The organism is Novosphingobium clariflavum (assembly GCF_026420865.1).
GTDB lineage: Bacteria > Pseudomonadota > Alphaproteobacteria > Sphingomonadales > Sphingomonadaceae > Novosphingobium > Novosphingobium clariflavum.
On record NZ_JAPCWC010000026.1, the window covers coordinates 1 to 47,020 of the forward strand.

General features: G+C 67.1%; 40 protein-coding genes and 1 pseudogene. 10 read left to right on the forward strand and 31 right to left on the reverse strand.

From position 1 onward, the window contains the following. Positions 1–117 precede the first annotated feature (117 nt). The 8 genes from OKA11_RS20260 to ptsP form a co-directional block, all read right to left on the reverse strand. Positions 118–1,752: an alkaline phosphatase D family protein gene (locus OKA11_RS20260; RefSeq protein WP_267223658.1), complete on the reverse strand. Its 1,635-nt coding sequence runs from the start codon at positions 1,750–1,752 to the stop codon at positions 118–120. Between the two features lie 62 nt (positions 1,753–1,814). Next, complete coding sequence (locus OKA11_RS20265) at positions 1,815–4,604, reverse strand: TonB-dependent receptor (RefSeq protein ID WP_267223659.1); 2,790 nt, start codon at positions 4,602–4,604, stop codon at positions 1,815–1,817. Between the two features lie 146 nt (positions 4,605–4,750). Beyond that, entirely contained in the window at positions 4,751–5,680 is a 930-nt protein-coding gene (locus tag OKA11_RS20270) for a FecR family protein (RefSeq protein WP_267223660.1), read from the reverse strand. Then, on the reverse strand, positions 5,667–6,284 hold the full coding sequence (locus OKA11_RS20275) for an RNA polymerase sigma factor (RefSeq protein ID WP_267223661.1): 618 nt from the start codon (positions 6,282–6,284) through the stop codon (positions 5,667–5,669). The genes OKA11_RS20270 and OKA11_RS20275 overlap by 14 nt, the downstream gene beginning before the upstream one ends. Positions 6,285–6,375: 91 nt before the next feature. Continuing rightward, the gene (locus tag OKA11_RS20280) at positions 6,376–7,737 is read right to left on the reverse strand and encodes a carbohydrate porin (RefSeq protein ID WP_267223662.1); all 1,362 of its coding nucleotides are present in this window, start codon (positions 7,735–7,737) and stop codon (positions 6,376–6,378) included. Between the two features lie 53 nt (positions 7,738–7,790). After that, positions 7,791–9,503, reverse strand: coding sequence for a fructose-specific PTS transporter subunit EIIC (locus tag OKA11_RS20285; RefSeq protein WP_267223663.1), 1,713 nt, complete (start codon positions 9,501–9,503; stop codon positions 7,791–7,793). Then, positions 9,503–10,483 carry a 1-phosphofructokinase gene (gene pfkB / locus OKA11_RS20290; RefSeq protein ID WP_267223664.1) on the reverse strand — a complete coding sequence of 327 codons (981 nt, stop codon included), beginning with the start codon at positions 10,481–10,483 and terminating at the stop codon, positions 9,503–9,505. Before pfkB ends, OKA11_RS20285 begins: the two co-directional genes overlap by 1 nt. Beyond that, positions 10,483–13,005 carry a phosphoenolpyruvate--protein phosphotransferase gene (gene ptsP, locus OKA11_RS20295; protein WP_267223665.1) on the reverse strand — a complete coding sequence of 841 codons (2,523 nt, stop codon included), beginning with the start codon at positions 13,003–13,005 and terminating at the stop codon, positions 10,483–10,485. Before ptsP ends, pfkB begins: the two co-directional genes overlap by 1 nt. Positions 13,006–13,183: 178 nt before the next feature. Here ptsP and OKA11_RS20300 point away from each other — a divergent pair, with 178 nt between their 5' ends. The 3 genes from OKA11_RS20300 (at position 13,184) to OKA11_RS20310 (ending at position 16,147) form a co-directional block, all read left to right on the forward strand. Then, complete coding sequence (locus OKA11_RS20300; protein ID WP_267223666.1) at positions 13,184–14,197, forward strand: LacI family DNA-binding transcriptional regulator; 1,014 nt, start codon at positions 13,184–13,186, stop codon at positions 14,195–14,197. A gap of 5 nt (positions 14,198–14,202) precedes the next feature. After that, a complete protein-coding gene (locus OKA11_RS20305) occupies positions 14,203–15,066 on the forward strand; it encodes a shikimate 5-dehydrogenase (RefSeq protein ID WP_267223667.1) in 864 nt (287 codons plus the stop codon). A 73-nt stretch (positions 15,067–15,139) separates the two neighbouring features. Then, on the forward strand, positions 15,140–16,147 hold the full coding sequence (locus OKA11_RS20310) for a class 1 fructose-bisphosphatase (RefSeq protein WP_267223668.1): 1,008 nt from the start codon (positions 15,140–15,142) through the stop codon (positions 16,145–16,147). Between the two features lie 96 nt (positions 16,148–16,243). Here OKA11_RS20310 and OKA11_RS20315 read toward each other — a convergent pair whose 3' ends face one another. The 4 genes from OKA11_RS20315 to OKA11_RS20330 are packed head-to-tail and all read right to left on the reverse strand — an operon-like array spanning position 16,244 to position 20,029. Next, entirely contained in the window at positions 16,244–17,083 is an 840-nt protein-coding gene (locus OKA11_RS20315; RefSeq protein WP_267223671.1) for a hypothetical protein, read from the reverse strand. Continuing rightward, positions 17,080–18,462: a lipopolysaccharide biosynthesis protein gene (locus tag OKA11_RS20320; protein ID WP_267223673.1), complete on the reverse strand. Its 1,383-nt coding sequence runs from the start codon at positions 18,460–18,462 to the stop codon at positions 17,080–17,082. Before OKA11_RS20320 ends, OKA11_RS20315 begins: the two co-directional genes overlap by 4 nt. Further along, entirely contained in the window at positions 18,462–19,178 is a 717-nt protein-coding gene (locus tag OKA11_RS20325) for a nucleoside/nucleotide kinase family protein (protein WP_267223675.1), read from the reverse strand. The genes OKA11_RS20320 and OKA11_RS20325 overlap by 1 nt, the downstream gene beginning before the upstream one ends. Positions 19,179–19,207: 29 nt before the next feature. After that, positions 19,208–20,029, reverse strand: a complete 822-nt coding sequence (locus OKA11_RS20330; RefSeq protein WP_267223677.1) for a nucleoside/nucleotide kinase family protein — start codon at positions 20,027–20,029, stop codon at positions 19,208–19,210. 232 nt (positions 20,030–20,261) lie between these two features. Between OKA11_RS20330 and OKA11_RS20335 the strand changes: the two genes are divergently transcribed. The 3 genes from OKA11_RS20335 (at position 20,262) to OKA11_RS20345 (ending at position 22,732) form a co-directional block, all read left to right on the forward strand. After that, positions 20,262–20,930 (forward strand): response regulator transcription factor, encoded by a 669-nt coding sequence (locus OKA11_RS20335; protein ID WP_267223679.1) that lies wholly within the window; start codon positions 20,262–20,264, stop codon positions 20,928–20,930. Next, positions 20,927–22,303, forward strand: a complete 1,377-nt coding sequence (locus OKA11_RS20340; protein ID WP_267223680.1) for a sensor histidine kinase — start codon at positions 20,927–20,929, stop codon at positions 22,301–22,303. The genes OKA11_RS20335 and OKA11_RS20340 overlap by 4 nt, the downstream gene beginning before the upstream one ends. 213 nt (positions 22,304–22,516) lie before the next feature. Then, positions 22,517–22,732 (forward strand): hypothetical protein, encoded by a 216-nt coding sequence (locus OKA11_RS20345; protein WP_267223681.1) that lies wholly within the window; start codon positions 22,517–22,519, stop codon positions 22,730–22,732. A 47-nt stretch (positions 22,733–22,779) separates the two neighbouring features. On the opposite strand, the gene OKA11_RS20350 is transcribed toward OKA11_RS20345, so the two are convergent. Both OKA11_RS20350 and OKA11_RS20355 read right to left on the reverse strand, forming a co-directional pair. After that, complete coding sequence (locus tag OKA11_RS20350) at positions 22,780–23,355, reverse strand: hypothetical protein (protein ID WP_267223683.1); 576 nt, start codon at positions 23,353–23,355, stop codon at positions 22,780–22,782. 199 nt (positions 23,356–23,554) lie between these two features. Continuing rightward, positions 23,555–24,736, reverse strand: coding sequence for a glycoside hydrolase family 76 protein (locus OKA11_RS20355; RefSeq protein ID WP_267223684.1), 1,182 nt, complete (start codon positions 24,734–24,736; stop codon positions 23,555–23,557). A gap of 143 nt (positions 24,737–24,879) precedes the next feature. Here OKA11_RS20355 and OKA11_RS20360 point away from each other — a divergent pair, with 143 nt between their 5' ends. Both OKA11_RS20360 and OKA11_RS20365 read left to right on the forward strand, forming a co-directional pair. Continuing rightward, positions 24,880–25,080 carry a hypothetical protein gene (locus OKA11_RS20360; protein WP_185928812.1) on the forward strand — a complete coding sequence of 67 codons (201 nt, stop codon included), beginning with the start codon at positions 24,880–24,882 and terminating at the stop codon, positions 25,078–25,080. A 189-nt stretch (positions 25,081–25,269) separates the two neighbouring features. Continuing rightward, positions 25,270–26,130, forward strand: coding sequence for a MucR family transcriptional regulator (locus OKA11_RS20365; RefSeq protein WP_267223685.1), 861 nt, complete (start codon positions 25,270–25,272; stop codon positions 26,128–26,130). 288 nt (positions 26,131–26,418) lie between these two features. Here the strand turns inward: OKA11_RS20365 and OKA11_RS20370 are convergent, their stop codons facing one another. The 12 genes from OKA11_RS20370 to cpaB all read right to left on the reverse strand — a co-directional run bounded on the left by OKA11_RS20370 (position 26,419) and on the right by cpaB (position 37,792). Beyond that, positions 26,419–27,396: a response regulator gene (locus tag OKA11_RS20370; RefSeq protein ID WP_267223686.1), complete on the reverse strand. Its 978-nt coding sequence runs from the start codon at positions 27,394–27,396 to the stop codon at positions 26,419–26,421. 120 nt (positions 27,397–27,516) lie between these two features. Further along, positions 27,517–27,981 (reverse strand): hypothetical protein, encoded by a 465-nt coding sequence (locus tag OKA11_RS20375; protein ID WP_267223687.1) that lies wholly within the window; start codon positions 27,979–27,981, stop codon positions 27,517–27,519. A 1-nt stretch (position 27,982) separates the two neighbouring features. After that, entirely contained in the window at positions 27,983–28,369 is a 387-nt protein-coding gene (locus tag OKA11_RS20380; protein ID WP_267223688.1) for a TadE family protein, read from the reverse strand. A gap of 66 nt (positions 28,370–28,435) precedes the next feature. Beyond that, positions 28,436–28,609: a Flp family type IVb pilin gene (locus tag OKA11_RS20385; protein ID WP_142639131.1), complete on the reverse strand. Its 174-nt coding sequence runs from the start codon at positions 28,607–28,609 to the stop codon at positions 28,436–28,438. Between the two features lie 75 nt (positions 28,610–28,684). Then, positions 28,685–30,523: a TadG family pilus assembly protein gene (locus tag OKA11_RS20390; protein ID WP_267223689.1), complete on the reverse strand. Its 1,839-nt coding sequence runs from the start codon at positions 30,521–30,523 to the stop codon at positions 28,685–28,687. After that, complete coding sequence (locus OKA11_RS20395) at positions 30,516–31,277, reverse strand: tetratricopeptide repeat protein (protein WP_267223690.1); 762 nt, start codon at positions 31,275–31,277, stop codon at positions 30,516–30,518. Before OKA11_RS20395 ends, OKA11_RS20390 begins: the two co-directional genes overlap by 8 nt. Beyond that, positions 31,274–32,179 (reverse strand): type II secretion system F family protein, encoded by a 906-nt coding sequence (locus OKA11_RS20400; RefSeq protein WP_267223691.1) that lies wholly within the window; start codon positions 32,177–32,179, stop codon positions 31,274–31,276. The genes OKA11_RS20395 and OKA11_RS20400 overlap by 4 nt, the downstream gene beginning before the upstream one ends. Continuing rightward, positions 32,179–33,081, reverse strand: a complete 903-nt coding sequence (locus OKA11_RS20405) for a type II secretion system F family protein (RefSeq protein WP_267223692.1) — start codon at positions 33,079–33,081, stop codon at positions 32,179–32,181. Before OKA11_RS20405 ends, OKA11_RS20400 begins: the two co-directional genes overlap by 1 nt. Next, positions 33,075–34,433, reverse strand: a complete 1,359-nt coding sequence (locus OKA11_RS20410) for a CpaF family protein (protein WP_267223693.1) — start codon at positions 34,431–34,433, stop codon at positions 33,075–33,077. The genes OKA11_RS20405 and OKA11_RS20410 overlap by 7 nt, the downstream gene beginning before the upstream one ends. Next, a complete protein-coding gene (locus tag OKA11_RS20415) occupies positions 34,430–35,596 on the reverse strand; it encodes an AAA family ATPase (RefSeq protein ID WP_267223694.1) in 1,167 nt (388 codons plus the stop codon). The genes OKA11_RS20410 and OKA11_RS20415 overlap by 4 nt, the downstream gene beginning before the upstream one ends. 1 nt (position 35,597) lies before the next feature. Then, on the reverse strand, positions 35,598–36,833 hold the full coding sequence (locus tag OKA11_RS20420) for a type II and III secretion system protein family protein (protein ID WP_267223695.1): 1,236 nt from the start codon (positions 36,831–36,833) through the stop codon (positions 35,598–35,600). Positions 36,834–36,838: 5 nt separating this feature from the next. Next, positions 36,839–37,792, reverse strand: coding sequence for a Flp pilus assembly protein CpaB (gene cpaB, locus OKA11_RS20425; RefSeq protein ID WP_267223697.1), 954 nt, complete (start codon positions 37,790–37,792; stop codon positions 36,839–36,841). A 601-nt stretch (positions 37,793–38,393) separates the two neighbouring features. Here cpaB and OKA11_RS20430 point away from each other — a divergent pair. Next, a complete protein-coding gene (locus tag OKA11_RS20430; RefSeq protein WP_267223698.1) occupies positions 38,394–39,608 on the forward strand; it encodes a sensor histidine kinase in 1,215 nt (404 codons plus the stop codon). A 45-nt stretch (positions 39,609–39,653) separates the two neighbouring features. On the opposite strand, the pseudogene OKA11_RS20435 reads toward OKA11_RS20430, so the two are convergent. Beyond that, positions 39,654–39,944 (reverse strand): annotated as a pseudogene (locus OKA11_RS20435) (autotransporter domain-containing protein); the annotation flags it as partial. Positions 39,945–40,391: 447 nt separating this feature from the next. Between OKA11_RS20435 and OKA11_RS20440 the strand changes: the two are divergent. Continuing rightward, complete coding sequence (locus OKA11_RS20440; RefSeq protein WP_267223699.1) at positions 40,392–40,850, forward strand: hypothetical protein; 459 nt, start codon at positions 40,392–40,394, stop codon at positions 40,848–40,850. Between the two features lie 383 nt (positions 40,851–41,233). On the opposite strand, the gene OKA11_RS20445 is transcribed toward OKA11_RS20440, so the two are convergent. The 4 genes from OKA11_RS20445 to OKA11_RS20460 all read right to left on the reverse strand — a co-directional run bounded on the left by OKA11_RS20445 (position 41,234) and on the right by OKA11_RS20460 (position 46,856). Beyond that, positions 41,234–41,794, reverse strand: coding sequence for a 2OG-Fe(II) oxygenase (locus OKA11_RS20445; protein ID WP_267223701.1), 561 nt, complete (start codon positions 41,792–41,794; stop codon positions 41,234–41,236). Between the two features lie 86 nt (positions 41,795–41,880). Further along, the gene (locus tag OKA11_RS20450) at positions 41,881–43,665 is read right to left on the reverse strand and encodes a ShlB/FhaC/HecB family hemolysin secretion/activation protein (protein WP_267223703.1); all 1,785 of its coding nucleotides are present in this window, start codon (positions 43,663–43,665) and stop codon (positions 41,881–41,883) included. A 537-nt stretch (positions 43,666–44,202) separates the two neighbouring features. Then, positions 44,203–46,395, reverse strand: a complete 2,193-nt coding sequence (locus OKA11_RS20455; protein ID WP_267223705.1) for a response regulator — start codon at positions 46,393–46,395, stop codon at positions 44,203–44,205. Between the two features lie 122 nt (positions 46,396–46,517). Continuing rightward, complete coding sequence (locus tag OKA11_RS20460; RefSeq protein ID WP_267223707.1) at positions 46,518–46,856, reverse strand: hypothetical protein; 339 nt, start codon at positions 46,854–46,856, stop codon at positions 46,518–46,520. Positions 46,857–47,020 lie beyond the last annotated feature (164 nt).

Here is a 47,020-nt window from a genome sequence, read left to right on the forward strand (position 1 = left end):
ACAGTTTGTTAAAAATCTCAGAAATTCAGCATGTTATGATATCCTCCACGTCCTTGCAGGACAGAAGCCCGGGCTCCTCTGCACGCCCGCCCCGAGAAAAGCCGGAGAATCGCCGGATCACGCCCGCTGCAGACCCGGCTTCCCATGTTCAATGGCAAAACGCGCATAAGTCGAGAGGCTGCCGCCAGCTGCCGTCACCGTGTCCAACACCTTCAGTTCGCCGACCCAATCGGCGGGAGACACATCGCAAAGGAGATAGCCGCGCTGGTCGGTGGTTGCCTTGAGGAAGCCATTATCGGCCCGGACCTGACGGCTATAGGCGTCTTCGTCGCCCTGCCCGTCGGCGCCCGACGAGATCGAGGTTGCCAGGAACTCGCTCGAAATCACTTTTCCATCGGCTCCCGGTGCATGTTCGTCCTGCACGAGATCCCCCGCATAATGACGGTGTGCGTCGCCCGTCACGTTCACGACATTGCCCGAACAGCGCTTGTCGATGCAATCGAGCAGGCGGCGGCGGTTGGCCATATAGCCGGGCCATTGGTCCATCGAATATGTCGCCTGGTCGTTCGTGCCCTTCTTTGGCAAGACCTTCCTCTGATCGAGGTTCATCACCATGACCTGATGCGCGATCAGGTTCCAGCGCGTGTCGGATGACCCGAGGCCATCGTAGAGCCACTTCTCCTGTGCGGCGCCCATGATACTGCGTTCCGCAAATGCCTCAGGGCCGAGCGGAGCCAGAGTGTCCCCGTAAAGCTGGTCGGCACGGTACTGGCGCGTATCGAGCACGAAGGCGTTCAGCAGATCGCCATAACGGGCCTCGCGATACATTCGCATATGGCCGCCCTGCGGCATCGAAGTACGGCGCAGCGGCATGTGCTCGTAATAGGCCTGCATCGCCATCGCCCGGCGAAAGGCGAAGACTTCGGGCGCCGTACCGTCCTGATCGAAATCGGCGGCCCAGTTGTTGTCGATCTCGTGATCGTCGAAGCTCATCCAGAACGGCGCCGAGGCATGTGCGGCCTTGAGGTCGGCGTCCGACTTGTAGAGCGCATAGCGGCGCCGGTAGTCGTCGAGGGTATAGATCTCCCCGCCGACATGGCGGCGCACTTCGTTGTAGCTGCGGCCATTGGCCTTGAACGGCCCTGCCCCGTGGTCCGGGCCCTCGTAAATGTAGTCGCCATAGTGGAACACGAAGTCCAGCGCCTCGCAAGCGATGTGGCGCCATGCTGTGTAGAGGCCCTGCTCGTAGTGCTGGCAACCGGCGGCGACGAAGCGCAGACGCTGGACCTTGGCACCTGCAGCAGGCAAAGTGCGGCTGCGGCCGGTCATGCTTTGCTCGCTGCCGACGCGGAAGCGGTACCAATAGGGCCGATCGGGGCGCAGCCCCGCGACTTCGACATGGACCGAATGGGCGAGCTCGGGATGTGCCAGCGCCTCGCCCTTCATGGCGACCCTCGCGAAATGTTCGTCCTCAGCCACTTCCCACAGCACCGCGACGGGCTTCAGCGCCATGCCGCCATAGGGTTCGAGCGGCTTGGGAGCCAGCCGGGTCCAGATCACGAAGCCGTCGCTGGCCGGATCGCCCGAGGCCACACCCAGCGTGAAGGGATCGCTGCCGAATTTCGGATCGGCCATGAGGTTGCGCGGATAAGGGCGCTCCTGCCCGAAAGCGGCAAAAGGGAAAGCGCCGATCAGGCCGGCACCGCCGGCACCGAGCAACTGAAGGGCGTGGCGACGATCAAAGGGGCGCATGGGCTGGCTTTCTGCAGGGATCAGTCGGAAAGGCGTATCTGGGCGGCGTGGACACGTTCCGGTCAACGGATGATAAGGTGGATGAATGCGGTGCGGCCGTAGTCGTCCACCTCGGTGTAGTGCTGGAGCTTTTCGCCCATCAGCCACTTCGGCTTCTCCCCCAGCACGTTGTAGAATTCGTACTTGAGCGTCGCGAACGAGGTGATCTTCTGGGTGAGGCTGAGGTCCACCGTGCCATAACCCGCACGGCCTTCGTCCAGCCAGGGCGAGGCGCCGACGCTCTCGAGATATTTGCCGCGATAATTGTAGCGCGCGGTGAAGGCGCTGCGCAGGAACGGGGTGTGCCAGGTCACCCCGGCATTGGCGAGGATCTCGGGCTGGTAAAGCATCCGGTCGATGCTGCGGGTGCCGCTGTCGCTCACCACGTCCATGTGCCCCTTCATCCAGGTCAGGTTGGCGAAGAGGTCGAACTTCTGGCCGGCAAATTTGATGCCCTTGTTCTCGATCCGGCCCTCGATACCGAAGATGCGCGAACCAGAGGCGTTGAGGGGCTGGCTGATCTTGTAGGTGGTATCGTCAACCACCGTGTAGCTGGTGAGGTCGTAGATATCGTCGGCGATCCACTTGGCGAAGGCACTCACCCCGAACAGGCCCTTGTCGCCGTGGAAACTCTGCGTGAAGGTCACGTCGAGATTGGTCGCCCGGCGGGGCTTGAGGTCGGGGTTGCCCTGGCTGATCGTGCAGCCCTCGCCGCCGTCGTCGGTCTCGCCGCAGCTCACGCTGCGGGCCTGGGCGACATCGCCGGGCGTCGGGCGGCCGATGGTGCGACTGGCCGAACCGCTCAGCACGGTGCGGCGCGCCAGCCTGTATTCTGCCGAGAACGAGGGCAACGGGAAATCGTAACCGCCGCGATTGCGGGTCATGCCGTCGATCGCGCCTTCCGACACGTAAGGCGTGTCCGCCGCAAAGCGTGTATGGTCGAGCCGCAAGCCCCAGACGAGCGCCAGCCTGTCCGTTCGGTAGTGCAGCGCGGCATAGGGCGTCAGCGTGGTCTCGTCATAGCGATAGTCGGAAATCAGGCTGTCGTAAGCCGAATTGGTCGCATCGACCGTCAGTTCCGCCATCTTGTCGACAAAGCGATAGTCGATCCACGGCATCGCCCCGATCGCCCCCAGCGCGGTATAGTCCGGCGTGAACAGGTAGTCGGTCATGACCATGCCGGTCTTGTATTCGGTCTCGTCGAGGTTGCGGCGCAGGATCAGGTTGCGCCATTCCGCGCCGACCGCAAAACCCAGTCCGCGATCCTCCTCCTCGGCATTCCAGGTATAGTCGATGCGCGCATTGCCCATGTCCTCGCGGGCGACGCGAAACATGTCATAGGCCGTGCTGAGGTTGTAGGTCGTCTTTGCCGGATCGAGCGCGTTCGCATCGCTGAGCGAGGTCACGTAAGGCAGATTGCCCAGCCCACCGTTCGAGGCATACGTGATATAGGCCGATTTGGGATAGGCCCGCGCGACGATCGAATACTGGTGATTGTCGTAAAGCGCCTTGTTGTAGCCGCCCCGGATCTCAAGAACACCCGCACCCGCCTTCCACGAAAGATCGCCGATCACGCCGAACAACCGGCGGTCCCAGTTGTCGTGGCGATAGCGCGTGTAGATCGAATTGAGCTGCTGGCGGCCGCCGTCCTCGGTCTGGTCGTAGATCGCGCTCTTGGTGTAGTAGTCCTGCTTGTTCATGGTGGAATCTTCGTAACGGCGCCGCCCGAAGGCCATGATCGAGGCATAGAGGCTCTCGTCGGCCGACTGCCATTCGAGCTTGGCCGAACCACCATAAGAGCGCAGCGTATTGGTATAGCTGGCATATTGCTGGTCGTAGGGCACGACCAGGCCGTTCCAGTTGGGATCCTGCGGGCTGGCGAGCTTCTTGCCGGCATCGCTGAAGTAGTACTTGGTTGCCTGCCAGTACTTGGCCGAGTTGCGGATGCGCTTCTGGTATTCACCGGAAAGCACGATGCCGAACTGGCCGCCGGGGCCGAAGCGATCGCTGACGACACCCTTGATGCCCTCGCCCCAGTGCGCGCCCGAACCCGTAATGGCGTTGATATGCGCCGGTCCGCGATAGGTCGAATAGATGCCGTTCAGGTCGATCACCTTGTAGAGACCGTCGTGATCGAAGGCGCTGCGGGTGGCGACGTTGACGACACCGCCGATCGCGTCCCCCGGAAGCTCGGGGGTAAAGCTCTTGTAGACCTCGTTTCCCGCGCTCATGTTCGAGGGCAGCAGTTGCAGGTTCACCTGCCGAGAACCATCGCCGTCCGAACCGATCGAGGCGATGGAAAGGCCGTCGATGGTGGTCGCGTTGAGATTGGCGGAAATGCCGCGGATCGAGATGAAGCGCGGGGTATCGCCTTCCTCGATGCCGGTCACGCCGGGCAGGGTGACAAGCTGCTCGACCACCGAGCCATCGCCGCCCGCCAATGTCGCGACATCGTCGAACCGCACGGTATCGACCACCGCCGTCGCCTTGCGGGTCATGCGCGAGGGCACACGGCGGGCTTCGACAAGGATCGCACCGCCCCGATTCGGCGCGGCAACCGCCCCGCCTTCATGCCGCCCCAGCGTGATGACGGTGCCGTCGATCGACATGACGTCCAGCCCGGTGCCGCGCAGCAGCCGGCCCAGCGCTTCATCGATATCCAGATTGCCCTTCACCGCATTGGTGCGCCTGCCCCGCGTCAGGTCCTTTTCGACAAGGACCTGCACCCCGGCCTGCCGCGCAAAGCTCTGGATGCCCGCGGCGGCGGGCTGGGCGGGTACATCGATCGATGCCGTGCGAGCCTCCACGGCCACGGGCACGCAGATCGCTGCCAGCCCAGCACCAAGCATCCATATCGAAGTACGCGAAACCGAAAACATGAAACCTCCACCTGTTGCTGCACAGGAAGAGGATCGACAAAAACAAACCCCTCACTTCGATTGAGAAATATTTCAGATTACTATTCGATGACTATTTCATTTCCATTTGATGACACCTTGGAACGCGTCAACCTGGCGAGTGCCTGCGCGAATTCCTGTGCCTGGCTGGTCTGGAAATAGCCGACCAGCCGGTACTGTGCCGCACGCGGGTTACGGATGCGGATCGGGCGCAGGCTATAGCGGTTGAATTCCGCCGCCGCCTGCAGACCCGTCTCGCCATCCAGCCCGATCTCGCCCCGCCGCCAGGCCAGCGCCTGATCCACGTCCACCGTTACCGGCGGTGCCTGCACGGCAATGTCGGTGCGCAGCAGCGCCTCGTCGCCGCGCGCGATGGCCATGGGGCGTTGTCCCGAGCCGTCGACCCAGGCCAGAACCCGTCCTTCGCTGACGACCACCCGCACGCCCTGCGCGACACGGCGCACCGAAAACGCGGTGCCGGTAGCCCGCACATGCACGCGGCCCACCGTGACTTCGAACGGCCGCGCGCGGTTGTGTGCAACCCTGAACCACGCCTCCCCCTGCCGCAGCGTCAGATCGCGGCGTGTGTGCGAATAGGCAACGTCGAGCTGGCTAGCGGTATTGAGCGCGGCAAGCGAGCCGTCCGCCAGCGTGACCTGGCGCTGTTCGCCGATTTCGGTGGCATAGTCCGGCGCGGCGGGCACCAGCAGGAACAGCGCCAGTGAAGCCGCCATGGCGGCCAGCCCCCCCATTGCCGCCACCGCCACTGCCCTCGGGCGCATCCACCGGTGCCAGCGGGGCGACACCCGCTCCGCTTCCGGTCGAGGCGCCGCATCGAACAGGTTCAGAACCGCCTGCGCCCGCACGAAAGCGCCGCGATGGCGGCGATCCGCATCGAGCCAGGCATCGAGTTCGGCCTGCTCCGCCGCGTCGAGCACTCCCGCGTCGCCGCGCATGGCCCAGGCACTGGCGATATCGTCAATGGAGGGCATGGATGGCAGTCTCGTCTCGGGGATCGATCTTCGGGTCGGGAGTCCGGGCGCTGTCCGGCTTGCTGTCGTCATGCCGGTCATCGTCACCGGCCATCCTTTTCATCAGCAGCCGCAATCCCCGCAAGGCATTATTCTCGACCACTTTCTCGGTCACGCCAAGGTAGCTGGCGGTTTCCTTCTGCGAGAATCCATGGAGCCGGCGCATTTCCAGCGCATGGCGATAGGCCGGCGGCAGCGCGGCGATCAGGTCGAGCGCCCGGCGCAGCTGCAGCCGCGCGCCGACCGCCTGCTCGGGTGAAGGCGCTTCGTCCGGCATCCCGTCGATTTCGGCCTGATCCGCCGCCTCGAAAGGCACCAGCCGCGCCCGGCGCACGGTGTGGACAACGATCGAGCGAACCGTGGCGAAGAAGTAGGCACGGCCGTTCAGGATATGCCGGTGGTCTGGCAGTTCGGACAGCCGGCAATAGGCCTCCTGGACAACGTCGTCGACATCCCCCTGCCCGCGCAGGCTCCTGCGCAGCCACGCGCGGACTTCCGCCTCATGCGGCAATATCTGCGAGGTAATCCAGCGGATCCTCTCCTCGCGCAAATCCTGTGCGGACACCAGTGCGACCCATCGACCTTGGACCTGGACGGTCCGGCGCCCCAAAGCCACAACGGTGCGACACATTCATGACATTGCGCGATTTTTCACGTCAATGTCCCAGCAGAGTCGGCGCATCGATGGTGAACTTGAAACCGACGATCAGCGCGTCCCTGATGTCCCGGGTGCGGAAGGGCGCGCCGGTCTGGTCGGGATGCAGGATGTACTGCACATTGGGCGATATGCGGATCGCCGGGCCAAGCTGGGCGCCATAGGCCAGTTCCATCATGTACTGGTGACGCTGGATCTTCCCGTCGCCGCCCGCCGAGGCCCGCGCGGCGCGCATGCGCTCCATGGCAAGGTCGCTGAAACGCTGGTCGCTGATCATGAAACCGATGGTATCGGCATCGCGCCCGGGAAACGTTCCGGTCTGCACCACGCCGAAGTCGAGGAAGCGGCTTTCCTCGACACGGCCGGAAAGATTGGTCATCGCCACCCCGAAGACGCTGAGGCCGCGCTGCGAACGGGGATCGGGCCGGGTCAGGCGCTGGTCGAAGCGGAAGTAGATGCCCGAGCGGCCGTTACGCGTCTGCGCCGCGCGCCCGGTGAGGATGGCGATGCCGCCCTGATCGTCGCGCAGCGGATCGGCATAGTCCCCCCGGTCGAACCAGCCGCCGACGATGTAGTGGCCGGGCAGGCGCACGCCCTCGCCTTCATTGGAGTAGCCCAGTTCCCACGGCACGATCACGCCGGTAGCGTTCTTGATGCTCGGGTTGAAGCCGTGGTCGCTGGCGCGCTTGCGGTCGGGGTTGACCTCGTAGGCGCCGACATGGACGGTCACGTGCGGCAGGACTTCGGCCTTGGCGCGGATCATCCAGCTCGATGCCGGAAAATAGGTGAAGTTGCTGTTCTTGAAGACGAACGTCGGGTTGCCGCAGCCCGAGTTACCCTGAAAGTTGCAGTAGATCGGCGAGTTCAGGAAATGGATGTTGGCCTGGCTGCGCCCCGCCTCGATCATCAGGCGGTCGTTCAGCAGCTTCTGCTCCCAGGTCAGGATCGCGAGGTGGGTGTTCTGGGTGCCCCAGATTTCCTGAACCGAAGTGTTGTTGCCCAGCGCCAGCGCCGAGAGGCTCTCGCCGTGGCGGTTGGTGATCGCGGCGTGGATGGTGCCGCCACCGATGCCGACGATACGGTCCATGTCGAGATCGGCGCCGACATAGATCTGCCCGGCATAGGCGGCATCGCGGCGCAGGCCGCCGCTGACGTTCGTGGCCGCCTCTCCGGTGTAGCTGAGCGCGAGGGTAATGCCGTCATCGGCCAGCGGCTGCCACGGCTTGGTCGCTTCAGCCTGTGTCTCTGTAGCCGTTGTGTCCCCGGAAACCGCCTCCTGCGCCGTGGCAGCAGACATGCCGGCAGACAAGGAAAGGGCGATGGCACCTGCGCAGCAGGCGCCCTTGAGCAGTGCGAACCGCATCGAAACGTATCCTCTCTTGGATCGGCCCGGTCTTGCGCCGGACCGGAATTATGTCAGGCGGCGGCCGCTTCCGCCGAGGCCGGGCGCGGCTTGAGCAGGCCGACAAGGACCCCGCTCACCAGCACGCCTGCCAGAATGGCGAGCCCGTAAACCGCCAGATGCGTGACCGCGCCGGGGATCGGCAGGACGAACACACCGCCATGCGGCACCTTGAGCTCGACGCCCCCCGCCATCGAAATGGCCCCGGCAATCGCCGAACCCGCCATCAGCGAGGGGATCACCCGGAACGGAGCGCGCGCGGCGAAGGGGATCGCGCCCTCGGTGATGAAGGCAAGCCCCAGCACGGCGGCGGCGCCTCCGGCCTCGCGCTCCTCGGTCGTGAAACGATCGCGGAACAGGCGGGTGGCAAGGCCCACGGCCAGCGGCGGCACCATGCCTGCCGCCATCGTCGCAGCCATCGGCGTATAGACCTGGCTCGAAATCAGCCCGACCGAGAAGGCATAACCCGCCTTGTTGACCGGCCCGCCCATGTCGAAGGCCGACATCGCGCCCAGGATCACGCCCAGCAGGATCGCGCTCGATCCCTGCATCGAGCGCAGCCACTCGGTCAGGAACGCCAGCGCGGCAGCGACCGGCGTGCCGACCGCGTAGATCATCAGCAGCCCGGTCAGCAGCGTGCCCAGCAGTGGCAGGATCAGCACCGGCTTCAGACCCGCGAGGTTCTTGGGCAGCTTGATCAGCCGGTTGAGCCACTCGACGCCGTAACCGGCAATGAAGCCCGCGACGATGCCGCCCAGGAAGCCTGCGCCCAGGTTGGCAGCCAGCATCCCGCCGATCATGCCAGGCGCGATGCCGGGACGGTCGGCCACCGAATAGGCGATATAGCCCGCCAGCGCCGGCACGATCAGCGCGAAACCGCCCTGCGCGCCGATGCGGAACAGCGCATTGGCGAGAGTCCCCTCAGCGGCTGCGCTGTTGGCATTGATGCCCCCCAGCGCAAAGGCCATGGCAATCATCAGGCCGCCCGCGACCACGAAGGGCAGCATGAAGGAAACGCCGGTCATCAGGTGCTTGTAGGGACCGGCGCGCTCGGTTGCGGCGCCGGCAGTCTCGGCCGAAGCCGCCCCGCCCTGCACTTTCGCCCCACCCTGCACTTTCGCCTCTGCCAGCGCGCGTTCGATCAGCGCCTTGCCGCCGGAGATGGCGGGCTTGGTGCTCGATGCGAAGACCCGCTTACCGGCGAAGCGCGCACGGTCGACCTCACGGTCGGCGGCAATGATGACCACGTCGGCCGCGGCGATCTCTTCCGCCGTCAGCGGCGAACCGGCGCCGACCGAGCCCTGCGTTTCCACGCGGATCGGATAGCCCAGTTGCTTCGCGCCTTCCTGAAGGCCTTCGGCCGCCATGAAGGTATGCGCGATGCCGGTGGGGCACGAGGTGATCGCCACCACGCGGGGAGTATCGACGGCGGCCTGCGGTTCCTGCACCAGCGCGGCGGCCGGATCGGCCAGCACCGCCTCCAGCGTCACCCGGCGCTGCGGGGCGAGCGGCAGTCTGGCCGCAGCCTCGTCATTGGCGGCGACCAGCAGCAGCGTGTCGCCCGCCTGCAATTCCTCGGGCAAAGGGTTGAGCACGCCCTGTCCGGTGCGCACCTCGATCTCGATGTCGCGGCCCTTGGCACGCGCCGCCTTGCGCAGCGCCTCCCCGGCAAGCACGCCCTGTACGGCTGAATCGGCCGCATCGATAACTGCGTAGAGCTTGGCCATTATTCCTCTCCGGCCTTAATTTTCTGCTGTTCCAGCCAGCCACGCGGCATGAACGGGGCTACGCTGACTTCTTCGGCAAGCGCATGAACGGTCGGCAGATCGGGCAGGTTCGGCCCGGCCATGCCCAGCTTGGCCACCGCGAAGGCGGTGGCGAGACGCGCGGTCCGCTCAAGGCCCGCCCCTTCGCCCAGCGCGGCGACAATCCCTGCGACCATCGCATCACCGGCGCCGACCGTGCTCGCCACTTGCGCGATCGGAAGGCGCGCGGTTGCCGCACCCTCCGCCGAAAGGAATAATGCCCCTTCCTCGCCCATCGACACGACCACCAGCGAAACGCCGCGCGCGTGCAATTCACAGGCCGCTTCGGAAAGCGCCGCCAGATCGGTCAAGGGGCGGCCGAGCAGCTGCGCCAGTTCGTCCCGATTGGGCTTCACCACATCGGGCAGCACATCGGCCGTCAGCGCGCACTTGAGCGGCAACCCGCTGGTGTCGAGCACCACACGGCACCCGGCAGCCCGCAGGCGCGCCACCAGCGTCACGTAGCTGTCAGGCGGACAGCCCGGCGGCAGGCTTCCCGCCAGCACCACCAGATCGCCCTCGCGCGCGGCTTCGCAGATCGTCGCCGCCACCATTTCGGCGCGGCCCGCGTCGACCGCGATCCCGTCGAGGTTGATGTCCGTCGTGCCCGTCACGTCGACCAGCTTGAGGTTGACCCGCGTGGCTCCGGCGATGCGGATGAAGCGGTCCTCGATGGCCTTGGCGGCGAACAGCGCGTCGAAAGCGGCGGCATTGTCGCTGCCGAGCAGGCCATAAGCAGCGACCGGCATGCCCCAGTCAGCCAGACAGCTGGCGACGTTCACGCCCTTGCCGCCCGCGTTCTGGCGCACCGAACGGGCGCGGTGGACTTCGCCCACGACCAGCCGATCCAGCAGGACGGTCTGGTCGATGGCCGGGTTGAAAGTGACCGTAAGAGTGCGCATCAGCCTTCCCCCTGTTCGATTGCCGGCACGTCCAGGGCGCGGATGTCGCCTGCGCTTTCCATATCGAGCGCCCTGGCGGCGAGCGCGCGCAGCCCTTCGAGGCTGGCTTCGCGAATGCGCGCCTTCACCGCCGGAATGTCGCGCGGGGTCATCGAAAGCTCGCTGACGCCGAGCCCGACCAGCAGCGCCGCGCCGAAGGGATCGCCGGCAATGCCGCCGCAGACACCAACCCAGCGGCCATGCGCCTTCGCGCCCTCCACGGTCGCCGCGATCATGCGCAGGACAGCGGGGTGCAGGCTTTCGGCATCGCCCGCCAGTTCCGGGTTCTGCCGGTCGATGGCGAGAACGTATTGGGTAAGGTCATTGGTGCCGATCGAGAAGAAATCGGCATGGGCCGCCAGCGAGCGCGCCTGAATGGCGGCGGCGGGAACCTCGATCATGATGCCCACCGGCACCACCGGCGCACCCAGCTCGGCGCGGATCGCCTCGCAGCGGGCACGGAGCGCGATCAGTTCGTGAACCGAGGTGATCATCGGGAACATGATCGAAAGATCGCCACCCGCCTTGGCAGCGCGGTAGAGCGCGCGAAGCTGCGGCTCCAGCAGGTCCGGGCGGCGCAGCAGCAGCCGCGCGCCGCGCACGCCGAGGAAGGGGTTTTCCTCGCGCGGGAGGTCAAGGTGCGGGACCTGCTTGTCGCCGCCGATATCGAGTGCGCGCACGATCAGCGGGCGATCGCCGAGCGCCTCGGTCATGGCACGGTAGATTTCGGCCTGCTCGTCCTCGCCGGGGCTGTCGCCGCGTTCGAGGAACAGGAATTCGGTGCGCATCAGGCCCACGCCCTCACCGCCCTGCGCCAGCGCGAACGCGACCTGATCGGGGCGGTTGACGTTGGCGGCGATCTCCACGCGGTGGCCGTCGCGGGTTTCGGCAGGCTTGCCGCGCTCGGCCTCTTCGGCAGCGCGCTTCTCGGCAAGGTCCGCGATCCACGCGCGGGCAGAGGAAAGATCGGCCTCGGACGGGTTCAGCCAGACGCGGCCGCTGTCGCCATCGACGATGGCGGTGGCTCCGGCGGCAAGGCCCAGCAGGTCCGCGCCGCCCGCCACCACCGACGGCAAGCCGAGCGTGCGGGCCAGGATCGCGCTGTGCGAGGTCGGCCCGCCGAGTGCCGTCGCAATGCCGGCAACCCGCGCGGTATCGAGCGTGGCGGTATCCGAAGGCGACAGGTCCGCCGCAACGAGCACGCAAGGCTCCTCGGGCAGATCGGTCAGCGAACCGGCGGCCAGCGCGGGATCGATCTCGGCCAGAACGCGGCGGCCGATGTCGTGAAGGTCGGCCGCGCGGGCGGCGAGCACTGGATTGCCCAGCGCCGAAAGTTGCCCGGCGATCCGGTCCACCGCCTGATGCCACGACCACGCGACACCGTGCCCCTCGACCATCAACTGGCAGGTGAGCGTGATGAGGTCGGTATCATCGAGCAGTTCGGCCTGCGCCTTGAAGATCGCCGCATCACCCGCGCCCAGACGGCGGGTAGTATCGTCGATCAGCGCCTTCATCTGCGCGCGGGTGCGGGTGAGCGCATCGTTGAGCTGGGTGCCGCCATTGGCCAGGTCGGTCGGCCGGTCGGGTACGTCGAATTCCTGCGCGCAGAGCACATGGACCTTGCCGATGGCAAGGCCCGGGCTGGCGGCAACGCCCGCGATCATCTGCGATTCGCCCACGGGCTTCCAGCCCCGGATCGGCGCGGCGGCCTTCTCGGCGGCGCGCGAGGCGTCTTCCTTCTCGCGCGCGGTCAGGCGGCGGACCACTGCGGCAAAGCTGTCCAGCGCCGCACGCGCGCCTGCCCCTTCGGCGGAGAGAGTCACCCGATCACCAGCACGCAGCCCCAGTTGGAGGAGGGAAACGAGGCTGCGAGGATCGGCGCTCTCTCCGCCGTGGCGCACGCGCAGGCGCACGCCAGAGGCACGTGCCGCTTCGACCCAGGCCGAAGCGGGACGGGCATGGAGGCCGGTTGGGTAATCGACCGTCCATTCGGTGGTTTCAGCATAGTCGGCCGCCGGTTCGGACGGGGCGGAAGCCTCCCCATCTTCCCACAGGGCGCGGGAAAAGGCGGCCGGATCGTCGGTGGCGACAAGCGCGGCAAGACGCGGCTCGTCCTGGATGAGGCGGGTCAGGCGGCGCAGGATGGCGATGTGGCTGTCGGAATTGGCGGCAATGCCGACCACCAGATGGGCGCGCTGGCCGGGGTTCCATTCCACCCCATCGCGCAGCTGGAGGATCGCCACGCCGTCACGGCGGACCAGCCCCTTGTCCTCGCCCAGCCCATGCGGAATCGCCACGCCGGCTCCAAGAAACGTGTTCGCCACCGCTTCACGGCGGACCATGCTGTCCTCGTACCCCGGAGCGACGCATCCGGCGGCGACCAGAAGCTGGCCGACCTGGCGAATCGCATCGACCTTGTCTGCCGCACTGGCATCGATTCGTACGAGATCCTCGACCCCCGAGGCGGGCGCATCTGCGAGCATTTCAAGCCTCTCCTGACCGTTTTGATAACGAGTCTTCGATAACGTTAGAAAACGTTTTCTCACACTCATTGTCAAGAGAATGCTTGCGATCATGCGAAGAGATGAGGCATAGTCCGCCGCAGGAGAGGGGCAAAACGCTCCAACAAGTGAGAACGATTTCTCGGATGGCGCACCGTTGATGGCAGTTGGAATCAAGGACGTAGCCCGGGTCGCCGAAGTGTCGCCCGCCACCGTTTCGCGAGTGCTGTCGGGACGCAGTGTCGATCCGGCGATGCAGGAACGGGTGCTCGCCGCGGTCAAGTCCACCGGCTACCGCCCCAACCTCGCCGCGCGGCGGCTGCGCTCGCAGCATACCAACACCATCGGCCTGATCGTCGCCGATATTCGCAATCCCTTCTTCACCGCCGTCTCGCGCGCCATCGAAAATCTCGCCACCGCGCGGGGCATGCGGGTGATCCTGTGCAACACCGACGAGGATCCGGCCAAGGAGGCCGGTTACCTCGAACTCATGCACGAGGAGCGGGTGACCGGGGTGATCTTCGCGCCCTGCCGCCAGTGGGTGGAGAAGGCGGAAAGACTGGAGCCGGGCTTTCCCGTTGTCCTCATCGACCGCAGCCTGCCCTCGGCGGGGCTCGACAGTGTCCTGCTCGACAATGAAAGCATGGCCGCCGAACTGGTCGCGCACCTCCACGCACAGGGCCATCGCCGGATAGCGGGGCTGTTCGGCGCTGCCAGCAGCACGGGCATCGAGCGTCGCGTCGGCTTTGAACAGGCCGCACGCAAGCTGGGCCTGGCAGCCACCGCCGTGGAAATGCCGCATGCCACCGAGGCGGCACAGCGTGTCGTCACCGAGCTGCTGTCCGGCCCGGTCCGGCCCGACGCGCTTGTCGCCAGCAACGGCGTCATGCTGCTGACGGTCCTGCGCGCCCTACGCGGCCTCGGTCTCGAAGCGCCCACCGACATTGCTCTTGCCGGGTTCGACAACAACGACTGGATGGAATTCGTCGGCGGCGGCCTCAGCGTCATCGAACAGCCGGTCGAGGAGATCGGTCGCACCGCGATGACCATGCTACTGGACCGGCTCGACCATCCCGACGCCCCGGCCCGCAAGGTCGTGCTGGCAGGGCGCCTCATCTCCCGCGGATCGAGCGGCCCGCGCGCATCCGCCGCCCCCCAGCCCATCGGAGCCTGACCACCATGACCGACTTCAGCGCCAAGCAATCGATCGGCCGCGACACGCGCCTGTGCATGTCGCTTTCGGCGCGCCCCGGCAACGCCGGATCGCGCCTGCACAACACGCTTTACGGACTGCTGGGGCTGGACTTCGTCTACAAGTCCTTCTCCACTACCGACCTGCCGGCCGCCATCGGCGGCGTGCGGGCGCTTGGCATTCGCGGCTGCGCGATCTCGATGCCATTCAAGGAAGCGGTGATCCCGCTGCTTGACGGGCTTGAGGATTCGGCCCGCGCGATCGACAGCGTGAACACCATCGTCAATGAAGACGGGGTGCTGACCGGCTACAACACCGACTATACGGCGGTGCGCGATCTGGTCGCCCGGCGCGACATCGATCCCGCCACCCCCTTCCTGCTGCGCGGCAGCGGCGGCATGGCCAAGGCCGTGGCTGCCGCCCTGCGCGACCTCGGCTTCCGCGACGGAACCGTGATCGCCCGCAATGCCGAGGCCGGCCCCGCGCTTGCCGCCCAATACGGGTTCCGCTGGCTACCCGAACTGCCCGAACAAGAAGCAGCCATGCTGGTCAACGTCACCCCGATCGGCATGGAAGGCGCCCAGGCCGGCGAACTCGCCTTCACGCCCGCGCAGATCGCGGCCTGCGAAATCGCTTTCGACGTTGTCGCGCAGCCCGCGGAGACACCGTTCATCAAGGCTGCTCTCGCGGCCGACAAGACGATTATTTCCGGCGCCGAAGTAATCGTTCTTCAGGCCGTCGAACAATTCTTCCTCTACACCGGCATTCGTCCCGACGATGAAGCCATTGCCAAGGCCACCGCCTTCGCGCATGGCCCTGCCGTAGCCCAGCGGCTGCGCGACGCGGCGTAACGCCTGCCCCAAGGGGTGAACCCGCGCCGGCAATGCCATCGAACTGTCCGGAACATGGGGTAAGGGAACCATCATGAGACCAACCACACTCACCCGTTTCCTGCTTGAAAAGCAGCGCGAGCCGAACTCGACCTGTCCGCCCGAACTGCGCCTGCTGATCGAGACGGTCGCCCGCGCCTGCAAGGCGATCAACCATGCCATCGCCAAGGGCGCGCTGGGCGACGTGCTGGGCAGCCTGGACAGCGAGAACGTCCAGGGCGAAGTCCAGAAGAAGCTCGATGTGCTCGCCAACGAACTGCTGGTCGATGCCAACGAGTGGGGCGGCCATCTGGCCGGCATGGCCTCGGAAGAGATGGAGACGATCCACCCCATTCCGAACCGCTACCCCAGAGGCGAATACCTGCTGGTCTATGATCCGATCGATGGTTCCAGCAATGTCGACGTCAACCTGTCGGTCGGCACGATCTTTTCGGTTCTGCGCGCGCCCGAGGCCTGCGCCGGACGCGAAGTGCGCGAGGAGGACTTCCTCCAGCCCGGCACCGCGCAGGTCGCCGCCGGCTACGCGATCTACGGTCCGCAGACGCTGCTGGTGCTGACGATCGGTTCGGGCGTCTACGAATTCACGCTCGACCGTGAACTCGGCGCCTGGATCATGACCGACGGCCCGATGCAGATCCCCTCGGGCAACTGCGAGATCGCCATCAACATGGCGCGCCGTCCGCAATGGGCACCCGAAGTGGTCACGTTCATCGACGACCGCCTGACCTCCGGCAAGGGTCCGTGCGGGCGCGATTACAACATGCGCTGGACCGCCTCGATGGTGGCCGACGTCCATCGCATCCTCAAGCGCGGCGGCGTGTTCCTCTATCCCGCCGACCATCGTACCCCCGGCAAGGCCCGCCTGCGCCTGCTTTACGAAGCCAATCCGATGAGCTTCCTCGTCGAACAGGCCGGCGGCGCCTCGATCGACGGTGCCGGACGCATCATGGAGGTCACTCCGGTCGGCCTGCACCAGCGTGTCGGCCTGATCCTGGGCGACAAGGAACAAGTGGCCGAACTGCGCGGCGCGGTTCCCGCCTGACACACAAGAGCAGTTTCCGAGCCATCAGGTGATTCCACCTGATTGGAAAACGCTCAAGGAGGCCGCGTCCGGAAATGGGCGCGGCCTCCTTGCCGTTCACGCGGCCGCGGCGAGCGGATAGCTGGCCGTCAGCGCTTCAAGCCGCCAGCGGATGTCCGCAGGCATCGGGAAACGGTCGCGGTTGTAGTCGCGGTGGCCGTTGCCGGCCTGCTCCACCAGATTGTCATGCATGCTGCCCATCAGCCCGTTGATGGCGCTGAGGAAGCGGGACATGCGATAGACCTGCTCGTCCGGTCGCAACGTGCGCATCGCATCGTAGAACGACACCTGCCGGCTCACGACCTTGCGCATCATGTGAAAACGGCGCCCGGTGAGCGCCCCTTCGCCAAGCCAGGACGCCAGACGCCGGAACTCGAGCTTGCGGAAGGCGAGAAAGCCCGTGGCATCATCGAGACGGACCTGCTCGACCTCGCGGCGTACCGCCAGCCATGCCGGCCAGAGCAGGAAAAGGCGCAGCAGGAGCGCGTAGGCGGGCACCGCCAGCCGCCGCCGATTGCGGAAGGCATCCTGCAAGTGCCCCATCAGCGCCACCGTCGAGCGGAACAGCAGGGGCGCCTTGTGGCGGCGGCCATACAGCACCAGGGCAAAGCGCAGTTGCTTGTAGGAAGCGCGGATATGCTTGTAGCGCACCCGTGCATCCTGCGGCAGATCGCCGGTGACCAGCAGTGTCGCGACAAGATCGCACAGGGCCCGGCGGTCCGCATGTTCGTGCCAGAACTGTACGCAGAGGTCGAAGCAGGCCTTCATGTCCTTCTCGCTGCAGGCGACCGGGACCGGGTCGGGAAGACTGACGACGGGATCGACCACGTCGTCCATCTCCACCGCCTGGAACAGCGCAGCAAGGGTCTCTGCCTTGAAACGGTGACGCGCGCTCATGCCTGCGCCTCCGGCGCCATCACGGAAACGAGCTTGTCCCGCTCCCGGTAGGCCCAGAGCGTGGGCAGGAGCATGAACAGCGCCTTGAGCGACACCCCCGCCACATAGGCGAGGCCCGCGCCGGTGATGCCGAAGAAATGGATCAGAACAAACAGCAACAGCGCATAGCCTGCCGCCGCCGTGCCTTCGGAAACCAGCGCGGAACGCTGGCGCCCGGCCATGTAGAGCAGCGATTCCAGCGGGAAACTGGCCATCGTCACGATCAGCGAAGCGGTCATCAACTGCAGCAGGTCATAGGCCTCGACATAACGCTTGCCGAACACCAGGCCGATCACCGGTTCGCCGCCGACCATCACCACCAGCAGGATCAGGAGACCCATGCCGCCCGAAATGAAGGCGCTGCGGATCGCCAGCTGCCAGGGGTGCCGGCTGGCGGGGTCGAGGCGCATGATCTCGGGATAGAAGCTGCGCGACATGAGGTCGGCCGGCTTGCTGGCGGAATCGAAGAAGGTCGCGGCGATCTTGAACAGGCCCGCGCTCGTCGGCCCGAGCATGGCGCCGACGATGAGGTTGCTCACCGGCCCCCAGGCCGCCCAGATCGAATGGGCGATGTTGGTCGTCCACACGAAATCCCAGGCCGTCTTGAGCCGCCGCCCCGGACCGATCAGGCCCGGACGCAGGGCACCGGCGATGCCGCTGCGCCGCAGTTCGATCACCGACATGATCCACAGGCACAAGTCGCCGGCAAGATCCGCGACGAACCAGGTGATCATGAAGCCGATGAAGCCGAAATTGCCGAAGTACGAGATCACGCCGCCCAGTGCCCGCAGTGCCGGGGTGACCAGCTGCTGCAGGGCCAGTTGGTCGAAGCGGTCCAGCACACGCAGGACACCGGTTGGCGTGGCCGCAGTCATCGTCGGGATCAACAGGCAATAGACCATGGCGAGGTGGACGTCCTCGGCCGGAATGTCGAACCAGCCGGCCAGAAACGGCAACAGCGCCAGGCCGCCGACCAGGCCCACAAGCCCGCTGGCAAGGTCCAGCCCGAAGGCAAAGCCGGTCACGTCGCGCAGTTCGCCGATATCGCCGCGCCCGAGCGCCGGGGTGCCGTAGCGCACGATGAACTGCCAGGTCTGGAACTTGACCAGCGCGCCCACGCCGTTGGCATAGGAATGGATGATGACCAGCGTACCGAACAGCGCCGGCGTCATCCCGCGCCCGGCACAGGCCAGCGCGACAAGGCCCAGAACCGCCGCCACCAGCTTGCCCGAGCCGAGGTAGGAGGCATTGCGCACGATCGTGCGGAACACCCCGTCGGCGAACCAGTGCTTCACGTTGAGCGTCTTGCGGTTGAACGCCTTGATCGAGAGGCTTTTCATCACGCGGCCTCCTGCGCAGGGGCCGCGCCCAGCGCAAGCAGCCGCTCGGCGATGGCAGCGCGGGCCTGTGCAAGAACCTGTTCCAGCGGCTGCTCTGCGTCGATTTCGACGATCGGCGCCCCTTCGAAGGTCAGGCGCGGCACGTCGGCGATCTTGCGGGCAAGCGAGGAGAGCCGATGATCAGGCTTGCGGGCGACCGCCACGTCGAGCGAGACATTGAGCCGCAGCACGAGATCGGGGCGATGGGCGACCATCGCCGCGTAACGCCGATGCTCGGCCCGCGCAAGCAGACCGACAAGGCCCGAGGCCTCCATCGAACTGGCCAGTCCCAGCCCGTCCATCGGCCCGGGGACCCCGAGCTGCGGGAACCGGTCGCCGATCACGGCAAAACCTTCGCGCCGCAGCTTCATCATGCGCGCGAAGCGGTACACCCGGCGCATCGAAAAGAGGTAGATCACCAGCGCCGCGAGCAGACCGGGGCCCTTGTCGGTCTGGGCTTTCTGCGCCTTGGCATGGATCGACTTGTCGAGCTTGCCGCCGAGCAACGGCAGGCGCGCGATGGCCCGGCCGATATTGCCGGACTGCTTGCCGAGGTGGCAGATCCGCGTGGGACGGCGCGCGTTCATCCAGGCGCAGAGCGCCTCGGTCACGGTCGACTTGCCCGAGCCGTCGCACCCGACGACGGCAATGAGGGGAGGCAGGGTTTCGAATTTCATGGTGGAACCTGAGGTACTGGAATTGCGGGTCAGGACGGCATGCCGTGGCGGCGCAGCACCGCGCGGATGCCTTCCAGCACGTCGTGATAGGGGCGGGTCGCATCGACATCGACGATCTGGGCCCCGCCGAAGCGCAGCGTCGGCACGACCGCGATCTTCTTTTCCAGCATCGCACGCTGGTGGTCGGACTTGCGCGCCAGGGCGGTGTCCACGTCGACGTTGAGGCGGATCACCAGCGTCGGCCGATAGGAGGCCATGTCCTCGTAGAGCGCCCGTTCGCGCTGGGCGAGCCGCTCCACCAGCGCCGAGCCCTTGCGCGCCCACGAGAGGCCGGGGCCATCGAAGCTGCCGGGCACTTCGGCCTGCGGATAGCGATCGGTGATCACCTGCACGCCCTGCCGCCGATAGCCCAGCACCTGCCGGAAGCGCCGATAGCGCGCGAGCGAAAAGCCGAACATCGCCAGCGCCGTGGCAAGGCCGGGCAGGCGCTTTTCCTTGATATTCCGGCCCGAAACCGCGTGCCCTTCGTGCGCTTTGCTCGCCTTGCCGGTCAGGAAACGCTCGGCGATCCGGCCGATCAGCGGGATCCCGCCGATCCGCCGCCCGAGGTCGCCGGTACCGAGGCCGAGGTACATCGAACGGGTCGGCGCCTCACGGTTCAGCAGCGCCACGAGGTCGCTGGCAAGCGTCGATTTTCCCGAACCGTCGCAGCCGATCAGCGCCACGCAGGGGGCGAGGCCGGTACGGGGGCCAGTGCGGGGGCCAGTACGGGGGCCAGCGCGTTCGCTGGCCGCCGCAGGCGCGAAGGCGCTATGGGACGCAAGCTCGCGGGGGGACTTTTGCAAGGTCATGATTTCGTTGGCCGTTTCTGGGCCTTCGCGAAGCGGGGGGCTGCGAAAAAGGCGCGTTTCTTCGGGTCGGGGAACCGCGGCTAGACCCCGAAACTGATGCGAAGCTGATGCGCCGGAAAAGTTTTTTGCCCGTTTGACGGGCGGGCAAAAGCTGTCGTAGGTCCCGACTGAAACGCCCCTAAGGGGGGCTGAACCGACCCTAGACGGGCCTCAAGCGTACCGGAGCCCTCCCTTGCCGCGCCTGCTGATCGCCGAAGACGATGCCGACCTTGGCCCGGCGATGAAACGCGCGCTGGAGCTGGACGGCTACGTCGTCGACCTCGTCGCGCGCGGCGACGAAGTCGGCGCCGCGCTCGCCGCCAGCGCTTACGACGTTGTCCTGCTCGACATCGGCTTGCCGCACATGACCGGCCTCGAAGTGCTGCGCGAACTGCGTTCGCAACGCAACGCGACGCCGGTCATCGTCATCACCGCGCTCGACCGCACCACCCACCGCGTCGCCGGGCTCGATGCCGGGGCGGACGACTATGTGGTCAAGCCCGTCGACCTCGAAGAACTGGCCGCCCGCATCCGTTCGCAGCTGCGCCGCCGCGACCGCCGCCATGACGACAGCCTTTGCGTGGGCCGGGTCACGCTCGACTTCGCGGGCCATGTCGCCAGCATGGACGGCGAGGAAGTCCCGCTCACCGCCAAGGAATTCCGCGTCCTCGCGCTGCTGATGCGGCGCAGCCGCCGCTTCGTGTCCAAGGCCGACCTCGAGGGCGAGCTCTACGACCAGGACCAGTGGGTGGAATCGAACACCATCGAGGTCGCCATCTCGGCCCTGCGCCGCAAGTTCGGGCGCGATTTCATCCGCACCGCGCGGGGGCTGGGCTACATGGTCGGCGGCATCGAGGCGTGAGGCGTTCCTCGCTCTCGACCCGGCTCTATCGCCGCGTGCTGATCCTGCTGGCGCTCACGGGGCTCGCCATGGGCGCGGTGATCTACTCGGTTGCCAATGTCGAAGTCGGCCGGGCTTCGGACGCCCAGCTCGTCAACGCCTCGCGCCTGCTCTACATGATGATGCAGGACGAACTCACCGCCGGAGCGCTGGCCGCGCGCGGCCAGGGGCTGGGCGCCGAGACCGATCCCCTGCTCTCCTCGGAAGAGCGCAAGGCATTCCACGCCTCGTACGACTGGTGCATGTTCGCCGTGTTCTGGCAGGGCCAGCCGGTCGCGCGGTCGGGCTGGGGGGCGCCGATCGACCTCATCCCCAGGACGCGCGGACTGCACGCCTTCACCGCCATGGGCGACCGCTGGCGCAGCTACGGCCTGCTCGGCAACGATCCCCGCCTGCTGGTGGTCGTCGCCGAGCGCGATTCCATGCGCCAGTTCTCGATGGTGCCGGTGATCCGCAAGCTGGCGGTGCCGCTGATCCTGCTGATCGGGGCGGCCATGATCGTGCTCTGGTGGACGCTGCGCAAGAGTCTCTCGGAAGTGGAGCGGCTGGCCTCCTCGCTCAGCGCGCGCACGCTGGCCGATCTCACGCCGCTGCAGCCCGAGGACTGGTCGCGCGATCTCGGACCGCTGATCACCGCGCTCAACACCTTGTTCGGGCGGCTCGAACAGGCTTACGAGCTGGAGCAGGCCTTTACCGACGATGTCGCCCATGAACTGCGCACGCCGCTGGCCGCCATTCGCGCGCAGGCGCAGCTGATCCACCGCACCGCGCCGGACGCGCTGCACGAGGACCTGCGCCGCCTGCTCGCCGCCGTCGACCGCGCCAATGCCCTGATCGACGGCCTGCTCACGCTCGCCCGCCTCAACGCCACCTCGGTGGCCAGCCGCTCGGTCGACGTCCATGCGCTGGTGGCCGACGTGGTGGCCGAAACGGTGATGAACCTGCCCCCCGAGGCGATGGAATTCACCGTCACGCCCGATCACATCGTGCGCTGGCGCTGCGATCCGGGGGCCTTGCAGATCGCGCTCTCGGCAGTCATCGCCAATGCCGCGCTCCATGCCCGCGAGGGCGGCCACATCGACATCGCCGTGGTGCGCGGCGGAGACCGGCTGGTGATCGCGGTGGGGGACCGGGGCAGTGGCGTCGCCAGCACCGATCGCGAGCGCGTGCTGCGCCGCTTCGAGCGCGGCGCCTCGCCGCGGCCCGGCAGCGGGCTCGGCCTGTCGATCGCGGTCAAGGCGATGGCACTGGGCGGCGGCACCATCCGGCTCGAGGACCGGCAGGACGGGCCGGGCCTGCTGGTCGTGCTCACCCTGCCCGCGCGCCCCGATTGACGCCCCGCCTTGACGGACTGCGCCACTGAGGCGCCCCCCCGCCGCGCCGCTGAGGCGCCCCACCGCCGCGCCGCAGAGGCGCCCCCCGCCGCGCCGCAGAGGCGCCCTATCGCCGCGCCACTGAGGCGCCCCATCGCATCACCCCGTGCGCGGCGCGCCCATCCGGCGTAGGATGACGGCGTGGGGAATCGTGTGCCTGAACGGAGGTCGCGAATGGCAAGATATACACTGAGATTCGATGCGGAAGGGCCGGGACCGGCAACCCAGATCGTGTTCGAGGCGCCGGATGCCGGCGGCGCTCTCGTGCAGGCGCACCGCGAGGCGCAGCTGCACGACCATCAGCCATGGCAGGCAGAACTGTGGGAGGGCGAGCGCAAGCTCTGCTCGATCATGCAGCCCGCCAACGACGTCCGGCGCGCGAGCCCCTGACGCCGCAGGGCCGGGAACGCCGCGATTAGGCCGCGATTGGGCCCCGATCAGGCGCCCTTGATCAGCCGGAACGCCCCTGCCATCAGCGCATCGACCGCCTCGGTGCCCAGCACGCATTGCGGCTCGTAACCGAGCCCCTGCTTGCGCACCTTGCGCCACTGGTCGACGTAGAGCCCCTTGTCATGGCCGAACACCGAATGGACGTGGCGGGCCAGCAGCGGCGGACAGTCACGCTCGTTGGCGCGGCGGAACAGCGCCAGCTCGGCAATGTTCGGCCCGACCATGACCCAGACGTGTCCGTCAAAGCCGTCCGCGCAGACATCGGCCGCCGTCACCGGCTGGCGGCGGCCCAGCACCGGCACGCCGTCGACGGTCAGGGTTCCGGCAACGACCTCGATCGGCGCGTCCAGCACCCGGCCAAGCTGCACCGCAAAGGCGGCGGCGAGCTGGGCGCCGCTGCCCGGCGCCCGGGGGAACACCTTCAGCAGGTCGACCGCGCTGCCGGCGATGCGCGCGCGGTCGGCATCGGTCATCTCGAAGCCCTTGAAGGCCCGCGCCTCGTCCCAGCCCTGCGCCTGGGCGACGAGCTTGCCGAGCTGGATGAGGTCCTTTGCCGAAGTCATGAAATGTCCGAATGCCTGAGGGGAGAGAAGCCGCGCCCATAGGCCAGCGCGCCCACCCGGCCAAGCCTGCTTATGATCCAGAGCCGCGAATTCGCCCCCTCGCGGCCGCATGGCGCACCCGTGCCATGATCGGGAGCGAAGCGGGCGGTTTCGCGAAGCCGGTCGCGTTCGAACCGGCCAAAGGCGGCGGCTCCGGCGGCTAGTGCGGCAACTGCTGCGGCCCGCCCTCGGCCTGCACCACCGTTCGCGGCGGCGGGCCGTCGGCGGCCATGGCGGCCAGCAGCATCGCGAGGCCGGAGACCTGGGCCGAGGCGGCGGCGGTGGCGGTCTGGCCGTCGCGGGCCGCATCCCATGTCGCCGCGTCGAGCGACCAGTCCGCCGCGATCCCCCGCGTGCCCGCCGCGCTGAGCCGCCAGACCGCCTCGGCATTGGCCGCAGTCCAGCGGGCGAGTTCACGCCGCTCGGCACTGTCGGGCATGGCATCGAGCAGATGGCCGAGGTGATAGGCAAACACGCCCTTGAACATCAGCCCGTCGGCGCCGAGCGAGCCGACCGGCTCACGCAGGATTCCGGTGGATGTCGAGAGCCTGCGCGTCGCCGCCAGCGCCGTGGCCACCGCCACGCCGCGGTACTGCGGATCGCCGGTGATGGCCGTCAGGTCGTTCAGCGCGCCGATCAGCACGCCCTGGTTATAAGTGAAGCGCGCCTGCCCGTTGTTGCGGCAAAGCCCGTCGAGCCCGTCGTTGACCAGCGCGTCGGCGCCGATCATCGAGGAGGCGCGAAACCACTGCCAGCTGCGCAGCGCCCAGTCCCGGTACCCCGCCTGCCCGGTCGCCAGGTAGAGCTGCGTGGCGGCGTAGAACAGCAGTTCATTGGTGATCGCGTTCTTGTAGCTGCGCTTGGGATCCCACCAGATGCCGCCGCCGCAGCGATCGTCCCAATAGTGCGTCACCAGCGCGGCGAACGTCGTGCCCGCATAGTCGAGCAGCGCCGGATCGCGGTCGACCTGCCAGGCATGGACACTGGCGATGACCGCCCAGAGCGCGTCATCGTTGAGATAGAGCCCCTCGCGGTTGCGCACGGCCGCGGCGATCCGCGTGCTCCACTGCCGCTCGCCGGTGCGCTGCTGGTAGTCGAGCAGGGTATCGACGATCACGAAGCGCTGCCAGTTCTCGCTGGCGTTCCAGCCGCCCGGCCTGCCCCATTGCGCGTCGAGATAGGCCGCCGCCGCGCCCGCCCGCCCGGCTCCGGTCTCCCCGGCTCCGGTCTCGCCGGCTCCGGTCTCGCCGGCTCCGGTCTCGCCTGAAGGGCCTGCGATGGCGGGAACGGCGCCGCAAAGCGCAAGGGGCACGGCCAGCAGCAGCCATCTCGATTTCGGCACAGTCACTCCGTACGGGGTCAGTCATCCGCCTCCCGGATAGCGCCGATTCCCGCGGCGATCCAAGTGGCCCCGGCACGAGAACGCGGGATAACCCTCCTCACCGGCATGGACGACGCCCCCTGCCCGGCGCTAGCGGCGCGCGCATGAGTATCATTGCCCAGATCATGAATTCCACCACCGGCCAGCTCATCCAGAAGATGAAGTTCGAGCGCATGCCCAAGCCCTGGGTGACCTTCCACCTCGAAAACGGCGAACAGGTCACCGCCGACCGCGTCCACGTCGGCAAGCCGGCGCCGGGCAAGTTCATCACCCCGGTCGAGGTCTGGGTGACCCCCAAGGGATAAGTCCCGCCGCCGCATTTGAGAGATGAACAGAAAAAGGGGGGAGGCCGGTCCAGGCACTCCCCCTTGCCATTTCGCCGGCCCCGCAGCGACATCCGAACGGACGATTGCAATATTATAGCTTTACTTAGCGCCCGTTCGCGCGGAAGGAACGTTATCTGCTGTCCAAAATGGTACTCGGGAGCTTCACCGATGTCTGACAACGATCAACCGGAACTGGCACGCCTCACCGTAGAATTGCTGAGCGCCTACTTCACCAACAACAGTGTCCCCAGCAGCGAGCTGCCCGGCCTGATCGAAGCCACCAGGACCGCGCTGCGCGGCGCGCCTGCTCCCGGCGAGGACGTGATCGAGACTTACGTCGCCGCCGTGACGATCGAGGAGAGCCTGGCTTCGCCGCAGCACATCCTCAGCATGATCGACGGCAAGGGGTACAAGACGCTCAAGCGGCATCTGTCGAACAACGGTCTCACGCCTGAACAATACAAGACGCGCTACAACCTGCCCGCCGACTATCCTCTCGTCGCCCCGGACTATTCGGTGTTGCGCCGCAATTTTGCCCGCAAGCTCGGTCTTGGCGGACGTCCGGCAGAGGCGGCAACGCCCGCCATCGCGGCAAAGCCTGCCAGCGAAGCGCCGGCCAAGGCGACGGCCAGGAAGACTGTCGCCCCGGTTGCCGCTGCCGCCAAGGACAGCCCGGCGATCGCCGCTGCCGCGACGGTCCCCTCGGTTGCCGCCCCCGCCAAGGCAGCGCCTGCGACTGGCGGCGCCAAGAAGCCCCGCCGCATGGCCCGGCCCGCTTCGCCGCCCTCCACGCCCGCCAAGGCCGCAGCCGCCAAGCCCAAGAGCGTAAAGCCCAAGAGCGTCGGGCCCAAGAGTGTAACATCGGCGCCCAAGGACAAGCCTGTGGCCCCCGCTGCCAAGCAGGCGACGCCCGCGAAAAAGGCGGCTCCGGCCAAGGCTGCCGGCAAGGCCAAGCCGGATGCGACCAAGCCCGCCAAGGCCAAGCCCGCCGCAAAACCGGCCACGAGCAGCCCGGCCCCTGACGCATGAAAGGCTTCGAGGCCGGTTCAGCCGGACCGGCCTCGTGATGCTCATTCACGCATGATGCGGCAGGGCATGAAGGCAGAACCGGCATCAACCGGATAGTCTTCCGTCCTGCCCGTCACGAATACTGTCCAGGCGTTCAGCTGGCGGCCATATCGGTGCCTCGCAGGCGTGATTAATGTGCCCCGCGCCTGTTCACCGTACCGCGCGCACAGACGCGTCGTGCCTTGCCGGCAAGCCCCGGTCCTGCCCCCCCCGTTACGGATCCGGTTTCGGCCCCCGTTGCGATTCCGGTTACTGGCCCACCAGCCCCGGCGCCCTGAGGGCCGCAGCGATCTTGCGCGCGTGCAGCTGCTCGGAAAGATAGTCGATCAGCGGCTGTTCGAGATTGGGGTTGATGACCAGGAAGTGCCGCCGCCGGTCATGCTCGTCGGGAAGCCGGCACAGCACCTCTTCCGCGACAAGCCGGCGCACCAGCCGCAAGGCCGTGCTCATCGGCGCGCCCGAAGCGATGCAGGCGCTGGAAACCGCCACTTCGCGCCCCTCGATCTTGGCCAGCAGAAGATCCAGCAGCATTTCCCAGGCCGGATCGCCAAACAGTTCGCCCCCGCCGATCTCGCGGCGCTTGCTTTCCTTGCGCAAGATTTCCCGGATATAGGCGGTAAGCTCGCCCGGCTGGTGATCGTGCGACAGGCGGGCGGAGGCCTGGGCCGGGCCGATCGGTCCGCCGGCCGCGCCCCGCACCGCCGCGGTGCCCTGCTGGCCCTCCGGTTCATCCAGCAATTGCGCCAGGCTGCGCAGTTCCTGGCTGAGATTGCTGATCTTGCCCAGCAGATCCCCGCGCGCACCGGGCGCATCGCGCAGCCCCTTGGTGCGCTGCAGCGCCCGCCGCAGATCGGCCTGCTGCACCGGCTTTTCCAGGAAATCGATCGCCGAGGCGCGCATCGCGTCGACCGCGACGTCCTTGCTGGCATACCCGGTGACCATGATGAACTGCAGCCGCCGTCCGCGCAGGTCAGCCCTTTGCGACAGCTCGTAGATCAGCGAGATGCCGTCCTGCCCCGGCATGTTGTAATCGACGATGGCGATGGCGACGTCATTCTCGACATAGAGGCGTTCCGCCTCGCGCGCGTTGCCGGCCACCAGCGGGGCATATCCCATCGCCCGCAGGCTGAAGGCGCATTCCTCGCACCAGTCCGCATCGTCATCGACGATCAGCACCGTCTCGACCGGAAGCGAACCGGCGATCTCTTCTTCCACAGGCCCTGCCACCGTTGCGCTTGCCGGGCTGAGGATGGCCCCCAGACGCGCTCTCCAGTTCGGTGTCATCTCATTCATATGCGCCAAAGACCTCCGAATACCTTTTCGGTCCGTTATCCAGGCATCCCGCGATTATCGAACCAGCATCATGATCTGGCCGAATCCAGTGCAAAGTATCGCCATGACAGCAATCGCATTTGCATCCGGACGCCTCCCGTTACTGTTTATGCTATAAATTGCCCCCACAATAAACAGCATTAACCCTGTTATCAATACCAGGACGCAAGCGGCGACAGGACCGAGGTATAAGGCGGACGATGACAAAAGTTTAATTTGTCCGCCGGTGAGGATTTGCCTTCCACTGGCAAGGCGCAATGCCGCAACCTGAGAAAGCACCAGCGCAAGGCATGCCGCCCCGGTGGCAAGGGCCAGGGCCGCGCCTGCGGGGCCCGAGCGCGCAAAGGCAAAGGCCAGCCCCGCCAGGGCAATCGCGGCATAAGCCGCATCCGGTGCCCGCCGCCCTTCCCAAGGCAGGACCACCGGCGGCAGGACCAGCACGATCAATACCGCCAGGCGGATATAGTCCAGCGCCGCCATCTCAATAGCCGCCGTTGGTCACGGTGACGCTGGCGCGCAGGTTCGCCGTCGGCAGCGGAACCATGTTGCCGTAACGCATGATCGGGCTCCTGCTCATGTCATAGCTGACCGCAACGGTGAAGGCGCCGGTGCCATCAGCGCTGGCGGTGATCACCGGCGTGCTGCTGTTGCCGAGCAGCGTCTTGTAATTGTCCATCACCGCCGCCGCCCGGGCCCGCGCCAGGCTGGCCCGTTCCGGCGACGAAAGCCCGGCAACCGCGGCCCGCGCGCCTTCGGCCGCAGCCTGCCGCACGCCGATCAGCGCGCTGAAATAGATCGAATAGACGATGGTGCCGAAAACCAGGAGAAGCAGCGCCGGAGCCAGAAACACGAACTCCAGCGCCGCCATCCCGCGCGTGCACCTCCATAGCCGGGACAAGCCTCCGGCGGACATGCGCATGGCAGAACCTCCCGTTCAGGTCTGGTCGAACAGATGCCCGAATGCGGTCGAAAGATCGGCCTGGAATGCATCGCCGACCGCAACGATCCCGCCCACCACGATGGCGCCGAGAACTGCGTATTCAACCGCCGTGAGGCCGCGTTCATCGGTCTTGAGGCGGACCAGGAACTTGAGAACCATGTCCTTCATCGTATTTCTCCCCATTGCCCCCTTGCGAGTACCGATGCCGGACGGGGGCTTGCCCGGCATCGGCGTCCGTGAATGTCACACCAGCACGGGCACCCCGCAGCGTGCCCCGGTGGTCCAGACCCGCGCGGTGCCAAGCTGGATGCCGAGCGCGGTCAGCACATTGGTCAGCAGCGGATCGACCACCGTGCCGACCAGATCGGTCACCGGCTGCACGAGCGCGGGCAGGACGGTGCCGGTGACGGTCGAGAGGCCGGTCGATTGCAGCAGCGAGCAGGCGAGCGGCAGGCAGCCGACCGGCGTGCCCAGCTTCACATCGAGCCCGTCCGAGCGCAGCAGGCTGGTGGTGACGCTGCTGATGGTGGGGCCGATCTTCACCGCATTGCCGATCGTCTGCGCATGCGCGGGCTGCGCCGGCGTGCCCGCGCCGGGGCCGAACGTCAGCGCCGCGCTCTGCGCCCCCGCGACCGGCTGCACCACCGCCCTGCCGCTGACGGTGGCGCCGATGCCCAGCAGCGAGATCTCGGCGATCTCGGTCTGCCTGAAGTCCGCCGCCTGCAGCGCGGGCAGCGTCCTGGCCATCGGATCGAAGGCGGGCACATCGCCGACATAGGCATTGACGAGGCCGGAACTGGCCAGGACGTTCACCGTGGTGTCGCTGGCCTGTTCGCCGGTGTTGGGGCAGTTGATCCCGGTCACTTGCGCCTGCGCCGCGGCAACGTCGAGGATGACCGGCAGGTGCACGTTGACCGAGGCGACCGCAAGATTGACCGGCAGGTCGATCAGCACCTGCACCCGCAGCGCCGAAGTGGCGACGAAGGTTTCGCCCGCAGGCCCGAAGGCGAAACGGGGACGATCGCCCGCACCGCTCGACACCAGCCCGATCCTGACGGTGCTGACCGGCACCAGCAGGCTCACCGCCCTCGACAGATCGACGGCAGTCGGCCCGGCCTGCACCGCGTAGATCAGCAGCTGGTAGGCGTTCATCCCGGCACGCAGCGCCTGCGGATTGGCGGCGCCGCCGACCGGCATGTTCTTCCACACGCCAAGGCCGAACAGCCCGCTGAACGGAACCTTGTAGCCATTGCCGACCTGCCCTGCAAAGACGGTGAGCGCGGCCCGGGTATCGGCGTCGGCCGCCGCTTCGGCAGCGGCCTCGGCGATGTCCTTCAGCCCGTGGGAACGGCTCGCCAGTTCGCCGTAGGTCCCCGCGAAACCTTCTTTCGCGGCGAGCTTGTCGAAGAACAGACCCGCGTTGACATTGCCCTGCATCAGCCGCTGCACATCGGTCCTGCCGAGCGCGATCGGAGTGCCCAGCAGCGAACTGAGCAGGCTGTTGAGCGTCGAGACCAGCGGCGTCGTGATCGAATCCAGCAGCGGCGAGACGACGTTCGTCAGCACGTCCGAGGTGACGCCGACGCCCGCCTCGTCGATCCGCGCCGCGGTGGCGGTGGCGGCCAGATCGGGGATCGGGTTGATCGGCCCCAGCAGCCTGGAGAAGTAGCGGCGGCTGGGCTTGGTGGTGTGAATGCGCACCGCCGTGCTGAGGCCGTTGCCCGGGCACCGCGCATAGCTCCTGTCGAAGCGGTCGGCCGCAGCGAGACGGGAATCCGCACAGTACCGGCCGACTTCGACCGACTGCAGGATGGTCGTATCGGAATAGCCGTTGCGCACCAGATAGTCCTGCGCGCGGGCGCCGGCCTGGTCGGGATACATGGCCGCAGCCAGCGCCGCCGCCTCGGTGGCGGAGCGCAGTTCGCGATTGCCGAAATAGTAGAGGCCGCTGTCCAGCGCCATGCCCGCCGCCGACAGCAGCATGACCCCCAGGACCGCCACCGCAGGCCCGACGACGCCCCGCTGGTCGCGCGCCAGCCGCCGGGCGAAACGGCGCAGGACTGCGCGCCCGGCGCTAGCCATGCTGCCCTCCGGTGTCGGCAGAGGCAGAGGCAGAGGCAGGGGAAGAAGCAGGAGAAGGAGTGACCAGCGACGACGCCTGCGCGGCAACCTCGCGCCGGATCCGGGCACGGGCGGCCGGGTCGCGCACCGATCCCAGCACGGTGTCGGCCTCGCCGCCGCGCCCCGCCACGGTGAGCGCGAGCACCAGGTTGTTGCGGATCACCGCTTCGCGCGGGGCCAGATCGTAGGCCGCCTTCAGCGCTTCCACCGCCTGCTCCGGCTGGCCGGAGCGCAGCCGCGCATAGCCCAGCGCATTGCCGATCAGGGGATTGGCCGGGCTTTGCACCAGCGCCTCGGCATAGTCGGCGGCGGCCTGCTGCCAGCGGCCTTGCGCGGCCGCGACATGGCCGCGCACTTCCAGCACGCCGCCGTCTTGCGCGCTGTGCGCAATGCGCTTCAGCGCCGCCTCCGCCGCATCGGTCTGGCCAAGGTCGAGCAGGCAATTCACGCGCAGCATCAAGGCATCGCGGTCGCGCGGATACTGGCGGTCGAAATCGTCGAGATAGGCCAGCGCCGCCCGCGCCCGCCCATCCACCCGCGCCTGTCGGATCAGCGACAGGTAAAGCGTGCGGGTGGAGCCCTGCACGGCCGGATCGCTCAGCCCCGCCACCGGCGAACCGCGCTCTGCCGCCAGCGCCGGTGCGGGCGCGGGGGCAACCAGCGACAGTGCCAGCAACAAGCGGCCATGGCGACGCAAGGCGACGGGTAGGATCATGGGGCCGAACTCCGCAAGGTATCGAGGATCGCGGCGACCGGCGGCCCGGCCAGCACGATGAACAGCGCGGGCATGAAGAAGACCAGCATCAGGATCACCATGCGCACGGTGATCGCGCCGATCGCCTCGCGCGCACGGGCGACCCGGCGCTGCGAGAACTCGCGCACGAATTCGCGCAAGGCCGGGACCAGTTCCATGCCGTGGAACAGCGACTGGCGGAAAACCGTGGCCAGTTCGCGCGAACCGCTCACCGCCACGCGCGCCGCCCAGCGGTCGAACGCAAGCTGGTAGTCCTGCCCGCGATCGAGATCCTCGACCAGCATCGCGACGAGGCGCGCATGGCGGGGCACCGCCACCTGTTCCTCGCGCGCGATGGCGCGGAAGCACTGGTCGAGCGAGACGCCGCTTTCGAGCATCATCAGCATGAGATCGAGCAGGAATGGAAACTCGGCAGTGAGAACGCGCTCGCGCCCCGCCGCCCGCATCCTCAGCACGTACTTGGCCGCGATGTACGTGAGACCGGCCAGCGCGAAAGTCGGGAACAGCGGCTTGAAGGGATTGCCGGTCACCGCAAGGCACACGGCCATGCTGGCAAGCGCCGCCAGCATGGCCGCGCCGACCCGCAGCCAGGCGAAGACCTCGATGGCGGACGGATCGAAATAGCCCGCCTTGCGCAGACGCTGCTCCACCTCGTCTCGGTCGCGCCCGCGCACGGCAAAGAGGCGCGGCAACGGGTAGCGCATCAGGGCGCCTTGCGAACGCGGCGCGGCGGCGCCCCGCCCTTGCGCGCTCACCCGCTCCCGCAGCCGCGCATCCGCGCGCAGCAAGCGGAACCCCAGACCGGCCACGGCCAGACTGCCCGCCGCGAACGACAACAGCGCAAGAGAGGCGAGCGAGGCCATCAGAACGCGAGCCTCATCATCCGGCGCACCACGACAATGCCCAGCGCCTCGAGCCCGATGGCGAAGACCGAGAGCTTCTGCCCGCGCGGATCACCGGTGAAGAAGTCGAGGTAGCCCGGGTTCATGAACATCAGCAGCGCCATGGCGAGCAGCGGCATCGCGATCAGCACGCGCGCGCTGATCCGCGATTCCGAAGTGGCCGCCGAAAGCTCGCGCCGGATCCGCACCCGCTCGCGCAGGATCGCGGCAAGGTTGGTCAGCGCGGTTCCCAGCGAGCCGCCGAACCGCAAGTTGGTGCGGATCGCGGCGGCCAGCATCGATACTTCGGGAACGCGCAGCCGGTCGGCAAGCTGCTGCATCGTCTCGGCAACCGGCGCGCCCATCTCCAGCCGCCGTCCGGTCGCCGCGAAGTAGCTGCGCACCGCGTCCGGGGCATCGGCCAGCGCCCGTTCCAGCGCCTGCGACAGCGAATTGCCCACCGCCTGCAGCTGCCGCACCCCGTCGAGATAGAGCGGCAGGGCATCGGTCAGCGCCTCGATCCGCTTGCGGGCTCGGGACTGGAGCCAGGAATATCCGGCCATCGGCACGCCGATCACCAGCACCAGCGCCGCGACCGGCCCGGCCAGCAGCAGCGCCGCCAGCACCACCGCCAGCCCGGCAAGCGCCAGCTGGCGCAGGCCCTGCCGCGTCATCTCGACCTGGGCCTGCGCCAGCAGCGGCGCCAGGCGTTCGGGCACCGAGATCCGCGTCGCCCCGGTGGCCGCGGTCCGGCTCGGCGCGACCATCTGCGCCAGCCGCCGGTCCACCGCGGCGATACCGCGCGCCCGCTCGGCCAGCAGGTACCAGGCGAGGGCGCCGAGCGTCAGCAGCGCCAGAACGAGATAGGCGCCCGCCCTCACCACGGCGCGTTCCCCGCGCTACCACCGGGCATGCCGGGCATGACGAAATCGCGCAGGCGCGCGGCGTGATAGGGCCGGGGCGACAGCGTGCGGAACGTGCCCTCGCCCGACAAGGGCGGCATTTCCTCGAAGCGGAACAGGTCGTTGAGCGAATAGGCATCGCCCTCCACGCCGGTCACTTCGGTGACGCAGGTGATCCGCCGGGTGCCGTTGGCGAGACGCTGGATATTGACGATCACGTGGACGCTGTTGGCCACGAAACGGCGGATCGCGCGCACGTCGCTCTGCTGTCCGGCAAAGCCCAGCAGCATCTCGAGACGGGCCAGCGCATCGCGCGGGGTATTGCCGTGCAGCGTCGCCATCGACCCGTCATGCCCGGTCGACATCGCCTGCAGCATCTCCACCGCCTCGATCCCGCGCACTTCGCCCAGGATGATGCGGTCCGGCCGCATCCGCAGGGCATTGCGCAAGAGGTCGCGGGCGCTGACCTCGCGGCTGCCCTCGACGTTGGGCGGGCGCGTTTCGAGGCGCACGACATGGCGCTGATGCAGTTGCAGTTCGGCCGCGTCCTCGATGGTGACCAGCCGCTCGCGCTCGCCGATGCAGCCCGACAGCACGTTGAGCAGCGTCGACTTGCCCGCCCCGGTGCCGCCGCAGATCAGGATGTTGAGGCGCGAGCGCACGGCGGCGGCAAGATAGGCGGCCATCGCCGCGCTCATCACCCCGCCGCCCACGCAGTCTTCCAGCGTCAGCGCCTGCAGCCGGAACTTGCGGATCGAGACCAGCGGCCCGTCGAGGGCGATCGGCGGGATGACGATGTTGACGCGCGATCCGTCGGCCAGCCGGGCGTCGACGAACGGCGTCGCCTCGTCCACCCGGCGGCCGATCGGGCCGACGATCCGCTGGATGATGTTCATCAGGTGGGCATCGTCGCGAAAGCGCGTTTCCACCTGCTCCAGCAGGCCCGCGCGCTCGACGTAGATGGTGTGGGCGCCGTTGACGATGATGTCGTCGATGCCGGGATCGCGCAGCAAGGGCGCCAGCGGCCCGAGGCCGACCACCTCGTCCTCGACGTCCTCGATCAGCACCAGCCGCTCCGCGCTGTTGAGCGCCAGCTGGCCGCGGCGGCTGCGGCTGGAGATGACCTGCTCGATCTCCAGCCGCAGCGCCCGCTGGTCGAGCGCCTCGGCGGTCACGCCCTGCGCCTCCAGCTGGTCGATCACCTGCTGGCAGGTGAGCGCCTTCACCGCCTGATAGCTGTCGCTCATGCGCTGCGCGGTGGGCTGGGCCACGGCATGGCGGCGGCCGGAACCGGCGTGGCGCAGGATCTCGTCGTCGGCGGTCAGCAGGCTCATGCCGACTTCTCCATCCGGCGCAGCACCGCCTGGCGCATCCGGTCGATCCTGAGGCGGGCGCCGGTCACCGGCGCGGCGATGTTGCAGGCACGGCGCACCGCCTGGACGTAAGGCCCGGCCTCGCGGTCGAGCATCATCGGCCGCCCGGCATTGAGCGCATTGCGCGCCCGCACCCGGTCCACCGGGACGCCCAGCACCGCATCGATGCCCAGCACGTCCGCCATGCGCCGCCCGTCGAGCAGGATGCGGGGATCGTGGTCCCACACGATCAGCCGCTGGCGCGCCGTCGTGGCGGTATCGAGCGCGGTCTTCTCCAGCAGGCGCCGGCAGGCGTCGAGCTCGCGGATCGACTGGCTGCACACCACTTCCACCGCGGTCGCCTGCGCCGCCAGTTCGCGCAGCAGCCCTGGATGACGCAGGCTGCCCGCCCCCAGCACGACCTGCCCGAAACTGGCGCGCAGCAGTTGCACCAGCCCGACGATGTCGCTCGGCCCGATCCCGCTCGGCTCGGCGCCGGTGCCGCCGTCGAAAGTGAGCAGCGACAGTCCGCTCGCCTCGTGCCGGGCCAGGGCATCGGAAAGCAGGCTGGTGTCCATGCGGCCCAGATCGGCGACCGCGGCAGCGAGGCCGTAATCGACCTTGAGGTCGAGATAGGCCTCCGCCGTGCTCGACGGCAGGCTGCAATCGATCAGCAGGCAGGGCGTCTCGTTCCGGCTGTGCGCCAGCGCCATGTCGGTCGCCAGCACCGCCATGGCCTCGGGATCGGTGCCCAGGACCAGGGTGAAGCGGCCGAGCCGCCCCTGCGCGGTCAGCGCCGTGGTGAGCAGCCGCGTCATGACCTCGCCGATCTGCCTGCTCTCGGCGTTGCGGGCAAAGACATCGGCGGCACCGGCGCGGATCGCCCCCAGCACGTGTTCGGCATACATGTCGTCGGTGGCGACCACCACGCTGCGCCCCGGCGCGGCGTGCAGCACCTGCCCGATCGACGAGGCCAGCGAGCGCTCGGAGGGAACCGAGGCATGATCGATGACGATGAGGCCCGGTGCGGACAGGTCCGCCAGTTCGAGCGACTGGATCATCTCGACCTCGACATGCTCGCCCACTGCCTCGGCAAGGCGGCGTTCGAGCGCGCGGTCGACGGAAAGGAGGTTGATCGTCGGCATGTCAGCGCCTCACCACGCCAAAGGAATTGGTCGCCTGCTCGACCCCGTCTGTGTTCAGGACCATCTGGCCGATCGAGGGATCGAGCGGTTTCATCGCCGCAGGCAGGCTCGGCGGCACCGCTTCGGGCTCGACCAGTCGCGGCGTCGCCACGATGATCAGTTCCTGCCGTTCCTTCTGGTTCTGCTGGCGCTTGAAGAAGGCCCCCAGCACCGGAATGTCGCCCAGCAGCGGAACCTTGTCCTTGGTCACCTGGCTGTTGCTGTAGTTGAGCCCGGCGATCACGAAGCTCTGCCCGCTGCCCAGCTCCACTGTCGTTTCCGCCGAGCGGCGCCGGATGCCGGGCACCGTGTACCCCTGAAGCTGGACACCGTTTCCATAGTCCAGCTCGCTGACTTCGGGCGCCAGCTTGAGAACAATATGATCGCTGGACAGTACATAAGGGGTGACCGACAGTCTTACCCCGAATTCCTTGTACTGGATCGAGATCGTATTGCCGTTGCCGCCGTTGGACTGCGGCACCGGCACCGGAAACTCGCCGCCGGCCAGGAAACTCGCCTGCTCGCCCGAGCGCACCAGCAGCGTCGGCTGGGCGAGCAGCTGCGACAGTCCGTTCGACGACAGCGCGCTGAGCACCGCGCCGATGCCGTGTCTCGACGAGGACAGGAACAGGTTGAACGCGCTCTGGATCGGCGCGGAGGCATCGATGTTGAGGCCGCCGCTGCCCGCGCTGAAGCCGTTGAGGCTGCTGGGCGAGATCACCGCGCCTTGCAGGTCCCCCGCCAGCTTGGTGAAGCTGAAGCCCAGTTCCTTGAGCGTCGAGCTGGAGACGGCGGCGAACTGCACGTCCACCGCCACGACTTTCTCGCCCGCCGTGAAGCCCGAACGGTCACCGGCGGAAGGCGCTTGAGGGCTGCCCACCGCCACCAGCGACTGCCCCAGCACGCTGCCGTCGGCGGCATAGACGGTAAGTTCGGCCTCTCCGGCGCCGATGCCGTTCACCTTGAGCGACCTGGACGTCGGCGCCGCGACCGAGAGCACGCCCTCGCGGCTCACTTCGATGCGGCCGATGTCGCGCGAATAGGACAGGGTCCGCTTCTCGCCGACCTGCAGGGTGTCGCGCCGCGCCTGCCCGCCGTCCTCTTGTGCGCGGGCCTGTGCGCCGTCCTCTTTTGCGCGGGCCGGTGCGGGAGGAAGCGCCAGCAGCGCCGCTGCAAGCGCGAGACCGGATGCCGTCATGGGTTTCACTGCGAGGCACTCCCGGAATAGATGGTTGCGCTGTTGCCGCCGACCACGAGTTCGATGGCGTGCCCCCTGGGCGCCGGGGCCTTGACGGGACGCGGTGCGGGCGGCCGGGGTGCGGCCCTTTGCATGGGCGCCAGATCGCGCGGAACAGCCCTGATCAGAGGACGCGGTCCGTCATCCGCGGCAAGCGCGACTTGCGCAGTGTCATCGGGATTGCGCAGCGAAAGATAGAGCGCGCCGGTGCTCTTCGCGAGCGAGAGGCGCGAAACCTGCTCGGGTGAAAGGGCCAGCGTCACGGTGCGGGCGGGCGGCGGCGGCGGTGCGCTGACTTCGGCCCCGCCCTGCCCCACCGCACTCGCCACGGTCCCGCCTTGAACCGCCGTGCCGACAACGACGTCGCCCACGGCGAGGACCGGCACCATCTGCAACAGCGTCCGCGCCTCGCTGCGGCCCATGCCGCGCGCGCCGGTGATCGCATCCTCGCCGGGATAGACGACCTGCACGTCGACCCGGTCACCGGGCCGCACGAGCCCCGCCACCGCGATCTCGGCAGTCGTGTCGATGCTGATCGCGCGCATGCCCATCGGCACGCGGATGGCCAGCTTGGTCTCCTGGCCGATCGCCTCGCGCGGGATCAGAGAATTGCCCGGAATGTCCCGCGTCGCCACTTTTCCGAGGATTTCGGCGCCGGAAACGGCGGTGGGGAACCGCATCGGATCGGCCTTGGCATTGCGGATCATGTCGGCGCGGATCGTCTCGCCGGTCCGGATCGGGCGGGTGGTGGCGACCAGCAGCGGCGCTACCGGCGTAGAGGGCCGGACCGCGGCCCTTGCGGCCAGATCGGCCACGTCGCGTCCGGCCTTGCCCATCTCCCGCAGCCCGAGCGCCGCGAAACCGGCCGCCGCAACGAGGCCGATGCCGATCGTCAGTTTCGCTTTCGAACCCAAGCGCATGCAATAACCCCCAAGATCTTGCGCTTACGCAAATCCCATAGTCAGCACCGACATCCACGAATGAATGTTTCCCCCGGTTGCATGATCGAATACCGATGTTGCCTGCGCAGAGTATCCGGATCGGGATACATCGGGGCATGGAGAAAAAGCCGATGCGAGGGCATTGCTGGGTATACGATGACTTTACACTTCCCCGCGCAAACCGATGCTTGCCTCAAACAGGCGCCAAATGCTGGCTTCCCGACCCGTTTTGCGGCGGGGATCTGCTTGCGATCGTGTTCGGATTGGTTCTTTTACGGAGTGTTCTTGGCCGCCAACCTGGTGGAAAAGAATGTCGCAGCGCACAAATCGCCTGATTCATCGCCGCTTCAACGGACGATCAAGGCCTTGATCGGCAGATGGACGGGACGCCAATAAACAAAATCCTGCGCGTTGAAGACTTGCCTTCTGGTCCAAGGAACTATTCATGTTCATTACAGACGCGCAGCGGCACCGCGATGCTGGTACGATTGCAATTGCCGGCAAGGTTCATGACAATGAAGACTGAGCCAACGACGTTATCGACTGCCGGTCGGCGTCAGCTTGAGGGACTCCACAGGACATGACCCGATCAACCAGCACCGTGGTCGAACTGGCGGACTTTACCGCCCGGCGCGAGCGGGATGCCGCCGGTGGTGATCCCGGCTCGCCCCCGCCTGCCGGCAAGGGCCCGCGCAGCCCGGGCAAGGGCTCGGCCTTTCCGGCCGGACTGGCGCTGCGGATGCGCGCCTGGGAGGACGGCACCCGGTTCTTCCCGCTGGTCACCGCGCTGGGCGCGATCGTCTTCGGACTGGCGCTCCCCCATGCACCGGAAACCGCCATGGCGGCCGCCCTCGCCGTGGGAGCACTGGTGGTGCTCAACCGGCGGCTCAAGCTGGGGCTGGTCACGCTTGTCCTCGGCATCAACCTGCTGGTGAGCGGCCCGGCCCAGCAGGCCCCGGAATCCTGGACCCTGGTGAGCCTGGCGATGGCCGGGCTGTTCATGCCGCAGCGGCGGCTGACCCTGGCGCTGCAACCGCCCCGCTGGGTCTGGATCGTGGTGCTGGCCCTGGTGATCGCCTGCCGCGCCGCCGCGCTGCCGCAATTCGGCCTGATGCAAATCGGCCCTGCGCAATTCGGCCAGTCCGGCGCCGCCATCACGATCATCGGCATGCCTTTGGCCGCCTATCTCGGCGCCGGCCTGGCCCGCCGCCTGGCAGTAGCCGACGCGCGCCTGCTGTCGTGGGGCGAGGAGGGGCTGGTGCCGGTCACCCGCGACCTGCTGCTTGGCCGCGTCACCAGCGGCATGCTCCACGATCTGGCCCAGCCGCTCAACGTCATCTCGATGGCCAATGGCAACATGGGCTACATCATCGACCAGCTGGACATCGACGCCCAGACCAAGGCCAACCTCGCCGACCGGATCGCCCGGATCTCCACGCATACCGAGGCGGCCGCGCAGATCCTCTCGCTGTTTCGCAGCTTCGGGCGCGACAGTCAGGGCGAGCCCGGCCATCTGACCGTGCGCGACGTGCTGGCCCGGGCAGTCGCGGCCACCCGGTCCAACGTGCGCCATCACGGCGTCGTGCTCGAGATTGGCGGCGATGCGCTGGAGCATCCCGTGCCCGCCCATCACGGCGCGCTGGAGATGATGGCGGTGGCCGCCCTGCTCAATGCCTTTGCCGCCTTCATCCACGCCGACGGCAGCAAGCGCAAGGGCACGGTGCGGGTAGCCGCCTCGCTGGGACCGGCCTTCGTGTCGATCACCGTGCAATGCCGCGACGAGCGAGGCACGTAGGCCAATGCTGCTGCGAACGGACTGCGTCTTGGACTGCGCCGCGGCCAGAGCGGCCGCACCACCGTGTTCGACAAATCCTTTCACATCAGCATAGCGGTAGTGCAGCCCGGCGAAGGGTTGCGCCCGAAGGGCGCCGAACTGCAGGATGCTACCAGCCTCGACGGTTGCGGCGGCGTTGTCTCCGCTCACGTTTGTTCTCGGCTGGTCGGAAAAGCCGCTCCAGCTGATCTGCCGGCGAAGCTGGTAATGACTGCGATCATAGACCGTGTCGGTCGAATAGCTGACGCAAGGGCCGATATCGAGGTTGGCATCGATACCGTCGATCGCTGCGAGCATGGCGCCATAGACGGTGGTGTCGGGGCTGGCGATGCTGCCCAGCGCGCCGTACTGGAACAAGATGGTATCGAAGCGCACGTTCGCCTCCTTCCATGGAGCGTTTGCCAGTCCGGTGGGAAAACCGAATTGGAAAGCGCGTAGAACCGCCGGACGATGATCCGGATGCTCGCGGCAGCCTTCACGGCAAGGACAGATAATCGGCAATATTTACAATAAATCAACGATAATTGAGTTCTGATCGGATGGTTATTATTGATCAATACTTACAAAAATCACCGCATCATGCGGTGGTAGTTTCGCAATATCGCTCGCAATCCCACTGATCGCGGAAAGATTCCGGGGCATTTGCGCTCCACGTGCATTCCTTGCACGCGCGCCCCACCCTGCCCGCAAAAAATACCGTCGATCCGGTTCCATTTTTTCGTGGCACCGTGGAGCCTTGGCGGCGTGGACAAATTCGAGCGGCAGCTATCGCCCCATTGCGGACCTTTCGGCGTCATGGCAGTCCATGCCTTCCAAGAGCTTATGGGAGGCAATATGGGTTGGCCGTGGTCGAAAAAGAAAGCTGCGGCGACCACTCCTGAAACAGTCACCAGCAATAATTTTGAACGCTACGCTGGAAAGCCGATGCTTCGGCTGCTGGAGCTTTACGTTCTCTGGTCTCTCGATAACCTCTCCGAGGACGACGTATCGCGCCTAGAGGCGATGACTCCAAAGCTCACCTCCACTTTCGGCGGTGACGGAACATGGCATAATGCTATCGCCACCACGATGGAACTACCCGAGAACATGCCGGAATTAATCCGCGAAATGTGGACCAAGAATCAGCAAATCGCGGACAAAAATAATGTGGAACTGTTGGCGCAGCAGTTCGCCGAAATGTTCGTCGATAACAACCTTATCTGAAAATCTGGAGCGGCAGCTAACCACCCAAATCAGACATCTCCATCCCGCTCAGCCTGAGCCTGTCGAAGGCCCCGAGGCTGGGCGCTGTGGCTCCATGCTTCGACAAGCTCAGCATGAGCGGAGTGGATGGAGCAATGGCCGCAATCCACCCAAAACAGACTAAACCCGCTCAGCCTGAGCTTGTCGAAGGCCCGCGAGGCAGGGCACCGCGTCTCCCATGCTTCGACAAGCTCAGCATGAGCGGGTGGTTGGGGCAGCGTCCGCTTCCCACCCCACGCGGTCGCTCCGCTCCCCGCTGAATGTGTCCGCGCGGCCTGGGCGGCGTAGGCATGATCCGGCACCAGCCCTCACAATGCCGTTTCGGGCATTGTTCAAACGGACCCTCAGCGCCAGTTCGGGCCTTCGATCCACGTCACCAGGCTCTTGCGGCTGCCCTGGCTGACGGACAGCACACGGTGCTGGAGAAACGAGGGAAAGATCAGCAGGCTGCCGCGATCGGCAAAGGTCGGCCCGGGGTTCTGGATGCCGAAGAACTCGAACTGTCCTCCATCGTAATCGCCGGGGGCCGAAAGCTGCACGACAACCGAAAGCTTGCGCGCGAACGGACGGTTCGATTCCAGCCAGACGTCCTGATGCCAGTCGTAATGCCCCTTGTTTGTCGCGTGGTACTCGGTGAACTGCAGTTCGAACGGCGCAACGATGTCGGCGCCGAAGTTCGAGCGGTTCGACGAATGCACAAAGGACATGATGCGCGAGACGATGTCCTTCTCCCGCCCCGCATCGAACCAGCGGATGGTCGCGCTGCGCTGGATGTGATCGCTGCGCAGGTCCGCCGCAAAACCGACCGTCGCATCCTGAGGAGCATAGTGCGCCGCGCGATTGACGATCGCGTCACACTCCGCCTCGCTCAGTGCCTTTGGCCAGACTTCCCAGACGTTTTTCATGTCCCCTCCCACATCACAACTTTTCATCATCGGACCTCCGGCGATCCGGGGCACCGCTCAACCGTTTTGCGTATACGCAAAAGCGTTCAGAGCGAGCGGGCCAGACTGAACAGGAACCGCGCTTTTTTGCTGTAATTCGGCGAAATACTCTTGACTGGGGCCGCCACCTGTGCCTCGACGATCCAGCCCGGAAGCGGCGATACCCGCACTCCGCCCCCCGCCGTCGCCAGCGAATAGTCGGCAGCCTTCAAGCCGTACGTCGGCCTGGCGAAACTATGGGCAAGCACACCGTCGCCATAGACAAAGGCCGTCAGTGCCCGCTTGCCTTGCGCACCGCCGATGAGCTGCCACGCCACTTGCACCTGCCCCGCCACCGCCTTGTCCGCAGTGACGATCCCGGTCCGGTAGGCAAGGCCCGCGCCTTCCCCTCCCAGCGAGAACCGTTCGGTCGTCGCCAGCCGGTCGCGCGTGTACTGGCCGCGCAGGGTCGCCTGAAGCGAAACCTTGGCGCCGACCTGCTTGACAAACGTGGTCTGGGCATTGGCCTTGCGGAAATCGGCCTGCGAATAGCCGGCCAGCGGCCGCGCGCCCAGCGCATCGAGCCCCTGGCTGATCGTGGCCGAAACGGCATAGCCGCCGGTCTTGCCGATCGCGCTCCAGGACGCCCCCAGCCGCAGGGCGCGGGTGCGGAATTGCCCGAAGGCGGTATCGAGGTAGTAGTTGCTGCTGTTGGCGCCGTCGAGCGAGGCCTGCACCGTGAGATTGCGGCGATACGAGCGGATCACGGGATGCGACAGGGCGATGCCCAGCTGGCGCGCTTCGCCGAGGATGTCGCTCGTGCGGGTGCGGGTGCGGACATAGGCGCCGCTCACCCCCAGCGTGGTTCCGTCGCTGCCCAGCGGCGTCGCATGGCTGAGCGTGTAGAACTGATAGTGCGCCGGCTGGAACGACAGATAGGCGGAAGCACGCGTGACGTCCGCTTCGCGCAGCAGCCCGTTCGCCGCCACCGTGACCTGGGCCTGCACGCCGGAAGTCACGTTGACCACGCCGCCGTTGTTGAGGTTGACGCCCAGTTCGATCTGCTTGCGCTTCACCTCAAGGTCGAGCGCCAGTTCGCCGGGCCGGGCGGTCCGCCGCAGCTTCGCCTCAACCCGCTGTCCGGGAATGTCGCGCAGCAGCGACAGGGTGCGCTCGAGCGTGGAACGGCGTGTCGGCATCTCCTTCATAAGCCGTTTCATGCGCCGGTCGATCAGGCGCGTGGGGGTGCTCGGCGTCCGGTGGCCGAGCGCATAATCGACGACCCGCCCCTCCACCGCGCGCACCAGCAGCACGCCGCCGGTCGGTGCCTGTGGGGGGATCGATACCGCGTAGAAGGCAATATCGCTGCGCGCATACGCCGCGGTCACCGCATTGGCGATGCCCTGCAGGACCTCCTTGTCCAGAGGCTTGCCGATCCATGGGCGCACGCTGGCCGCCAGGGTTGCTTCGGCAAGAGTGCTGCCGTCGAAGCGCACCCCGGTGAGCACGGCAGCGGACAGCGGCCCCTCTGCCCCCGGCCCCTCTGCCGTGAGTCCGGCGGGCGGAACGATGGCCGGGGCGACGGTCGGCGGCGCAGGAACCGGATCGCCTTGCGCGGGGCGCGGCAGGACCGGAACCGCGCGGTCGATGCGATCGCGGTCGATCGTCGGCACGGGATTGGCCTGGTCGGCGATCTGGGCCCGCGCGGGACGGCTGAGCGGCACCATCAACATCGCCATGAGCAGGGTAACCGCAACCAGCACGCGGCGGCCCATGCCGGGGCGCGCAGGCGATCCGGCACGCGTGTCCAACCGGCACGCAGGCAACAGGATGGGAATAGTCTCGACTGTCATTTCAGTACCTCCCGCCGGGATCACCCGGGCCGCGCAATCGGCTCGCACGGTGGATGCGCTCCGCTGCTGCCGCTCCGGTCCAGTGGATTGATTCTGGCATTTGCATCCCCTGGCGAATGGGATGGGTTTGCGAATGTCAGAAGCAATCCACTAGGTCGTGCGGCGGGGCACCGCACGGCAAAGAGGAGCCGCTGCGAGGGTATCGGCGCGGGGCGGGCCGAACTGCACCGGCGGCGACATGTCCGGGGTGAAACCAATCCCGGCGGGCCCACGCAACAGGCTTGCGGAAAGCCGGCAAGACCTGCCGGCGGCGCCAGCGCGCGGCCCGCCACCAGCCCCGGACGCCCCCGGGGAACGGGGCCGGACATGACGTTTAATAAATTGATATAGCTTAATTATTTTCGCAGCCGCAAAGATGCCCGGGCGATCGCTCCACCCGGATCGCGCCTGCGCAAAGCGCCCATCCAACGGGGAAATGGCCTGCCCGATCCGCGCGCCGTAACAACCAGATCGGCGGCAAGACGCAACCGGACCGGCTCAACCTTGTCCGCTCGCCTCGCCCGGAAGAGCCTCGGGAACAGACGATCGCACCAGCCAGCGTTCGAGCGTGCGGATCAGCACGGCCGGATCCACCGGCTTGGCGACATGATCGTTCATGCCGGCCGCAAGGCATCGCTGGCGCTCCTCCTCGTAAGCATGCGCGGTCATCGCGATGATCGGCAAGCGCTCCACCGGCCAGTTCCTGCGGATCACCCGGGTGGCTTCAAGCCCGTCCATTTCCGGCATCTGCACATCCATCAGGATCGCGGCGTAAGCGCCCTGCCGCGCCTCCACCCGCGCACAGGCGGCCAGGCCGTCGGCCGCGCAGTCGACCTCCAGCCCGGCATCGCGCAGCAGTTCGGTGCCGATCTCGCGGTTGATCTCGTTATCCTCCACCAGCAGCACGCGCAGCCCGCGCAGGCGCGGTGAAACGGCCGGTGCGATCGGCCCCGCCAGCGCGCTGCCCTCCGTGAAGCCCGCGCCGGCAAAGACCGCCACCATCGTCTCGAGAAGCGTCTCAGGCACCAGCGGCTTGGGCAGGAATCCGTCGATGACGTCCGCACCGGTCCCCAGTACCGCTTCTTCGGTGCCGTAGGCCGTGACGAGGATCGTCTTGGGCAGCAACAGGCCGCGCAGCACCGTGCGGATCGCCTGCGCCGTTTCCAGACCGTCGAGCCCCGGCATCTTCCAGTCGAGCAGGACCAGATCGTAGGGCCGGGCGATCTCCTCGGCCGCCCGCAGCGCGCTCAGCGCCTCGCTTCCCGAAGCCACGAGGTCGAGCGACATGCCCCATCCGGCCAGCACCTCCCGCATGATCTGGCGCGAGGCGGAATTGTCGTCGGCGGCGAGCACCCGCAGGCCCTTCACCCAGTCGGGGACGGACACGTCGCGCGGCCCGTCCGCCGCCCGCAGCATCGGCATTCGGCACGTGAACGTGCTGCCCTCGCCCGGCGCGCTCGCCACCGCGATGCCGCCCCCCATCTGCTCCAGGATCTGCCGGCAGATCGCCAGCCCGAGGCCAGTGCCGCCGAAGCGCCGGGTCGTGGTGCTGTCGGCCTGGGTGAAGGAGGTGAACAGGCCCGCCTGCTGCTGCGCGGTCATGCCGATGCCGGTGTCGGCCACGCAAAGCGTGAGGACGACGCGGCCCTCCCCGTCCGCTTCGGCCGTCAGCCCGACCCGGACCATGCCCCCGGGGGAGAATTTCACCGCATTGTTCAGCAGATTGAGCAGGACCTGCCCGAAGCGGATCTCGTCCCCGCAGAGGCGCCGGGGAACGTCCGCAGCGATCTCGGTCACGACCATGACGCCGGCGCATTCGGCATCGTGGGCCATCAGCTGGCGCTGGGCCTCGACGGCGGCGCGCACGTCGAACGGATGCGCTTCGAGCGACAGCTTGCCCGCCTCGTTCTTCGAGAAGTCGAGAATGTCGTTGATGACCCGCAGCAGCGAATTGCCCGCCTGGTTGATCTTGGCGACGTAGTCCTTCTGCCGGACGTCGAGCCGGCTGCGGCCGATCAGATGGCAGAAGCCCAGGATCGCGTTCATCGGCGTGCGGATTTCGTGGCTCATGTTGGCGAGGAAGAGGCTCTTGGCGCGATTGGCCTCTTCCGCTTCGCGGGTCCGCGCCTCCAGCGCCTCGTTCTTTGCCAGGATCTCGTCGGCCAGTCCTTTCTGCCGCGCGAAACTCTCGACCAGACGGTCGCTCAGCCAGACCAGGACCGCCGTCTGGAACAGGACGATCACGGCATGCAGGACGACCCGCTCCACGCTGCCGCCACCGGGGAAAACGACCAGGGGCAGGAGATAGAGCAGCACCAGGTGATGCAGTATCGTCGCCACGGCGGCGACGAGGATCGCCAGCCGGTCGCACCAGGCGATGGTCACCGCGAACATCGCGAAGAAGTACATGTGCATGTCCATCTGCCAGGGATGCCCCCGCAGCAGGACCAGCAGGACCGCCGGTTCCCCGATCAGCACCACCGCCGAAACATAGCGCGTCGCCCGCGAAATCCCGCGGCGGTGCCATATCAGGTGATAGCATCCCGCCAGCGCCACCCCGGCAAGCGCGGCCCGCCAGGCGGAATTGCGGGTCATCACCGCCACGCCCGCCAGCAGCGGCACATGGGCCCAGACGAGGAACAGCAGGAAGCGGCCGACCCGGCGCCGCAGCGTGTCGAGTTCCGTAATCATCTGCCCCCTCTCCCCGCCTTAGAGCGCTTTCCGATCTGATCGAATCAGATCGGGCTCTCCAGATTCTTTGTTTTCCGCGTTTTTCCGAGTCACCGCGTGTTCCACTCCGTTCGAAAAACGCTCTAATTGCCCTCACAAGCGGCCCTTGCGCTCGTACCGATCACCATCCACGCGCCGGCCTTGCGCATGGACGATGCGAAATCGGGAGCCGCCGAATCCACCACCAGACTGTTCGGCAAGGCGCCCGCGCCGATCAGCCTGCCGTGCGAGCGCTGGACCAGCGCGACCGTCTCTCCCAGTCCCATGCCGCGCCCGGCCACGACCAGATAACGCCCCGAATCCGCCGCCTGCATCACCGCGGCGGCGGCAAGCAGCGCCAGCAGCAAGGCCAGAAGTCCACCCGCGGGAGCAAAATCGCGGAGAGTGGGACGGTCGTCATCGCTGCGCTGTGCTACGGCCATTTACATATTCAAGCACAGTTCTTTTCTTCATGGGTTAACAATTCGATCATTTTCCTTCCGACCTGGGGATCGCGACGATCTTGCCCGGCGACAAAGGCGGAAGGTGATTTCAGAGCCAGGGCGCCTGGACAAATTCGAGCGGCCGTTTACGCCCCATAGCGGAC

What these genes read in the sequence shown, in the direction of transcription:
- OKA11_RS20325 (WP_267223675.1), bottom strand. Translation starts at nt 19,178, where the DNA reads ATGAAATTCGAAACCCTGCCTCCCCTCATTGCCGTCGTCGGGTGCGAC.
- OKA11_RS20350 (WP_267223683.1), bottom strand. Translation starts at nt 23,355, where the DNA reads ATGACTTCGGCAAAGGACCTCATCCAGCTCGGCAAGCTCGTCGCCCAG.
- OKA11_RS20450 (WP_267223703.1), bottom strand. Translation starts at nt 43,665, where the DNA reads ATGACAGTCGAGACTATTCCCATCCTGTTGCCTGCGTGCCGGTTGGAC.
- OKA11_RS20315 (WP_267223671.1), bottom strand. Translation starts at nt 17,083, where the DNA reads ATGAGCGCGCGTCACCGTTTCAAGGCAGAGACCCTTGCTGCGCTGTTC.
- OKA11_RS20430 (WP_267223698.1), top strand. Translation starts at nt 38,394, where the DNA reads ATGACCCGATCAACCAGCACCGTGGTCGAACTGGCGGACTTTACCGCC.
- OKA11_RS20415 (WP_267223694.1), bottom strand. Translation starts at nt 35,596, where the DNA reads ATGCCGACGATCAACCTCCTTTCCGTCGACCGCGCGCTCGAACGCCGC.
- OKA11_RS20460 (WP_267223707.1), bottom strand. Translation starts at nt 46,856, where the DNA reads ATGGCCGTAGCACAGCGCAGCGATGACGACCGTCCCACTCTCCGCGAT.
- OKA11_RS20380 (WP_267223688.1), bottom strand. Translation starts at nt 28,369, where the DNA reads ATGGCGGCGCTGGAGTTCGTGTTTCTGGCTCCGGCGCTGCTTCTCCTG.
- OKA11_RS20285 (WP_267223663.1), bottom strand. Translation starts at nt 9,503, where the DNA reads ATGGCCAAGCTCTACGCAGTTATCGATGCGGCCGATTCAGCCGTACAG.
- OKA11_RS20300 (WP_267223666.1), top strand. Translation starts at nt 13,184, where the DNA reads ATGGCAGTTGGAATCAAGGACGTAGCCCGGGTCGCCGAAGTGTCGCCC.
- OKA11_RS20330 (WP_267223677.1), bottom strand. Translation starts at nt 20,029, where the DNA reads ATGACCTTGCAAAAGTCCCCCCGCGAGCTTGCGTCCCATAGCGCCTTC.
- OKA11_RS20385 (WP_142639131.1), bottom strand. Translation starts at nt 28,609, where the DNA reads ATGAAGGACATGGTTCTCAAGTTCCTGGTCCGCCTCAAGACCGATGAA.
- OKA11_RS20410 (WP_267223693.1), bottom strand. Translation starts at nt 34,433, where the DNA reads ATGAGCCTGCTGACCGCCGACGACGAGATCCTGCGCCACGCCGGTTCC.
- OKA11_RS20420 (WP_267223695.1), bottom strand. Translation starts at nt 36,833, where the DNA reads ATGACGGCATCCGGTCTCGCGCTTGCAGCGGCGCTGCTGGCGCTTCCT.
- OKA11_RS20400 (WP_267223691.1), bottom strand. Translation starts at nt 32,179, where the DNA reads ATGGCCTCGCTCGCCTCTCTTGCGCTGTTGTCGTTCGCGGCGGGCAGT.
- OKA11_RS20260 (WP_267223658.1), bottom strand. Translation starts at nt 1,752, where the DNA reads ATGCGCCCCTTTGATCGTCGCCACGCCCTTCAGTTGCTCGGTGCCGGC.
- OKA11_RS20445 (WP_267223701.1), bottom strand. Translation starts at nt 41,794, where the DNA reads ATGAAAAACGTCTGGGAAGTCTGGCCAAAGGCACTGAGCGAGGCGGAG.
- OKA11_RS20320 (WP_267223673.1), bottom strand. Translation starts at nt 18,462, where the DNA reads ATGAAAAGCCTCTCGATCAAGGCGTTCAACCGCAAGACGCTCAACGTG.
- OKA11_RS20305 (WP_267223667.1), top strand. Translation starts at nt 14,203, where the DNA reads ATGACCGACTTCAGCGCCAAGCAATCGATCGGCCGCGACACGCGCCTG.
- OKA11_RS20375 (WP_267223687.1), bottom strand. Translation starts at nt 27,981, where the DNA reads ATGGCGGCGCTGGACTATATCCGCCTGGCGGTATTGATCGTGCTGGTC.
- OKA11_RS20310 (WP_267223668.1), top strand. Translation starts at nt 15,140, where the DNA reads ATGAGACCAACCACACTCACCCGTTTCCTGCTTGAAAAGCAGCGCGAG.
- OKA11_RS20270 (WP_267223660.1), bottom strand. Translation starts at nt 5,680, where the DNA reads ATGCCCTCCATTGACGATATCGCCAGTGCCTGGGCCATGCGCGGCGAC.
- OKA11_RS20395 (WP_267223690.1), bottom strand. Translation starts at nt 31,277, where the DNA reads ATGATCCTACCCGTCGCCTTGCGTCGCCATGGCCGCTTGTTGCTGGCA.
- OKA11_RS20455 (WP_267223705.1), bottom strand. Translation starts at nt 46,395, where the DNA reads ATGATTACGGAACTCGACACGCTGCGGCGCCGGGTCGGCCGCTTCCTG.
- OKA11_RS20280 (WP_267223662.1), bottom strand. Translation starts at nt 7,737, where the DNA reads ATGCGGTTCGCACTGCTCAAGGGCGCCTGCTGCGCAGGTGCCATCGCC.
- pfkB (WP_267223664.1), bottom strand. Translation starts at nt 10,483, where the DNA reads ATGCGCACTCTTACGGTCACTTTCAACCCGGCCATCGACCAGACCGTC.
- OKA11_RS20365 (WP_267223685.1), top strand. Translation starts at nt 25,270, where the DNA reads ATGTCTGACAACGATCAACCGGAACTGGCACGCCTCACCGTAGAATTG.
- OKA11_RS20390 (WP_267223689.1), bottom strand. Translation starts at nt 30,523, where the DNA reads ATGGCTAGCGCCGGGCGCGCAGTCCTGCGCCGTTTCGCCCGGCGGCTG.
- OKA11_RS20345 (WP_267223681.1), top strand. Translation starts at nt 22,517, where the DNA reads ATGGCAAGATATACACTGAGATTCGATGCGGAAGGGCCGGGACCGGCA.
- ptsP (WP_267223665.1), bottom strand. Translation starts at nt 13,005, where the DNA reads ATGCTCGCAGATGCGCCCGCCTCGGGGGTCGAGGATCTCGTACGAATC.
- cpaB (WP_267223697.1), bottom strand. Translation starts at nt 37,792, where the DNA reads ATGCGCTTGGGTTCGAAAGCGAAACTGACGATCGGCATCGGCCTCGTT.
- OKA11_RS20360 (WP_185928812.1), top strand. Translation starts at nt 24,880, where the DNA reads ATGAGTATCATTGCCCAGATCATGAATTCCACCACCGGCCAGCTCATC.